Genomic DNA, 44,421 nt, shown 5'->3' on the forward strand with positions numbered 1-44,421 from the left:
CCGTGCGCTCTGCGCGGCGCCCTGCCCCGCTCTCCGCACCGCCGGAACGGGCTGCGCGGGCAGCCACCAGGCCTCGGCGGCCGTGCGCGGGGCGGGCGCGCCGGCATCCGTCGCCAGCACGGGGTTGGCCAGAAAGTCGTCCCGACGGATGCCCGGCAGCACCCGGTAGCGGATGGAACCGGGCTCGCAGACCAGCGCCAGCACCCGCCAGAGCGTGCGCGCGTAGTTCTCCGCGCGCACCGGGCCGTCCCACTCGTAGATGCCACGGTAGACGCCGTTCTGGTCGTTGCCGAGCCACAGCTTCGACACGTAGCCGGGGAAACCGACGAACAGCGGCGTGTTCAGGATGCTCTCGGCCCGGAACAGATCATGGCCGCGTCCCCGCACGTACAGCAGCCGGAACGACACCAGCAGCACGGCCGGCCGGCGCGTGGGCCCGCGGTCGACGACGGTCTCCCGGTACACCACCGCCTCGCTGCCGTCGGTGAAGGGCAGCCGGCGGCCCACGTTCGGCCGGGGCAGGTGCACTCGGCCGCGGGCGAGGAGCGCCGTTGTCGCCGCCACGGAGCGGGTCAGGTTCTTCACGGTCGGCCACGGGTCGGCCGGGGGTTTCGGCAGGCGTTCCGGGTTCATGACAGTCTCCAGCCCTGGGGCGAAATGAAACGGCGTGTGAAACGGCGGGTGCAATAGCGTGTGCGATGGCGTGGGCACTGGCGTCGGCGACGCGATTGCTGCCAGCATAAGGAGGCGGTCCACGCCTGGGAAGACCCTCCCCCGGCAGCGCCGTGTGACGAATGGACGCCGGTATGCGTCTAACCAGTGAGACCGATCAGTGAGACCGATCTGCCCGCTTCCACCCGAACGGAACCCATGACCAGCACCGACCTGCACGACGACGCCCTGCCCGAGCACGCTCTGAGCGAGGTCGACGAGGCGGGCGACGCACAGGCCGACGAGGCGGGCGACGCACAGGCCGACCACGGGCTCGCCGCTGTCGTGTACAACCCCGTGAAGGTGAACCTCGACGATCTCAAGACCGCCGTGGCGGCCGAGCAGGCCGAGGCCGGCTGGCCGGAGACGCTGTGGTTCGAGACGTCGGCGGAGGATCCCGGTCAGGGTCCGGCGCGCCGCGCGATCGAGGCCGGAGCAACCGTGATCATCGTGGCGGGCGGCGACGGCACCGTGCGCGCCGTGGCGGAGGCGGTGCACGGCACGGACTGCGCTCTCGCGCTGCTGCCGTCGGGCACCGGCAACCTGCTCGCCCGCAACCTGCAACTGCCCCTCGACGATGCCGCGCTCTCCATCCGCACCGCCTTCACCGGTCGGGACCGGGCCATCGACGTGTGCCTGATCGACATCGAACGCGCGGACCGGTCGGTCGACCGGCACACCTTCCTGGTGATGGCCGGACTCGGCCTCGACGCCAAGATGCTCGCGAACACCGACGACGCCCTGAAGGCGAAGGCCGGCTGGCTGGCCTACGTGAAGGCCCTGATCGCGGTCGGCAAGGATGACAGCGAGCTGCGTTTCCGGTACCGCCTGAACGATCAGCCGGAACGGTCGCTGCGCGCGCACACCATCATGGTCGGCAATTGCGGATCATTGCCGGCCAGCATCGAGCTCATTCCCGATGCGGCGCTCGACGACGGCGTCTTCGACGTGGTCGTGCTGAAGCCGGAGGGGTTCGGCGGCTGGGTGCAGATCCTGACGAAGGTGATCTGGGAGAACGGTGTGCTCAGCCGCACGAAGCTCGGGCGCAAACTGCGCTCCGGCGAGGTCGACGCGCTCAACTACGCCACCGGAACGAAGCTCATCCTGCGCCTCAGCGGCCCGGAAGAGATCGAACTCGACGGTGACGGGTTCGGCACCGCCGTCGCGCTCAAGACCTGGGTGGATGCCGCCAGCCTCACCGTGCGGATGCCGCGCGACGCCGCGTAGGCCGCGGCGCGGCATCCGTCGGATGCGCGCGCGCAACCCCTCGACCGGCCGTGCCCGCAGGTGCACCATGGCTGGGCGACCTCGCCCCGGGGGCGCCCGAACGGACGGAGACAGCCCATGCCCAAAATCGCCAGGGATGACCAGACGAACGTCGCGCACTACGCCCGGATGCCCGGTTACGAGGGCCGCCAGATCGAGGCCGACGGATACATCGTGGCCTTCGAGAAGTATGAGACCGGAGTGGACTTCACGCCGCTGTATCGCGGTCTGCCCGACGACCTGTGCCCGGGCCACCACTGGGGTTACGTGATCAGCGGTCGCCTCACGATGCACCGTCCGGAGGGTGACGAGGTCTACTCGGCGGGAGACGCGTTCGTGATCACCCCGGGCCACACCCCCGAGGTGGGCGACAACACCGAGTTCGTGGAATTCACCACGACGGATGTCGTCGCGCGCATCACGGAAGTCGTGCGTCGCAACGTGCAGTCCGACGTGACCTGAGGTCGATTTACGACCCCGCAGCGAAGTCCGCCGGCAGCTGGAGGACCCGGCGCCACTCGGTCAGCGGCCGCCGCCGCCCCCTCCGCCGCCTCCGCCACCGGAGAACCCGCCGCCGAAGGATCCGCCGGAGAAGCTGCCACCGCCGATGCCGCCGCCCGAGCTGTGCGGCAGTGTGGAGGAGGTCGCCACGGCCCCGGCCATGTGACCCAGGGCGTTCCCGAAGCCCCGGGAGCTGAAACCGTTCTGTGACCCGTACCAGGACGGCTCGGGCGCGCCCTGCTCGTAGAGGAAGACGAGTTCCTTGGCCCACTCCCGTTCGACACCCCAGAGCACCGCGAACGGGAGCAGTTTCTCGTAGAGCTTGACCCGCTCCAGGGTGTCCGGTGCGGCGCTGCCGACCGTCGCCTGCCCCGGCACCGCCGCCGGAACCGTGACCCGCAGCGCGCCCTCCGGGCTCTGCAGCATGCGGAACCGCTCCTCCTCGGCCAGCTCGAGGTACACCTTCATCCCCTTGAGGTAGTCGCGCTGCTCGGCGCCGGCGTCGGTGAGCACGAACTGCGAGCGGCCGAAGAACTCCGCCACGCCGATGAAGACCCCCATCAGGAGGCAGAACGGGATCACGCCGATCAACGGCCAGGCCCAGTCGATGATCGACACCAGCACGACCCCGGCGACTCCGATCCCCGCCACGATGTACATCGCCTTGAGGATCCCCTTGCCGGCCGGGCTGGTGGCCTTGACCCGCCCACCACGGGACGTGACCAGGCGCCTGGTGGCAGGTCGGAGGTCGGTCAGTTGGCGGGCGAGAATCTTGTCGACGGTGCCCAGTTCCCGCACGGCGCCGACCGTCAGACCCGAGAAGAGGGTCGCCAGCAGCTCGCGCTCCTGCGTGTCCACACCGTCGACCGACAGCAGTTGCAGCGTGTACTCGGCGGAACTGTCACTGACCGGATAGTCCAGGATGCGCACATTGCCGCGCACCGCGAAGCTCACCAATTGTGCGGCGACGGCCGTCTTCGGCCGACCGACGAGGTCGGCCGCCTCCAACAGGTTGTAGCCCTCCGGCACGCTGTACTGGGCGATGATGGTGCCCCGTCCCCGAGCGTCCCGCCGGGCGAACAGGCGACGGATGCCCGCGGCCACGGCCCCGAGCACGCACACCAGCAGCACGAGGATCTGCAGGACGAGAGCGGGGATGCCCTTATCGCCGTCGCCGCTGTCGCTGCTGCCCCCGGCGGTGGCCGGCACCTGCAGGAAGGTGCCGGGAGCGAAGCCGATGGCCACGCTCACGTTCTGCCGCGGGCCGAGGCCCTGCACCGTGGAGGTGAACATCGCGCCGAAGTCGGGTGAGGCGGCATCCGTCACCGGGCACGCCGTGGTGTCACCCTGGCCGCCGGAATAGCAGGCAGTGTCGCCGGTGAGGAACTCGGTGACGCTCGGGTCGACGTGCACGCGCGCGGTGACCGAGCCGAACGGCTGGTCGAAGCCGGTGCCGTTGGTGTCCCAGTAGAACTCGTCGTTCTGGGTGTCGGCGAAGGCGCGCACCACGTTCTGCTGCGTGTATTCGATGACGTAGGTCTGCGTGCCGCGCACGAAATCGTCGGTGCCGAGGGGCAGCTCGAGACTGTCACCCTGGTCGATGACCTCGAAGGAGACGGGTGCGCCGGCGGCGTCGGTGACCGATTGAACGGTCGTGTTCAGCGGCACCCCGTCGTAGTCGTTCGGGATCACGCGCACGATGCCGCGGTTCTGGTCGAAGTCCGGGAACTCGGCCACGAACGTTTCCACGGTGCGCAGGGTGGAGTGCCCGGCGTCGTCGCGGGAGAGGTAGTAGTCGGCCTCGAACGAGGTGAACGTGAAGTCGCCGGTGCCGGCGTTCGCGACCAGCGGCATCCCGAGCGCCAGCAGCGCTGTCACAGCAAGCCCCGCCATGACCTGGGCGAGTCGCCGCAACGGTTGTCTGGTCGATGCGTTCCCCTGCATGCTGCCGCTCCCCTGGTGTGCCGGCTGTCCCCACAACATCCGCTCCTCGAAGGCTAGTGCAGCCCGGCGTCGGGGCGCGCCCGCCGCCCGCGAAGCGCCGACGAACCGACGAACCGACGAACCGACGACTTTGAGGGGTGCGACTGGGCGTCGCACCCCTCAAAGTTGTCGTGTCACCGGGCGGGATCCCGGCTCAGGGAATCAGTACCAGTTGTTGGCCTGTGAGTGCGACCAGGCGGCGCAGGGAGTGCCGTAGGACGAGGCCTTGATGTAGCCGAGGCCCCAGGCGATCTGCGTGGTGGCGTTGGTGGCCCAGTCGCTGCCGGCCGTGGCCATCTTGTTGCCGGGCAACGCCTGCGGGATGCCGGTGGCGCCGCCGTTGGAATTGACCGCGTCGAACTTCCACTCGGATTCCTTCTGCCACAGCTGGTTCAGGCAGGAGAACTGGTCGGCACCCCAGCCGTACTGGGAGGAAGCCATGGCCTGAGCCGTGGCGCGCGCGCCGGCGGGCGTGTTGCCGGCGGCCAGGGTCTGGGCACGGGCGGCTTCGGCGGCAGCGGATGCCGCTGCGGCGGCCTCGGCGGCCACCCGGTCGGCTTCGGCGGCGGCGGCGCTGACCGCGGCGGTCTCGGCCTTGGTCTGCGCCGTCAGCGCGGCGATCTCGTCGAGGGGCAGAACCTCGTAGCCGGCCAGCGAGCTGGCCGCCTTGGTCAGGCCGGAGGCATCCACTTTGTTCTGGCTGGCGGCGAGAACCTGGTTGGCCTCGTCCAGTGTGACGGACGCCGAGTTGTCGGCGTGCGCCTTGGCGACCGCGCTGTAGGCGCCGAGCTGTTCCCGGTGCAGACCGGTGCTGTCGGCGAGCTCGGCCGTGGCCGAGACGCGGGCCTGGGTGGCCGCTGCAGCCTGGCCCGCGAAGCCGGCGCCGACCGCGAGGCCGGAGACGGCCAGCACGCTGCCGGCGATGAGCGCGATGCGGCGCGGGCCCTTGATCGTGCTGGTGCCGTGCTTGCTGGTGGTGCTGTTCCTGCTGGGTGTGCCGTTGCTTCGCTTGTTCTGGGCAGCGAAGCGGACGCGGAGTTCTTCGGGTGACTCGGGCATATAAGACGGTGACTTCCGTGTTACGCAAGCCCGCGCGCGTGAGCGCACCGGCTCACTGAGCATCGGATCTGCGCTCTCGGAGGGCGGCGCAGACGAAACGACAACCATGCCCCACGTTTCTGGACAAACCCTCATTTTTACCTGAGAGAGTCATGGGCAGCAGGGGATTGACACCGCTTTCGACAGGTCTTCATCGGTGTGGACCCGTGCTCGGTGAACAGGAATATCAGGTCGGTGCTCACCCGACCGATCGGCGGCCCACCCAGTGCTCGGACCGGTGTCAGGGATCGCGCCTGGTGGACCCGGTGGCCAGCGGAGTCGGCGCCAGGCGCCAGGGATTCGCCGGGTCGATCCAGAACAGGTAGACCAGCGTCGCCGCCAGCAGCAGGTTCGTCACGGTGTACAGACCCAGCGGGGTGATTCCCACCAGAAAGGCGGCACCAACGAGCAGGCCGGTCAGCCGGGCTGTTCCCCGGCTGAGGATGAGCGCGGCGATGGTCAGTTCGAACACGACCATGAAGACGCCGAACGCCTGCGGCAGGGGCGACACCACCGCGAGCATGAGCTCGCGGTACCAGAGGAACGGCACCTCCTCGGCCATCGCCACGAACAGCCCGGGGGCCACGGTGAGCACCAGCCCGTTCACGACCACAGCCATGAGCGCAAAGAAGATTCCGATCGCGATGCGCCCCACGTTGGGGCGCCACAGGGCCAAACCGGCAAGGGCCGCGTACACCGCCAGGGCCACAACAACTCGTTCCACTTCGCCATCTCCCCGAGATTCTGGTGCGCGAGTGTTTGCCCTGACAGTGTGTGCGCGGGTCGCCGAGTCGTCAATGCTGCAGGTCGGGCGGCGCTCGCCCTACGCGATCCCCAGCTGCACCAGCAACCGGGGAAAGTCCGTGACGAGGGAAGTCCGCGACGAGGGCATTCCGCTACGAGGGCATTGACGAGCCACGAGGGAGCTCACCCATAGCGGCGGCGACCAGGTCAGCTGGCGCCGATAAAGCCCGCCCTTCTCGCATAACTCCTGCAAATTGGGTGAGTCTCTGCGCCCGTGCCGCGTGATTGCGCGGGTGAGAAACTGGACCGGCAGAATTTGCAGGAGTTATGCTCACGTCGCTCGGGTCACCGGACCGGCTACCGCACCCGCCGCAACCGGATCGGGCCCTTCGCCGTCGACGGATCCACCACGGCGCCACCCTGGGTGATCTGCAGTTCGCCGCGGGCGACCATGCGGCGTGCGGCGCGGCGGGCCGGCTCCATCAGGTCGCTCCACGCCTCGCCGCCGACCGCTTTTGCCGCTTCGGACGGGCAGATCGTGGCATCCGTCGCGCGCGCACTGAGCAGTGCGGCGATGCTCGCTTCGAGCCGGAGGTCGGTCGCGGTGACTCCGTGTGCCCGGCACGCGGTGGAGCAGTACTTCACCGAATCCCAGTTGTTCGCCCACTTCGCGCGCCACTCGATGCGCCGCCCGCACGAGGCGCAGGTCTTGTCCGCCCGGTCGCGAGACGGGTCGGATTCAGCGGGTGTGCGTTGACGATGGGCCATGCCTTCAATCATGGCGTGACGAATCCGTTCCGCATCCGTCTTATCAGTGACGGATGTCCCAGCTCCCGCCACCGCCCCGGCCGCCCGAATCTGCGATTTGCTAGGATTCCCGCACCTGAACCCGAAGGAAACCACGTGACGACCACCGACCGTGCGAGTGCCGAACGCCGGCGCGTGACCGCCGACAACACCCGGGTGCGCCACGTCGAGCTGGACGGGCATCAGTTCACCGTGCACTCCCTCTCCAGCACCTCGCGTGCGCCGGAGCTGCCGACGTATCTGATGGTGCACGGCATCGGGGCGTCGTACCGGTATTTCCGCCGGATGCAGCAGGGCCTGGCCGTCACCGGGCACACCCTGTCGCTCGACCTGCCCGGATTCGGCGGCACCCGTCGGCCCGAACGGCCGCTCGCGGTCGAAGAGTACGGCACCCTGATCGGCCGGCTTCTGGATCACCTCGAGGTGCCCCGCGTGGTCGTGATCGGCCATTCGATGGGTGCCCAGTTCGTCACGGAGCTGGCCCGGCAGCGACCGGATGCCGTCTCCCACCTGGTTCTGATCGGCCCCGTCACCGATCCCCGCCGCGCCACGGCCGTGCAGCAGGCGATGGGTCTGACCCGTGATGTGGTGAAGGAGTCCCCGTCGGGCAACCTGATCGTCTTCCAGGACTACCTCGAGTGCGGCCCGCGCTGGTTCTCCACCGAGCTCGCGCTCATGCTCGACTACCGCACTGACCTGGCCCTCCGCGAGGTGCGCTCCCCCACCCTCGTGATCCGCGGCGTCGACGACCCTGTGTCGGGCAGCGACTGGTGCGCGCGCCTGGCCGCCGCCGCGCCCGACGGACACCTCCTCGAGGTGGCGGGGCATCGCCATCTGGTGCACCACAGCGCCGCCGCGCAGACTGCCGCCCAGATCGAGGGGCACGCTCGGCGGCATCCGTCGATCGCGCGCCCGGAACAAATCGCGCTGCCGGAACGATGATCCGCCGCCTGCTGAGCCCGCGCCTGCTGACCCGGCATCTGCGCCAGGGCCGGTGGTGGCTGCTCGACTACGTCTACGCGGGGATCGGGCAGACGCGCGCTTTTCTGTCGCGCGCCCGGCCGGCGGATTTCCGTTCGGGCGCCGGGGCCCCGATCGTGATCATCCCCGGGGTGTACGAGTCCTGGCAGTTCATGCGGCCGCTGATCCAGACTCTGCATGACCACGGGCATCCGGTGCACGTGGTGGCGAAGCTGGGCCGCAACCGGCGTTCACTGACGGATGCCGCCGCGACCGTCGCCGACTACCTCGAGCGCGAGAACCTGACCGGCGTCATCATCGTGGCGCACAGCAAGGGCGGCCTGATCGGCAAGCAGCTGATGACGACCGCCGACCCCGAGCATCGGGTGAGCGCGATGACCGCGATCAGTGCTCCCTTCGGCGGTTCCAGCTACGCGCGCTACTGGGTTGTGCCGGCCATCCGTGCCTTCGCTCCCGCCAACGCGGCCCTGCACGACCTGGGTCTGGACCGCCGGGTCAACGGCCGCATCACGTCGATCTACGGGGTGTTCGACCCGCACATCCCCGAGGGCAGCGAACTCGTCGGCGCCCGCAACATCGAACTCCGGGTCGGCGGGCACTTCCGCATCCTCGGCGATCCGAGAACCGTGCGGGCCGTGCTCGACGCGGTGACGGATGCCGCGGCGCCGGCCGTCTGACCCTGTCGCGTGGCTCGTCGTGCCGGCCTGGATGCGTCCTATTCCGCCCGACGAACCGGCCGGCCTGGGAGAGAATAGGGTCATCATGACCACCATCCTCAATGTCATCTGGCTCCTGTTCTCGGGCTTCTGGCTGTTCCTCGGCTACATGCTGGCGGCAGTGATCATGTTTGTGCTGATCATCACCATCCCCTGGGGAATCGCCGCGGCCAGAGTCGGCGGGTCGGCGTCTGCCCTGCGGGCTCGCGGGCCGGCGAGAGTCGCCGTTTGCGCCGAGCGTCTCCTTTCCAGCGGCGATTCTCAGTAGGAACAGCGACTCTCGGCGCGATCAAGCCCGCCAAGGGAAACAAGTCGTCCACCGATGGTCCGGGCGCGAAGCAGCCCCCAACGCGAACAGAGGGCGACCCCGCGAACGGGGCCGCCCTCTGGCGAAACGTAGAACTCGAAACGTTGAACTCGAATCAGGAGGCGGTGAAGCTAGACGGCCTCGGCCGCCGCTTCCTTCTCCGCCTTACGACGAGCCTTTTCGGCGTCGAGAACGGCCTTCTCGGCCGCCTTCTCCTCCGCGATCCAGACGTCGCGCTTGGCCCCGGGCACCCAGCCCTTGTCCACAACGCGGATCTGGTAGACGATCGCGACGCTGACCAGCACCACGGCGATGAGGATCGCGAGGATGACTCCGAGCCCGCCGCCCACACCGACGCTGACACCGATGAGCGTGCCGAACCAACCGAAGTCGGCGTCGCCGAAGGTGCTGTTGGCGAAGCCGAAGTCGCCGAGGACCAGCAGCAGGATGGCCGGCAGGATGGTGATGATCACGCCGTTGACGAATCCACCGATCATCGCGCCGAGGCGTCCGCCGGTGGCGTTGCCGTAGACACCGGCTCCACCGCCGGTGAAGAAGTGCGGCACCATGCCGGGGAGGATCAGCGCGAGCCCGAACATCGGGTTCAGCCAGATGGCCAGCACACCGAGCGCGAGGAGGCCACCGGCGAACGAGCTCAGGAAGCCGATGAGCACGGCGTTGGCGCCGAACGGGAACACGATCGGGATGTCCAGCGCGGGGCGCGCACCGGGGACGACCTTCTCGGCGATGCCCTGGAACGCGGGCACCAGCTCGCCAAGCACCGTGCGCACGCCGTAGAGGATGACGGCGACACCCACACCGAACTGCAGGGCCTGAGCAAAGGCCGCCATGATGAACGCGCCGGCGTCGGCGGAGCCGAAGATGTCCAGCGCCTCCTGCAGCGGCAGGGCGATGAGGCCCCAGATGGCGAAGACCATGTAGATGAGAACCATCGACAGTGAGGTGGCGACCATCGAGTCGCGCAGGAACTTGAGGCCCTGCGGGAACTTGATCTCTTCTGTCGACTTGCTTCGACGACCGACGGCCTGGCCGGCGGCACCGGCGGCGATGTAGCCGAGGGTACCGAAGTGGCCGATCGCGATGGTGTCGTTGCCGGTGATCTTCTTGGTCCAGGGGTGCACGAACGCGGGCATGACCACCATGATCACGCCGAGCAGCAGAGCGCCGATGATGACCACGAGCCAGCCGGCGCCGTCTCCGAAGCCGACGGAGAGCACGACGGTGAGCATGGTGGCCATGAAGACCATGTGGTGCCCGGTGAGGAACACGTACTTGAGCGGCGTGAAGCGGGCGAGGGCGAGCATCACGAGGAATCCGAGGGTGAGAACGTAAGCGCTCTGGGCGCCGAATTCCTCCTGCGCGATGGCGGTGATGACCTCGTTGGTGGGGATGACGCCCTGGGCGCCGGTCACCGCGAGGATCAGCTGGCCCAGCGGGTCGAGGGAGCCCACCACCACGTTGGCGCCCGCACCGAGGATCAGGAAGCCGAGGGCCGCTTTGAGGGCACCGCCGATCACCTGCCCGGAGTTGCGCTTGAGCGCCATAAGGCCGATTGCGGTGATTATGCCGATGAGATAGGCCGGCACATTGAGGATCTGCTGACCGATGAAGTTCAGTACGACGACGAGCCACTCCATTGTGGGGTGCTCCTTATTCTGTGAGAGAGCGGATGGTGAAGGGGGTTACTCGACTGCGGCGGTGAGCTTCTCGGTGATCTCCTCGAGATCGAAGAAGTTTTTGATGACGATGACCTGGGCGGGCACATCGCCGAGCTCTTCGGCCAGTTCCTCCGAGGTGAGCACGATCTCGGCGGTCTGAGCGGCACCGCGAGCCACGCCCATGTCGGCGGCCTCGACATCCGCATCGATTCCAAGCTTGGCGAGAACCTTCTCGGCGTTCATTTTCAGGAGCACTGAGGTTCCAATGCCCATTCCACAGACGGCGACGATCTTCATGGGGTGCCTTTCGATTGGGTGAGACAAGTGAGTGAAATCAGAAGTGGATGTCGGTGGCGCGGTTCACGCGGCGGCGGCGAGTTCGCCGAGCACGGCGCGCACCTCGTCAGCGGTGGCGGCCACGGCGAGGCGCTTCATGGCGGCGCTGTCGGACAGCACCCCGGCGAGCGCCTGCATCACCTGGAGGTGGGCTTCGTGGTCGGTGGCGGCCAGGCCGATCACGAGGGTGACCGGGTCGTTGGCGGCGTTGCCGAACTCGACGGGGGTGGCCAGGCTGACCCAGCTCAGGCCTCCGGTGAGCACCGCGGGCGAGGGGCGGGAGTGCGCGAGGGCGATCCCGGGGGCGATGACCATGTACGGGCCGTGTTTCTCGACCGCGGCGATCATCTCGTCGGTGTAGGCATCCGTGGTGGCCCCACCGGCCACCAGGCCGGCGCCGGCAAGACGGATGGCGGCCCGCCAGTCTGCGGCCTCTGCCTGGGTCTCGATCGACGAGAGGGCCTCGGCCAGATTGAGTGCCACGAATGAACTCCTTTGTTGTTTTCGACGCAGCCGGCCCGCGAGGGCCGCTGAGATGACTGTATTAGCCTAAGCGACCTTTTGTCTACAAATGCACCAAAGTTTTTCGATGGGGCTCGCCAGGCTCCGGGTCAGGCGCGCGCGGTCAGCTCGCAGCAGTGCGGAGCGTGACGCCGGTGACGCCGCCGCGGGTGAGGCGGCTGATGCGGTCGGCGTCGAACAGGGCGTCCTGCGCCACGAGCGAGGCACCCGTGACGCCGGCGATAGGGCCGAGCCGGGACTTCTCCACCACGAGCCCTTGCAGGGCGAAGTCCCGGGCGCCGGCGAAGATCGCCTCCCGGATCGCACCGAGGAAAGGCTCGCCGGCCTGGGCCAGGTTGCCGCCGACCACCACGGCCTGCGGGTTGAGCAGGCCTACCACCTGCGCCAGGCTGCGCCCGATCATGGTGCCGGTCTCGGCGAGCAGCGCCAGCACCTCCGGGTCGCCCGCGTTGGCGAGGCCGACGATGTCGCTGCTGGTGCGCACGCTGCGACCCTTCTTCAGCAATTCACCACGGATGACCGCGCCGCTGGCAACGGTCTCGAGCCGCACGGCGCGCTCCCCGTCGGCTCGCACCGCGCTGACCTCGCCTTCCCCGCCCCGGGAACCGTGGTAGATGGAGCCGTCGAGCACGAACGCGAGGCCCACGCCCATGCCGGCCTTGAGCACCGTGACATCGCGGTACTCGCTCCAGCCGCGGCGGGCTTCGGCGAGCGCCATGATGTTCACGTCCCGGTCCACGGCGAAGACGGCGTGGTCGTAGCGTCCGGCGAAGTAGTCCTTCACCAGAACGCCCTCCCACTGCGTGTCGACCTGCGGGCTGGCGAGCCGGCCGGTGACGACGTCGACCGGGCCGGGCACACCGACGCCGATACCCACCACGTCGTCGCGAGTCTTGCCCAGCCGGTGCAGCATGTGGTCGAAGACCTGGCCGGCCCACTCGAAGATCTCCGCCGGCCCTTCGCTCAGGCCGATGTCGGCCTCATCCTCGCTGAGGATGGTGGACACCAGGTCGGTGATGGCCAGCCGGGTGTGCGAGCCGCCGATGTCCACGGCGAGCAGGAGGCCGGCGTTCGGGTTGACCGCGAATTCCTCGGGCGGCCGCCCGCCACGGGAATCGAGTTGCCCCACGCTCATCACGATGGAGGCGCTCAGCAGCTCGTCGAGGCGCCGGGCGAGGGTGATGCGCGACCAGCCGAGCTGCTCGATCAGGTCGGTGCGGGTGGTGGCACGGCCAGAGCGGATGAGGTCAAGCACCACACCCGAACCGGTGGACAGAGCGTGTGCCATGGGATTCCCATCCTTCTGACGAATCCGCACGTATTGCGGACGTCGCCGAACCAACTGTTTGACTTAAGTACATTTCTATACCAAAGTTTCTCGCATGGCTACCGAATCAAGGAATCCCTCGTCAACGATGACGCATGCCGAACTCGACGCTCGCGCCGTCGCGAGCGCCCAGGCCCTGGCCGCCCACGTGGTGCAGGCGAAAGGACATGGACACGGCGGAACCGCCATGGCATTGGCGCCATTGTCCCATGTGTTGTTCTCCCGAGTTCTGCGCCACTCCCCCGCCCACCCCGACTGGCCCGCCCGGGACCGGTTCGTTCTTTCGGCCGGTCACGCGAGCCTTCTGCTCTACACTCAGCTGTTCTTCACCGGCTACGGCCTCACCCTGGGCGACCTCGCCAAGAGCCGCACCCTCGGCTCGAAGACACCGGGGCACCCCGAGGTGCACCACACCGTCGGCGTGGAGATGAGCACCGGCCCGCTCGGCCAGGGCGTCGCATCCGCTGTGGGCATGGCCATGGCTGCCCGGCACGAGAGCGCCGTGTTCACCCCCGGCTCCACCCTGCTCGACCACACCACCTGGGTGCTGGCCGGCGACGGATGTCTGCAGGAGGGCGTCTCCGGCGAGGCGTCGAGCCTGGCCGGCACGCTCGGCCTCGACAATCTGGTGCTGATCTGGGACGACAACGGCATCACCATCGACTCCGGCACCGACGAGACCTTCTCCGAAGACGTGCGCGCCCGGTACCGGGCCTACGGATGGCGCGTGCTCGAGATCGACACCCCCAACGACCTCGACGCTCTTGAGGCCACCCTCCGCATGGCGGCGGAACGCACCGGTCGCCCCACGCTGGTGGCCCTCCGCACGGTCATCGGCTCCCCCTCCGCGAAGTTCGGCGGCGCGTCAGCCGCGCACGCCGGTGGCTTCGGCGCCGACGAGCTCGCCGCGGTGAAGACGACACTGGGCTTCGCCCCCGACGCTCCCCTCGACGACCTCGTCACTCCTGAGACCCTCGCGCACACCCGTGGCGCGCTCACCCGCGGCGAGCACCTGCACAGCGCCTGGGAGGCCGACCTCGCCGCCTGGAGCACCGCCGACCCTGCAGCCGCGGCACGGTGGACTGCCTTCCACGGTGGCGAGTTCAACAGCTCCGCCCTCGACACCGTGAACGTGGGCAGCGCCGGCGACACCATCGCAACCCGCAAGACCAACGGCGCCGTGCTCCGCGCGCTGCAGGGTTCCGTCCCGCTGTGGGGCGGCTCGGCCGACCTCGCCGGTTCCACCACCGTGGAGGTCGACGGCGACCGTTTCTCCGCGGCCAACCCCGGCGGCGAGTTCATCCGGTTCGGCATCCGCGAGCACGCCATGGCTGCCATCCTGAACGGCATCGCCCTGCAGGGGCCGTGGCGCCCGTTCGCGTCCACCTACCTGGTGTTCAGCGATTACATGCGGCCGAGCATCCGTCTCGGAGCCCTGATGGGTCTCGGCGCGGTGTACGTGTACACCCACGACTCCGTCGCCGTCGGTGAGGACGGCCCCACGCATCAGCCGGTCGAGCAGATCGCGTCGCTGCGCACCGTGCCGGGGCTCGATGTGGTGCGCCCCGCGGACTCCGTCGAGGTCGTCGCCGCCTGGCGCCGCATCCTCGCCTCCCCCGACCGACCGGTCGCCCTCGCGCTCAGCCGGCAGGACCTGCCCGTGCTGGAGAGCAGCGACACAACCGCTGCAGGGGTCACGGCCGGCGGTTACGTGCGCTGGCAACACGGCGACGGACAAGACCTGGCCATCCTCGCCACCGGCAGTGAGGTTCACCTCGCGATCGATGCCGCCGCCCTCCTGGCAGAGGAGGGCATCTCCGCTCGCGTGGTCTCGATGCCCTGTGTCGAGTGGTTCGCCGAGCAGAGCGCCGACTACCGCGAGTCGGTGCTGCCGGCGGCGCTGCGCGCTCGTGTCGCCGTCGAGGCGGGCCGCGGCGATGCCTGGTACCGCTGGGTCGGCCTCGACGGGCGCGTGGTGTCGATCGAGGAATTCGGCGAGTCGGGCAGCGGCCCCGAGGTTCTGCGCCGCCGCGGTATCCACCTCGACGCGGTCATCGAGGCTGCGCACGCCGCCCTCGGCGCCTCCCAGCTCAAGGAATCGGTAGGTTCACTCGCTCAGTGAGCCACGCCGTCCACCCTGCGCAGTGGCCGGCGCACCTTCCTTCTGCCCCGCCGAAACGTCGATCAGCACCTTCCCGACAACCCCGCTCTCGACCAGCGCATGCGCATCCGCCGTGTGCGCGAGGTCGGTGCGGTGCAGCGGCAGTCCCGCCTCCTCCCCCACCGCGAGCGCACCATCGACGAGGGCTGCGGTGATGTCCTCGGCCGCCTCCCGGATCACGTCGGCGCCCACCGTGTAGAGCAGCACGAACTGGTAGCGCACGTTGAGGCTGAAGTGCTGGCGCACGTCGAGCGTCACCTGGTCGCCGCCGTTGTTTGCATAGACCGCGATCGACCCTCGATTACGGATGACGGCCAGGTCGAGCTTCGCATTCTGGGCCGGTGCGACCTCCACGATCAGGTCCACCCCCTCCGGTGCGATCGCCCGGATCTGGGCGACGACATCCGGGTCGGTGTAGGTGAGCACGTGCTGCGCGCCGGCCGCCGTGGCGAGCGTCGCTTTCGCCGGACCGCTCACGGTCGTGACAACGGATGCTCCCGCCCACCGGGCCAGCTGGATCGCCGCGTGCCCGACCGCACCAGCTCCGCCGGCCACGAGCACAACCTTTCCGGCCAGGGCGCCCGGGTGCAGCCGCCGCGGTCCGTCTTCGGCCACCGTCAGCGCACGGTACGCCGTGATCGCCGGCACCCCAAGGCTCGCGCCCTGGTCGAAGCTCGCGTTCGCCGGCAGCAGGAAGACGCGCTCCGCAGGCAGCACCGCGTACTCCTGGGCCGAGCCGCTATTCGCGCGCTGGTAGGCGGCGAGCGCCAGCCACACCCGGTCGCCCACACTGACGTGCTGCACGCCGGCGCCGACCGCCTCCACGATGCCGGCGCCGTCCTGGCCGGGCACTACGTCGTCAAACGCGAGCACCTGGCCCGGTGCCGAGCCGCGGCGCGACTTCCAGTCGGTGGGGTTCACGCCGCTGACCACGATCCGCACCCGCACCTCGCCAGCTCCTGGTTCGGTCACCGGCCGATCGACGAGCTGGAGCACGGACGGGTCACCGGTCTGGCTGTACACAATTGACTTCATGTCAGGGGTAACGCGGGCGGGGGCGGATTGTTTCCTCCTGGCCGTCTTTCGCCCGCCGGGCGCCCATTCCTCGCGTCCCAGCGCTGCGCCAGTAACCGCGGGATGTCAGCTAATTTTGGTGCGATCAAACGTTCGGCAATCGCAGAGCCGTCCGCGACAAACGGCGTCATAAAGTGCCACCTAAAGCACGAAACGGACGCAACGCCCCGTGCCTTGCTGCCGTGAGGCACAGATGCACGACGCTGCGACGATCAGACACCGCTCTCGGGTCGCAAGGCTGCGCACGAGTACGGTCGGAACAGTCGCAACCATGATCCTGGAAAGTATCTCAGATCGCGGCGGCACCCGGTCAGGCCCATAAGCGGATACGGCTGGGGCGGATATGCGCGGCGAATATGTACCTGCGAGCCGTTCTTGTCCCAGCCTCACATTCCGTCGCACAGACTTGGCCCGCATTGGATTCGGCCGGGCATCCAGCGCAGCAAAGGGTCCGGATTCGTTGGCCGAACGACGCACCCATCGGCCCCACTGACGGCGAGGACTGGGGCAAAACGGCGCCTCGCGGAATCTCGACACTCGTAACGTGCATGCCCGATCACTCCACTAGCCTTTGGACAGTGGCATCGGTTCTGGTGCGCGATTGAGGGGGAAATCTAGATGACGAACATCGAAGGCGAAGCGGATGGCGCTGGGGCTGGGGCTGGAGTCGGCGCTGAATCATTGGTTGAATACGACGAACAGGGCGACGACTCCTCGTCAGTTGAGGCCACGAATGCCGCAGACGCCTCTTGGCTAGACGCTGCATCGCAGGAACTCGATGAAGTTGAGGTTGATGAGTACGACATCGTTTCATCGCCCAACGATTGGAATTACTCGACGATCGTCAACTTCATCGAGTCAGGCGCAATGAAAATCCCGGCCTTTCAGCGCAACTACGTATGGGACAAGAAGAGAGCCTCCAAGCTAATCGAGTCACTGCTGATCGGTTTGCCCGTGCCACAGGTTTTTCTGTACGAAGAGAGTCGGAACAATTTCATCGTAATCGACGGTCAACAGCGTCTCCTTACGCTCTACTTCTATGCCAAGGGGAGATTCCCAAAGCCGAAAATCAGGGGCGAGCTCCGCCCCACGCTAAGTTCCGGCCTTTTGGATGAATCCTTTCTAGAGGATGACGAGTTCTTTGAGCCGTTCAAGCTTGCATTGGCTAAAACAACTAGTGGGCGAGTGAATCGCTACCAGGGGCTCACGTATAAGGGGCTCAAGGAAGACCGAACCAACTTGGATTTGAGAACGATCCGAAACATCGTCGTCAAGCAAACGAGCCCGTCCGGGAACGCGGCTGTTTTCGAGATCTTTAGCCGCCTGAACACAGGTGGGGTCAACCTTTCTCAACAGGAGATTCGCGCCAGCCTGTACCACTCCGCTCTCTTTGATCAAGTTCTAGATCTCAATCTCAACCCTGCCTGGCGAAGCATCGTGGGGCAAACGAGCCCCGATGCACGGATGCGGGACACTGAGTTCTTGCTGAGAGGCTTGGCCCTTGCTCGTGGGCTCGACGGGTTCACCGGTTCAATGTCTGGCTTCATCAATACCTTCTGCCTTCAGGCACAAAAGTACACAGACGCGCAGGCAACTCAGGCAATCCAGAGCCTTCTGCAGTTCATGGAATTGTTTGAAGTGCAGCCGGGGGGCGTCTTCATGCGGGGGCTAGGCAACAAGTTCAGCGGAGTCCTGTTTGAGAGCTTCTTTGCAGCCTGGGTGCGGGCGGGGAGCCCCGCTCTCTCGGCAGATGCGATCGTGCGAGAGATCGCGGTGGTTAAGTCGAGCGACGCATTCGCCGACACGCTTCAAGAAGGCTCTACAAAGCCGACGAACATACGCCGCAGAGTGGCTATTGCGGAGGAAGCCATCGGAAGACTCTCGTGACCGGCAGCATCGATGAACCACGAGCTGAAACCATGTCCCCTGACACTTTGGCGGTTGAATCCCTTTACGAGGATTATCAGGGCCTAGTGGGCGACGTCAGCGCGAAGAGCCCCTCCGGGTTGGCAGCTCTAAACAGGAGTTACCACAAGCTTCTCCTGGTCGCGGCCGCGAGCAGTTTGGAAGGCCACGTCAAGCGAATCACTCAGGCCTTTTTCATGGCCCACGGCAGCCACGAGATAAGCCAGTTCGTTTCCAAACAGGTCCTCGCTCGGGGATATCACGGTTTATTCGATTGGAAGGCTGAATCGGCACAACCGTACTTCACGAGTTTCGGCGAAGCATGTGGCAAGGGTTTCAAAGCGCGTCTGAAGAAAGATGATCAGCTGAAGGCCGACCATGACGCATTTATGAAATTGGGCAATCTTCGTAATTTGGTTGTGCACAACGACTACGCGACTTACACAATTGAGCTAACTCCTGACGAAGTGATGGCTTCGTATCGAAAAGCGGTCAATTTCACGGGACGCTTTGAAGTTCTAATCCTTACGCCTGAATCCCTCTGAAGCTGTGGTCGACGTTCCGGCCGCGTCTCAATGAGACGCTCACTACGGCAGTTCGTTCGTGAACCAGCCCACACCGCCAAGGCGAATCCTGACACGCCCGAAATAAAGTGCAAAACGGAGGTCTCCACCCGCGACCAACAGCGCGCTTAATCGTCCGCAATTCGATGAACAGCTAGGGTGTCAGAGGGTCCTGGAATGATGATGTCTTCGTCCCTCACCTTGATCGGATTGGAACCTGAATGCCTGACACGAAGTTCAGTGTGCTTGAAATATGCGCGGGTGCGGGCGGGCAATCTTCCGGTCTGGAAAAAGCCGGCTTTGGGCATTCGCTGGCGGTGGAGATCGACCGGGATGCAGCAGCAACGCTGAGACTGAACCGGCCCGATTGGGACGTTCGACAGGCGGATGTCAGGGAAATCAGTGGCACTCAATTCAAGGGCATTGACCTAGTTGCTGGTGGCGTGCCTTGCCCTCCGTTCAGCGTGGCCGGCAAGCAGCTAGGTGCCGACGACGAGCGGGACCTATTCCCAGAGGCGCTCCGTCTTGTCAGGGAGGCTCAGCCCGCCGCGGTTATGTTGGAGAACGTGAAGGGGCTGGCGTCTGCGAAGTTCGCCCCCTACCGCGAGTCGATTTTGGATGAACTGAGCGGCATGGGTTATTCCGCAGATTGGCAACTTCTATTTTCGAGCTCCTATGGCGTGCCTCAACTTCGCCCCCGTTTTATCCTCGTTGCGTTCAAGAACCGCTTGGCAGGAGACTTCGTCTGGCCAGAGCCGGTTGGCACACCACCCACAGTCGGGGAGACACTCCTCCCGCTTATGGCCGCTAACGGCTGGAAGGGCGCACGCCGCTGGGCGGAAGGCGCTAACAGCGTAGGCCCAACAATCGTTGGCGGATCGAAGAAGCACGGTGGCCCAGACCTGGGACCGACGCGCGCAAAGGCCGGCTGGCTTGCGCTCGGAGTCGACGGCAAAGGCATTGCAAACGCTGCGCCTGCGTCTGACATTCCTTCCGAGTTCGTTCCGAAACTTACAAATGAAATGGTTTCGAGAATTCAAGGCTTTGACGAAAATTGGAAATTCGCGGGGCTGAAGACCTCCACTTATAGGCAGATCGGCAACGCCTTCCCGCCTCCCGTTGCCAAGAGCATCGGTGATTCAATCGGGGCAATCTTGGAAGGACGAACTGCCAAGAAAACCTCCCGACGGACTGTCGTTTCGCTTTCCAGGCTAAAGATCGCAGGTTGACGGCCAGGTCGAGAACAGCTGGGCCATGAATCGTGGAATGCGAAAGGTCCTGGCGTTTACTACTCCATGTCAGCAGCGCTGCTGGCAAGCCCCGCGCCCAACAGCAACGCGTCACGTTGCTCAGGAGTGAGGGACTTATCACTACGCACGTTCCGGGCCACCAGGAGTGCCGCCCCTGAGACGATGTTTGGAATTTCATCGTGCAAGACATAGACCTGCTGACCGGACTCTTCGCGAGCCTCAAGCCGAAAGCCTAGATCGCGCAAATCTCTCGTCCTTCTCTCCGTGTGGACAGCATCACCAGTCAACATCCGAAGCTCATCGGCGCTGACATCAAGCCGCACTCGCTGAACCAGGTACGCCAGGATAGCCTCGTGAGGCTTACCAAATCCTTTTACGCGTAGGTACTTCGTCGGGACCGTTGTAAAGGTCTCCCGCATGGCATTTTCCAGCAGTCCTTTGACCTCCGCCAGTTTCGATGCATCAGCATATTTCTCTGCAGCGAAAACTTCGAATGCCCTCGCAAGTTGGTGCTTAGCTTCCAAGTAGCCCAGAACCAGCCGACGATCATCGGTTTCGGTGTCAGACAACAAGTCCTGCAGAGTGTCCACAGAATCAATCGCAATCATCCGCATTCGAGCCCAGCTTTCAACGGCGCTAGCCTGCATTTGGTTCTCTCTTTCCGAGTGGCAGTGACTCTACTGGGGGATACCGCATTACGCTCACGTCTTCGCCGGCTTCCTCAATGTCCTTCAAGTCTCCCAGCCATTCCCTCAAGAAACTGGCTCCGCTCTCATCCTGCTCGTTGGCGCGGAGGAAGGTCACTCGTGAGGGGAGATTGACACGAACAGGACTACCAGGCTTAGGTCCGTTGTGGTCCAATGCTTTTTGAAGCTCAAGCCCAGCCGCAAAGCGGCGAATATCCGAAACAAAGTCCAAGACGATCACTCTTTGCTTGCCGGGAGCAAGTCGAAGGCCCCGACCGAGCTGCTGCACAAATATACGTCGGCTGTGAGTTACGCGCTGAAAAACCACAAGGTTGACGTCGGGAACGTCGATTCCCTCGTTCAAAACGTCCACTGCGCAAAGGATTCCCGTGCGACCGGACGAGAAATCCCAGAGGAGTCGATTGCGCTCAACTGCCCCCATCGCTTCCCCGGCTGAGGATCGCGAATAGATCGGCTTCGCACTGGTGAATCCGAGGGCGTTAATACGGGCGGCAACCCTTTCCGCATGCTCAACGGTTCCGCAAAATACTATCCCCTTGCCCACACCCGCCAGCTCAGCCCAGGCCTCCTGGGTTCTGTCTACGACGGCATCATCCCACTGGTCGATGAAGAGCGTTCGGTTGATCGCCCTGGGGCTGAAGCGATCACCCTTCAACTGCCTGAGTGAGTCCCAGTCCACGTTGTCGGTGTAGATCCGATAATCGACGTTGGCGAGGAAAGAGTGCTTCAGCCCTTGCACAAGATCGATACTCACTACGGGCGCGTCGAAACGGTGATCAAGGTCTCCTCCATCAGGTCTCCAGGGAGTCGCCGTCAAACCGAGAAGGAACGGCCCCCCGGCCGCTCCGACACCAAGCGTGTCAAGGACCTGTTCGTAAGTTTCCGCACCAAGGTGGTGACATTCATCGACCACAACAATGTCAAAGGGTGGAAAATCAATTCCCGCCATTGCGGCGTTCGACATCGTGTCCCGAGATGCGAACACGAAGTCAAAATGAGCCAAATCCGCCCACGCCGGCCTCTCTAGGCCGTTCACTATTACAGTTGACTGGTTTACGCCGAGGAAGGGCCAGAATGATCGTTCGAGCTGGTAAAGCAGATCATTGGTGTGGGCTAGGACCAAGACTCTGAGGCCGACACGGATGGTCGCAATACGCCGTACGGACTCGGCAGCGACGAAGGTCTTCCCCAACCCAGTGGCGAGAACAACCAGCGCGGACCCCGCTGAGTTATTGACCCACGCGTTCACGATTCTCTCGACGGCGTTCGACTGGTATTCGCGCGGCATGAATCGATCCGATTCGCGCAGCACGAGCGGATCGGACGCCAGACGCTCCGCCCTCCGCGCGAGAGCGTCCCGGTCCCATAACTGAATGTTGATTCCCTCTGCAGCCATACTCGCGCGATGCCTGAGCAAGTCGGAGGTGAATCCAGACTTGCTGACGATCACAGGAACATCTGCCCCATATGACTTGGCGGCGGCAACGGTACGATCAACTACTTCGGCCCCGACGGGTGTGGCCCAACGTTTCACCTGAAAGAGCCATCGCTTGTCCCCCTTGATGCCAAGGACGTCTGCCCCGCCGTCACCGGAACCCCCAACAACAGACACGTGTTTCAGTCCCTCGACTACTAGGAGCCTCGACACAAGCCTTTCGAAAGCCTGCCAAGAGGTGGCACTTATGGTCAGGTCGCTCAAGAACCGGCTCACATTAAACGCAGCTCTAGATACTCGCGTGACGCACCCGCCCGGGTGACGATGAGCGGATCGACGTATGAAAAACGAAGGTATGCAGCACAGTCATCAAGACAGCGCGAATAGATGCCGAGAAGCTGCTGTCGAGAATTTTCAGCTGCGTGGACACCAACGATTTCAGGATCGGCAAGGCGTTCATTCCAGACTGTGCCAAACCATCCTTCCGGATACTTGCTGAAGAATTTCGCCAACACTCCAGAACCGCAATAGGCAAGATAACCACCGTTGAAACGCAGCTCGGACAGCTGGTCCAGCAGGCCGGCGCTAATCAAACGGTCCGCTAGGTCGCGCTGTTCGAATTGGTCCAGTTCGCCGTAAAAATCGGCGGCGTCGCCATTGCCTTCAAGTCGCTCCGAGATACGACCAAACAGACCTTTTATGGCCTCGCTTACCTTCTCCGGCCCTGCAGCAAGTTGCTCTCCCCAAACCTCTGTCAAGATCATTGCGGCAATGTTCTCCACAGAATGGGCAGGCCTACCAGCGAGGTCGGGTCGAAGCGTGTATAGGTATTGCGCAATCTCAACTGATATAGCGATCTCTGGTCTCACGCCGAGCTGTGTGAAGTTGGAATGCGCTATGTCGAGGAAGATGTCAATCTTACCCGATGCCCTGCTGGTGACAGTCGGTACGAGGGACCCGTTGTAAGACGGTCGGAGTTGGCCAACCCGAAAGACATTCACATCGATGGGCTCAGTTTTTCTGAGATCTGCAGTCACGAATGACCGGTTCTGGAACGAAAGCTCACTGATGAACTCACCATCGCGTCTCAGAACATCCACTGACACCGGATTCTCCGCCCCTCTAAGCGCGGTGCAGAGACGACATTGTTCATCGTCAACTCCGTTGATTTCCTTGCAGATTTCGCACGTCCATGGCTCCTGGACCTCCGGCACTTGTGACGCGCCGCAACTTGGGCACACGGTTGCGGACCGTGATAGCTCGACATCGCAAGAGAGGCATGCCTTGCCGTGAAGGATCCGTTCGCAGTCCCCGCAAACTTCATCACCCGGCCGGTTCTGAAACCCGCACTCTGCGCATTCCTCCATCGCAAGCCTCGGAGCCAAGGTTGCCGTTTCTACGTATTCCCACCAACGCGCATCATCAAAAAACCCAACTTCCCTTTTCTGAAAGCGGTCAAGTAATTCCGCTTCTACATCTCTATTGATTCGCACCGCTTTCCCAGCGGCCTCGTCATACCTTCCCATGTACATGTCCAAGCGGCCGTAGTTTCTGACCTTGCGATACCCCTGAAACAGTTTTGATATTGGCGATTCATTCCGCTTTCCAACTGGCCAAGTACTTGGAAGCAAAGACTCGCCCCGTATGTGAGCTACGGCGCGCTGCCACTCCTCACTGCTGCGTTGGAAGTCCTGTTTCTGGAAGTCGACTGGGACGTGATCCAGATGAATCTCTCCGATGATTCGCCCAGTCTGCTGATCCGTCGGATACTCCTTGACTGCCTCACCAAGATCGTTCAAAAAATTGAAAAAAGCATCCTTTTCAGCGACTCGAATAGCTCTGCCGTTGCGGACCAGATCCACACCAAACTTGTTATTGTCGTCAAATCGCTGGATGCCCACCCAACCGCGTATGCGTTCCTCGACAGTACGAAATTCGGACTCTCCACATTCGAGACAAGTGTCGGAACCGGTATCCAGAGCCGTCCCATCCTGGACGCAACGCTTTTGCGAGAAGATGACGGAGTCCAGGGCTATCCGTGCCGGGATGGAACCCCATCCTTGCCGGTCGACGAATCGACTGTCAGCCCAGACACAGTGTTCATATCCTTCTACGTACTCGTTGTTGACCATGACGCGCACGCGGTTTTCCTCCCCGCTGCGGAGCAGGGTCGCGTATCTGCGCCCAATCTGACTGCGTAGAGGCGCCTTAGCTATGTGGGCAAGCTGAACAATGAACCCAGAGTTTGGATCACCCTCTGGCCACCATGAATCCACCTCGACGATCGTGCCGTGTTCGAAATTCAGCGGCTTCTTGATCGCTTCAACTGGAACACCGAAGGCTCGGTTTTTCACAACTTCGGGAAGATCAATAACCGCTCTAAGAGCAAAATCATCTTGAGCCCTGGCCGTGATCACGGTCGTTCGTCGTCCCAGCTTGCCGGTTGCGATATTGAAGCCGAGACCGAAGAGCCCGAGTGTGTCGAATCGGTTTTTACCGCTGAACCCAGCACGAAGTGTATTGCCAAGACCTTCTCTGTCGAGACCGGCCCCATTGTCCACGATGCGGACAATGCCGTCACCCTTTCTGACTTGAGCTTCACCGGGGACCATGACCTGCAGCAGGGGATGCCGTATGGGCTCTCCGGCCAGTTGAGCGGCTCTGAAAGAATCGATTCCATTGTCTATGAGCTCGCACAGAGCATCCAGCGGCTTCAGCGGCGTGTGCGTGAGCGCAATCAGCACCTTGGGATCTGGCGTGATATCCAAAGTGTCTTTCATCATTGAGCCCCCATGGAACGAAGTGCGACAGCACTAGAAATTGGCACGGCCACCCCAAAAACCAACTAGGCCGATCGTTAATCAACACTAGGGCTATTCCGGCCCTCGGTCGGTGGTGCGCGCCGGACCGATCGAGAAGCAATCCGGTCTCGGCAGGACCGGCGTTCCTCAGAGATGAGCCCGATCAGACGGATTTATCGAACTGATCCTGGTCTGAGCTGCAACGCACGCCCAGCTCTTCCCGCAGCATTTCTAGACCAGCATCAAGATCTTGCCGGGTCGACTGAGGCGACGACGAGCCCACGGCGCGGGCGAGCCGCTCGGCAAGACACTTCCTGTCTAAACCTGCTCGGCAAGCTCGTCGTGGCGGCTGGCCACACCTGAAGCGCGTGATCGGGTAACCGGCGAAGCTGTGCGCGGCTGCAAGATAGGCCCACGCAGTCGTCCTCGCCAACGGGGCACCTCGTTCAGCCCGAAACGGTGCTCGAAATAGTTGCTCAACGGGAGTTTCGCGCCGACGAACCGGTTGATGCTCTACCAGTCCTTACCGACGGCAACAGCTGTCGCCCGGGCGTGGCCACGAGTGCGCGGGCGACCCGGGCCCGCGTGTGGCTGGCATCCTCGAACTCTTTGACCAAGACCTGCTCGTAAGGGCTCTCCTAGTCGTCGCCCTCAATTCAGGTTCATCTCGAGGATCCCCGCAGCCTCTCTCGGGACAAACCAAGTCACGGATCCATCCGGGAAAGAGAACAGGCGTCACTCTCGTACGATTGCAGGAAGGGGATGATTCAGGATGTGTGCCGGTCGCGTCATGCGTGTTCAAGACACGCGATGCGGTGTTCGATTCATGAAACCCTGCCCGGCATCACCAAAGAAGGAGATTGACAGTGTCGTTTCAAACCCCGGTAACTGTCGAAGACGTTCTGCGGCGAATCCACCAGAAACAGTACCTTTTGCCCGCCATCCAGCGAGAGTTCGTGTGGAAGCAGCACCAAGTACTGGCACTCATGGACAGCCTGATGCGGGGTTATCCGATTGGCTCGTTCCTTCTCTGGGAAGTCAAGCAAGAGTCAGCGAACGACTACGTCTTCTACGATTTCATCACGAACTTCCATGAGCAGAAGGCCCCGTTTGCGACCAAGGCGGCCGTGCCGACTTCAAATGGGATCATCGCAGTGCTTGACGGACAGCAGCGATTAACGGCGCTCAATATCGCCATGTATGGGTCACACTCCGAGAAACGTAAGGGTGCCTGGTGGACAAACCCAGATTCATTCCCCAAGAAGCGCGTGTATCTGAACCTGGCAGACAGCCCAGACCATGAGGAGCTTGGATTCGAGTTTGATCTCCGTTTTCTCACGGACGAGGAGGCCAAGGCAGACTCGAACGGCGTGGCCAAATGGTATTTGGTACACGACGTGCTGACACTCGCCGACAGCGGCCCGGCGATCATGGAGGAGCTCGAACGTCGATCGCTCAGTGGCTCCGGCCCTTTCAACCGTCTGTACCGCCTTTACGACAGCCTCCGAATCATCAAGCCAATCAATTGGTACCTGGAGTCGAGCCAGAGCGCGGACAAGGTTCTGGACATCTTCGTGCGCGTCAACAGTGGCGGCACGACATTGTCTTATTCTGATCTGCTGCTGTCCATGGCGACGAACCAGTGGCGAACACGAGATGCCAGGGAAGAAGTGCGTGATCTCGTTCAAGAAATCAACCAGGGCGGAACCCGAGACTTCGCATTCTCAAAAGATGCGGTTCTGAAAACAGCACTGATGGTGGCCGGGCTGAATGTGCAGTTTCGTGTGTCGAATTTCACCCAGAAGAACATGGCAGTTGTCGAGGACGGATGGGATAAAACCGAGCAGGCGCTTGTCAACGCGGCTTCCCTCCTCCGGCAGTTCGGATACACCGGGCGCACGATCTCCGCCGACAGCGTGATCATTGCCGTTGCCTACTATCTCGCCCACAATTCACTCGGGAAGTCCTACCTCGAATCAGCCGCTTCTGCGCCTGATCGCCTCATCGTTCGCCGTTGGCTTGCACGATCCATGCTGAAGCAGGGCATTTGGGGTTCCGGACTCGACACGCTCCTTATGCGGATTCGGCAAGCCATCGACTCTTCTCAAACCGCCGGCTTCCCCGCGGACGGCATCGAGCGGGAAATGGCCGCCATGGGCAAGAGCCTCACCTTCGAAGACACGGATATTGACGATCTCCTCTCGACCAAGTACGGCTCACCGCGCGCGTTTGGAGTCCTCTCTCTGATGTACCCGGGACTGGATTTCTCGAAAGAATTTCATCAGGATCACATTTACCCGAAGTCGCGGTTCACCGATAAGCGTCTGCGCGCACTCGGGCTTTCTCTAGACCAAATCGAAGAGTACAAAAGCCGCTTCGACCTCCTCCCAAATCTTCAGCTTCTCGGCGGCGTAGCAAACATTGAGAAGCGCGATTCCCTTCCCCAGGTTTGGGCGGGCAACGCCTTCCCTAGCGGTGAGTTGCGCGCCACTTACGAGAGGGAAAATGACTTCGAAGGCCTCTCCCTTGAATTCGAAGATTTCGTCGAGTTCTACACGTCGAGAAGCGCGCGCATGCGCGAGAAGCTGGTGCATCAGCTCCAGTCCTAGCCCAGGAGGCCGTGCTCCGGTCCCTGCGCGACAAGGCCCACATCGAGGAACTGCGCCCGCGCCAGTTGCACGTCTTCGACGACCCCGACCGAGATGACCGGGGCTGGGTGATGTCGGTGGCGCACCTCGTGGTGGTGCAGGAGGCATCCGTCGCCCGGGTCGACCTGACTCCCGTGGCCGAGGTACACGGCACGGTCTACGACCATTCAAAGATCATCGAGATGGCGGTGGACACCCTGCGCGCCTCGTATCGCGCGTTCGCCGACCCGGAGCGGCTGCTCGGGCCGGAGTTCACGCTGCTCGAGCTGCTGCGGCTGCACTCGGCGATCGCGGGCGAGCCGCTCGGCAAGGACACGTTCCGCCGGCACATGCTGGGGCAGCTGGTGGAGACGGATGCCTACCAGCCGGGTGTGGTCGGCAAGCCGGCGAAGGTGTATCGGCACGCAGCGGGGTGAGCCAACGTGAGTGGGCCGCAGTGGTCGAAGGGCGCACCGGTTGCATTGGCTGCCTGATCATTGCGGCGCGCCCGTCAGGACGGTGCCGAGCACGGCCGGCAGCAGCAGCCACGCGCCGAAGGCCGCTGCGCACAGTGCGAGTGTGCCGCTGAAGCTCCACACTCTGCGCCGCGTTCGCGCAGCGAGAACCTCGGCATCCAGCGCGTTGAAGCGGGCCAGCACGTTCTCGGTCGCCGGGAACAGCGGGGCCGGCCACGTCGCCGGATCGTCGATGACCGCAGCGAGCTCCGCCAGATCACCGGCGTTCAGTACCACGGGACGCTTCACGAGCCAGCGCCGCAGGGCAGCGTCGGTTGTGACTTTCACCTGTTCCGGCGACACCTTGACGGTCAGCGACTTGGGGTTGACCAGCGCGAGCACGGGGTGCGCGGCCGGGAGCAGCGGCATCCGTTCTCGCAGCAGTTTCGTGACCCGCCCGGCTTCGTATTCGGCGTTGCGGATGTAGGGCTGCTTCTGGCCGGACACCATCAGGCCCCGCCCGGCCACCCATACGGTCTTGCCCGCGTGGTGCTTCGTGTTGATCGTGAAGATGCCGCCCGGGCCGACGACGATGTGGTCGATGTCCGAGCCCTTCTTGCCGATCGGCAGGGCGTGGAAGGACGTCCACTCCGGAGGCAGAGTCGCGAGGATCTGGCCGACCACGATCTCGCCTTTGGCCCCCAGGTACCAGCTGACGCTGTCGGCGCGCAGCGGAGAGGTGCCGCAGAATCGTGCGAAGGTCGTGCGCTGTGGCGTATCGGCGTGCTGCCGCAGCAGCTCCTCGATGACCGCCTGGGCCGCGAACTGCTGCCGCATTGATGGTGCCTGAATTGTCATGGATCCCCCGTTTTCCCCCGATCGAATCTAGCGGGTGCGGCGGTGCGGGCAGCAGCCCCAGAAAGGGCTCGCAACGCCGTCAGGGCCCGGCAGTCGCTGATCAGCGGCGTGACGGAACCGCCTGCATCACGCGCTCTGAATCTCAGCCACGGGCTCAGGGGCACGCGGCGCCCCGAACTGCTCCAGGATCGTCTCCAGCGTCGTGCCCAACAGCAGCGCCGACCTCTCATACTTCTGCATCAGCCGCCCCCGCGACGCAGCCGACAGGCCCGTCTGCCGCGCCGGGTCGGCGTTATGCGAGAGGTCGGCCTTCTTCACGATCAGCGCGAGCGGGTTGGCCTTGACACGCGCCAGGTACTCCTCAATCGACTCCCCCTTCACCTTGGTGACAGCATCCACTGCCTCCACAATGTGCTCGGCGAAGCCCCGGCTGCGCAGGTCGGCGAGGGTCGTGTCGGTGTGTTCCACCACGTCGTGCAGCACCCCCACGATCTTCGCCTCGGTGCCGCTCACGCGCTGCATCACGGCCAGCGGGTGGTAGATGTACGCGACGCCGACCCTGTCGACCTGCCCGGTATGCGCCGTGCGCGCCAGGGTGATGGCGTCGTGAAGCGGTGAGGGCTGGGCGCCCGTGATGAGGTAGTCGGTGACGGATGTCCAACTCGGGAACGCGGCATCCGGCCCGAACTGCAGCCACTCCCCTTTGAAGCAGCCGGCGCCGTTGGCGGAGCGCGCGTCGATCAAGTAGTCGCCGCGGTTGAGGTTCTTGTGATGCGAGAGGATCAGCCGCTTGTGCGCGGCGGTCTCGCTGTCGATGCCGAGGTGCTTCTGAACCCAGAGCACCTTGTCGTGGCAGGCGGAAACGTTGTGCCACGGTGCCGTGGACACAATGTAGGTGTCGAAGTGCTGGGCCAGCTCGCGATAGGCCGCCAGGGCATCCGGCACCGGGTGCATCAGTGCGAAGATTCCGGGGGCATCGTCGTAGTGACCCTCGTACTCTTCCCGCGCCTCGTGCGTCAGCTGCCGAATGCCGCTCGGAAAGTCGATGAGCGTGCTGTCGAGGTCGATGTAGAGGATCTTCCGGGGCGCCGGAGCGTCGTGGTGCGTCATCGCAGTGCTCCTTGATTCACATCACACCGGTCGCATTGAAGTTAGCGATCGGCTCAAGGTTGCGCAATAGCGCCCAGAACGGCTGAAACAAGTGGATGCCACACAGACCAGTTTCCCACTTCTCTACGGCGTCGGCGCGACCACCCACGGGCGTGGGGGTGTAGCGGCGGTGCCTGCGATCGCCCTGGGTCAGGAATGTCGGTGGCCTCTGAGACCCTCAAAACTGCTTCCGACCGGGAGCGCCGCGGCCTGGAGGCACACGATGACCAACCTCGAAACAGCGCTGTTCCGCCTGATCGACAACTCGGCGACGTCACCCGTGATCCTGCACGCCCCGCACGGCGGACGCTTCATTCCGGCGGAGTACCTGCACTCCTACGTCATCTCCCCGGCCGAGCTGGAGGCGGAGAAAGACGCCATGACCGACCACTTCACCGACGAGCTCGTCGGGGCGATCACGGGCGCGAGCGCGGTCATCAACGGGTTGTCCCGGTTCGCGGTCGACGTGGAGCGGTTCCCCGATGACACCGAGGAGATGAACGCGGTGGGCATGGGCGTGCTCTATACCCACGGGTCCCGGCGCCAGGAGATCCGGCGCGTGTCTGCTTCCGAGAAGGGGCCACTGATGGACTACTTCGCCGACTACTCCGCCCGGTTCACCGAACTCGTCGACGCGACCCTGGCCGGGCACGGGCGAGCCGTGATCTTCGACGTGCATTCCTACCCGCAGGCCGAGCTGGCGTATGAGCTGCACGGCGGCGGCTACCGGGCACCACTCTGCGTGGGGTCGGAGCCGTTCCACGCATCCGTCGACCTCTTGGCCATGGTCGACGGATGCTTCGCTCACCTCGACACGCACGCCAATGCGCCGTTCGCGGGGTCGTACGTGCCGCTCAAGCACTACCAGAGCGATGCGCGCGTGAGTTCGGTGATGCTCGAGATTCGCCGGGACGTGTACATGGATGAGGCCACGGTGACGGTCAAACCGGAGGGGTTCCAGTCACTGCAGGACTCGCTGCAGCGGCTGGTTGACCAGGTCAGTCAGGGCTGAGGCTGATTGAGGGGCTCACCCCGCAACCGGCGAAGGCGCCACGTTCTGGTTCAAGCGGAAGAAATTGTCCGGATCCCAGGCACGCTTCAGGGCGCGGAGGCGGGCGTATTTCGCCTCACCGTAGGCCTGTCGCACGCGCTCTTCGCCCTCGTCCATCAGGAAGTTCACGTAGACGCTGGTGTGGAACGGCGCGAGGTCTGACCAGAAACTGCGCACCCAGTCGCGTTCCCGCTCGAAGCCGTCGGCGTTCTCGGTGGCGGCGTTGATGTTGAACGTGTGGCCGGCCGCGCGCCCGTGGAAGGCGGTGTCGTCTTCGGCCACCCGCGCCATCGCGCCCCCGCCCTGCCAGATCGGGAATGCGGTCAGCGGAGACGTGATTGCGGTCGCGTTCTCTACGGTGATGTCGATGACCTCGTCGGTGAGTTTCGCGACATCGCAGGCCTTCATGTAGTACCACCAGCCCGACGGATAGCTGGCGTCGAACATGGACTGGTGCTCCAGGAATGGCTTCGGTCGGCACAGGTCCAGCACCGGGGAACCGAACTCCTTCAGCGGCCGGAGCACTCTCTCGCCATCATCCACTGCCCCCGCGTAACAGCTGACCACGGCAACCACGGGCTTGCCGCGGAGTTCGGCCGGGATATAGGGGACATCGGCGGCGCGCCGGTGCACGACCATGGTCATCAGCTCGTCCGGCGCCTCGGCGATCCACTCGCGGTAGAAGCGCAGCACCTTCGCCGAATCGGCCCCGGACCAGAAGACCGGCCCGGCCATAACGATCGGGCCGACCGGGTTCAGCCGGAACTCAAACTCGGTGACGATCCCGAAGTTGCCGCCGCCCCCGCGCACCCCCCAGAACAGCTCCGGGTTCTCGGTGTCACTCGCCCGCACCAGCCCGCCATCGGCTGTGACCAGATCCACCGCCAACAGTTGGTCGATGGCCAGCCCGAACTTGCGCATCAGCCAGCCCAGTCCGCCGCCCAGGGTCAGCCCGGCCACGCCGGTATGGGTCACAATCCCCGACGGCACCGCGAGCCCGTGCTCCTGCGTGGCGCGGTCCAGGTCGCCCAACAGTGCGCCGGCCTGCACTCGCGCCGTACGCGCTTCGGGGTCGACCCGGATGCCATTCATCAACGACAGGTCGATGACCAGTCCGTCGTCGCAGACCGAGTGCCCGGGAAAACTGTGCCCGCCGCCGCGGACCGCCACCAGCACATTGTTGCGCCGGGCGAACCGAACCGCGGCGATCACGTCGTCCCGGGAGGCGCAGCGCGCGATCAGGCCGGGCAAGCGGTTGATCGAACCGTTCCACACCCGTCGCGCCTGTTCGTAGGCAGGGTCACCGGGTCTCACCAGCTCGCCCTGCAGGTGCGCCGCAAGGTCGGCGACCTCGCGATCATCCAACTCGACGCGGCCGCTGTTGGTGCTGCGGTCGCTGCCGCTGCCGATCGTCGCCAATGTGGTCATGGTGTCCTCCTGGCTTCTGTCCCCCTTCGCGTGCCCATTCGCGTGCACCTGAACATGGTAAAACCGACCCGGGCGCTGCAACAGGGGCGGTGGCGAAAGACGGCGGATGCCGGGCACGGGCAGCGCTGTCGTGGCGCACGGTATGGAAGCCGGCGCACGATAGAACGTGCGCCCGCTTCCACAGGGTGCGCCGCGACATCCGTCAGGTGACCTCAGCCTCGGCCCGTCGCAACGAGCGGTTCGGGCTCGGGCGCGGGCCCTGACTCCGGCCCGACGTCCGTCGTCGCCGGCGCCTCCGCCTCCGCATCCGCCGACGGCCGACGCTTCGTGCGCCCCCAGGCACCGCGACCCGCGATTGCGAGCAGCGCGGGCACGAGCACCAGCATCACGACGAGGGCGTACACGGCGACGGCCATCGCCAGGCCGAATCCGAACATCGTCACGGTGCGCTGGTCGTTGAGAATGAAGCTTCCGAAGACGACGACCATGACGGATGCCGCGGCCAGGATCACCCGGGCCGTCGCGGCCAGGCCGTCGCGCACCGCCCGGTTCGCGTCTCCCGTGCGGGCGAGCTCCTCCTTGACGCGGCTGAGCAGGAACACGGTGTAGTCGGTGGACAGTCCGAACAGCACCGCGAAGAGCATCACCGGAACGAACGATTCCACCGGGCCGGAGGACACCCCGAGCAGGTCGGCGGGCCACCAGCCCCACTGGAACACGGCGACGACCGGTCCGTAGGCAGCTCCGACCGCGAACAGGTTCATGATGACGGCCATCGCCGCGATGAACGGCGCCCGGAACTCGATCAGCAGAACGATGAAGGCCAGCACGACGACGATCAGGATGAACCAGCCGATCTGGGCCAGGAGCGTGTCGGCGAGGTCGATGCTGGTCGCCGTTGCCCCGCCGACGTGCGCGGCCGCATCCGGTGCCGCGGCCGGCAGCACGGTGCCGCGCAGGTCGTGCACAAGGGTTTCCGTGGCGGCGTCGTCCGGTGAGCTGGTGGGGATCACCGTGAACAACGCGGTCGTTCCGTTCTCGGCCAGCCGCGGGGGTGTGACCGCGCTGACGCCATCCGTTGCCGCCAGCTCGGCGTGCACTGCCATGCTCGCGGCCTGGTTCTCGGGCGGCGTGGAGTCGGCGCCGAAGTCGACCGTGACCAGGAGCGGGCCGGCCCACCCGGCACCGAAGCCGTCGACGATGAGGTCGTAGGCCTTGCGCTGGGTGGTGTCGGCGGCCTGGGATCCGCCGTCGGCGGTGCCGAGGCGCAGAGACAGGAGAGGCAGGGCCAGAATTGCCAGCACGAGCACGGCGGCGAGCGCCGAGACCCAGCGACGACGCTGGATGCCGCCGACCCAACCGCGCCAGCCGGAGGCGGGCTGCATCTGGGAGGTGCTCGCGGCATCCGTCGTCACGACCGTCTTCTTGCCGAGCTTGCGCACCCGCAGGCGGTCCAGGTTGGTACCGAAGATGGCCAGCAGCGCCGGCAGCAGGGTGACGGCGGCGAGCATCGTGGCGCTGACCACGAGGGCGCTGGCGAGCCCGAGTGAGGAGACGAACGGGATGCCGATGGCATAGAGGCTGAGGATGGCGATGATCACCGTGGCGCCGGCCACCAGAACGGAACGGCCCGCGGTGGTCATGGCCGCTTCGATGGATGCGTTCGGGGCCAGGCCCTGGTCCAGGCCCTCGCGGTGCCGGGTGACGATCAGCAGGGCGTAGTCAATGCCCACACCGAGGCCGATCATGGCGGCCACGATCGGACCGGACGTGCCGATGGTGACCGCCCCGGCGATCATGGAGATCGAAGCGAGCCCGACGCCGAGGGCCATGAGCGCGCTGACCAGGGTGACCAGCATCGCGAACACGGAGCCGAACACGAGGAGCAGCACCAGGGCGGCGGCGAGCAGCCCATAGACCTCGCTTCCCGACGGGCCGGACTCGGCCTGGGCAGCGGGGCCGCCGAATTCGACCTGGACCCCGGCATCTTCCACGCCGTCGAAGGCGGCCTGGGCCTCGGCCAGCGTTTCGACGGGGATGTCCTTGGCCCGCTCGGTGAACTGGATGGTCACCATCGCGGTCATTCCGTCTTCGGAGACCATCGGCTGCGGCGGGCCGTAGGGCGACCGTGCGGCGGCGACACCGTCGAGGGCGGCCAGCTCGGCGACGGCCTCCTCCACCGCGGTGCGCGTGGCCGGGGACGTGACGGGCTCCGCGGCATCCGTGCTGTGCACGATGGCCTGCATGCCGTCACCGGACAGTTCCGGGAACTGCTCGCGGAGGGTGTCGTACGCGGCCTGCGAGTCGGTGCCGGCGAGGGTCAGGTCGTTGCTGAAGGTGCCGCCGATATACCGGCTGCCGAACAGGGCACCGAGAAGCAGCACCAGCCACATCGCGACCACGATCCAGCGGTGGCGGGTTGATATGCGAGCGAGTGCAGAGAGCACGGAGAGTCCCATCACGGTTCATCGGGTCGGCAGCACCATTCGGGCTGTTGACCTGAGACTAGACGAAATGAGACAGCGTTGTCTAGTTTTTAGGCTTCTCTGTCGCGATGCCGCCGACCAGGGTTTGGAAGATGAGCTCGGCCACGTCGACGTCGGAGTGCTTCGTGGTGGGCGCGGCTCGCACGGCAGCAATGAGCAGGGAAGCCATGGCTGTGACGATCCAGTCCGGTGACAGGTCCGAACGGATGTCCCCCTCACGCTGGCCCCGCTTGACGACCTCCACCACGGGGGCGAGAACCTGGTCGCGCTGGGTGAGGAATCGCGGACTGGAGTCCGATGCCTTCATCAGAATGATGCGGAAGCGCATCCCGTGCTTGCCCAGCTCTCCGATGACGCGCCGGAGCACCTCCAGGGCGCTCCCGTCGTCGAGGCGACACGCATGGAGGGTCTCCGCCGCGCGCGTGAGCGCCTCCGCCTGGATCGCCTTGAGCAGCGTCTGCCGGTTGCTGAAATGGCGGTAGAGGGTGGCGCGGGTCAGGTTCGCCGCCTGCGCCACATCCGCCATCGAGGAGTCGGGGTCACGGGCGAGCACATCGGCCGCCGCCGCAAGCAGAGCCCGCTGGTGGCGTTCCACATCGATGCGCGGGACTGCTGGCTGTTTAGGGCTGGGCATGGTGCCTTTCCGAGGAGTGCGTCGATGTCGAGAATACGCGACCGGGGCATCCGTGCTCCCGCGGTCGAGGTGCCGGTCAGAGTCCACTCGGAGACGCCGACGACGATGCCGTCGCAGACACTGTCAAAGCACACCCAGTGCCGGTCGTCGCCGTAGCGCACGTCGGGGATGCCCTCGAAGCGCCTGGCGAGTCCCGCCCTGACCGCCTCCTTGCTCTCGAACCGGTCGCCGCGCGGCTTGGCACCCCTCGGCATGTAGACGACGCAGTCGTCGGCGAAGTAGCTCATGATGGCGTCCAGGTCATGGCGATTGAAGGCATCCAGGAAGCCTTTCAGAGCTTCGCGTGTCACTGTCTCGCCCATGTGAACCTGCCCGGCGATTCCACCGGGCGTCTCGTCGTCGCGGCCGGTTGCGTTCACCAGGCCAACCTGCTGTGACAGTAACCAGCGGCGGTCCCCGCTTCAAGGAGCGTTCCCACAGCGCCTGCCCACGATTGGCCCGGTGCTGAAGGCAGCCGGCTTGAGGTTCCGGGGCTGAGGGGTCGCAAATCGACCTTCAGCACCCTCTGGAAGGTCGCTTTGCGACCCCTCACAGAGGACGGAGCCCCCAGGATCACCCGGCAGGTGAGTGGTACGATATCCAGTACCGAAATGCGAGCGAAGGGCTGACGACATGGCAATCACGGCTTCCCAGGCGCGGGCACAACTGTTCCCGCTGATCGAAAAGGTCAACGAGGACCACATGCCGATCGAGATCGTCTCGAAGAAGGGCAGCGCGGTTCTGATGTCGCTCGCCGACTATCAGGCACTCGAAGAAACCGCCTATCTGCTCCGCTCCCCCGCCAACGCGACGCGGCTGCTCGAGAGCATTGCGCAGCATCGTGCCGGCACGGCGACCGAGCGCCCGCTGGGCGAGTGAACATCGTCTTCACCGACGTGGGCTGGGACGACTACCAGCACTGGGTCGCCACAGACAGGGCGATGGTCAAGCGCATCAACAAGCTCACCGCCGACGTGCAACGAACGCCATTCACCGGCATCGGCAAACCCGAAACGCTGAAGCACCAGCTTTCGGGCTATTGGTCCCGCCGAATCACGGAGGAGCACCGCCTGGTCTATGCCGTGGAGGAGAACCAGATCGTCGTGATCGCGGCGAGGTACCACTACTAGGGGCGGTCGGGCATCCGTTTCGGTCAGAACGGGGCTGGTCAGAACGGCGCGTCGTCAGAACGGGGCTGGTCAGAACGGTGCGTCGTCGGGCAGCGGCGGCCGGTCGGGTCTCGACGTTCGGGGAGCAGCCGATCCCGGTGGGGCGATCGGGGTGGACGGCTCCGTCACGAACTCGCGGCCGGTCGGTGAGTGCCAGGTGAGGATGCCGCCCGGCTCCTGCTTCACCGTCCACCCGGTCTCGGACTTCAGAGCATGGCACCCCGGACAGAGGTGGGCCAGGTTGTCGTGGGCTGTGCGGCCGCCGTCTTGCCACTCATGGGTATGATCGAGGTCCGCGGTGCGCGCGGGCTGGTTGCACCCGGCGAAGCGGCAGGTTTCGTCGCGCAAACGGAGGAACCGCCGCATCTCTTTCGTCACCTTGTAACGGGTGCGGCCGACCGAGAGCACGACGCCGGTCTCGGGATGAACCAGGATGCGCGTGAAGCTCGACGCCCGGGAGGCCAGGTCGCGGGCCGTGTCGGGGTCGATCGGCCCATAGCCCTCGAGGTAGCCGGGTTCTTCGCTGTGGCCGAGGAGGGTCATCACCGGGACCGTGATCTGAACCGTGGCCCGCACGCCCTTGCCGACTCCCGACGGGGTCACACCGTCGACCAGCAGGTCGCTGATCACGTCGGTGCGCACCTGGGTGAGCGTGCGCGTCTCCCCCGGCCCCTGGAGACCCCGGGCGAAGTCGTTTGCACGACTGAAGATGGAATGCACGATGTCGGCGCTCGTGGTGACGCTCAGGGTCGCCATTCCGTCGGGTTCCGCCTGCACCCAGGAGGTGCGGTCGCGGAAGGACTTCTCCCGCCGGGCGGTGATCGACTCGGGATGCAGGCGCTCGCGCAGCACGCGAGCCTTGTGCTTGAGCTTGGCCGCGGTGAGGGTGCGCGCGGCCGGCAGCAGCGCCTCTTCGAAGGCGGCCAGGGCCTCGGTGGGCACCGACCAAGCCTGGCCGATCAGCACCTGGGCGTGCCGGTAGCTGATCTCGCCGGCCTCGAGTGCCGCCCGGGTGGCAGGCAGGTCGTCGGCCAGAGCCTGGGACTCGGCGATCAGGCTCACGGCGGTGGGTTCGGGAATGTGCAGGGTGCAGGCCAGCTCGCTCGAGAACTCACGCCGGGCGATCTCGGCCGGGTCCCACCGGGCACTCGTGTTGCGGGGAGCGTTCGCGGCCGTGGCTTCGCTGAACCGGCGGGCCTCGTCGATCATCTCGGCCCGCTGCGCGAAGCCCCGCGCCAGGCTGCGGTCGAGCGCGGAGATCGCGTCGAATCGCGAGCCGAGCTGGGCCTGCGCGGTGCTGACTGAGGGGGTCATGACAATCACGTTACGGGGTACCACTGACATTCCACGAGGTTTTCTCGGGGGTGTGAATAAGCTGGTCAAAGTATTTTTGTGGAGGAATAGCTGAGGCCACACCGGCGCCTCGCCGGGCCGCCAGGCTGCCGGGCCACCGGGCGAGCCCCTACGGGTGCAGGCTGGCCGCGGCGACTCGGCCCACGGCCTCCGTCACCTGGTCCAGCAGCCGGGAGGCGATATTCCAGCGCTGCCAGTAGAGCACCACGTCGATCGGATGCCCCGGCGCCAGTTCCACGAGCCGGCCGTCGCCGAGTTCGGTGAGGCATTGCTGCTCGGGCAGCAGCCCCCATCCCAGGCCGAGAACCACCGCGCGGGCGAAGTCGGCCGAGGTGGGGATGTGGTGACGCGGCACATCCGTGGCCCGCCCTCCCAGGCCGCGCAGAAACCGGTGCTGCAGGTCGTCGCGACGGTCGAAATTCACCATCGGGGCCGTGTCGAGCCCCGAGAGGTCAAGCCCGGCAAGGTCGGGCCCCGCACTACCGCCGGCGACGCCGCCCAGCCAGGCATCGACGAACCGGGGGCTGGCCACGGCCCGGTAGCGCATCGAGCCCAGCCGCGTCGAGCTGCAGCCCTGCACCGCCTCCGCCGTCGAGGTGACCGCCGCCATCACGGCGCCCGAACGCAGCAGCGAGGTGGTGTGCTCCTGGTCTTCGCGGTAGATGTCGAAGACCGCGCCGCTATCGGCAGGCACGGCAGCGAGCGCATCGAGGAACCAGGTGCCCAGGGAATCGGCGTTGACCGCCAACGCCAGCGAGGTGCGGCCGCCCGCCTGCAGACCCGCGCCGAGCTCGGTGGCCACGTCGCTCTCGAGCAGCTGCACCTGGCGCGCATGCCGCAGCACGATGTCGCCGGCAGCGGTGGGAACGACCGGGTTCACCCGCTGGATCAGCACCTGACCGGCCGCCTGTTCCATGGCCTTGACCCGTTGCGAGACAGCGGATGCCGTCACCCGCAGCCGCTGCGCCGCCGCCTCGAACGTTCCCTCCTCGACGAGCGCCACGAGGGTGCGCAGGTGGTCCAACTGGAATGCCATCATTAGCCTCGCTTAGGTATGCTGCGTAAGTTTAGCTGTACTGCATGCGGCGCGTCTCCTAGATTTGCCAGCATGGATTTCGCCACCACCCTCCTCCCCGCGCTCTTCGGGTTCGGCACCGGGCTTGCCCTGATCGTGGCGATCGGCGCGCAGAACGCCTACGTTCTGCGGCTCGGGATCGAGGGGCGCACCCGCACCATCCTGCCGGCGGTGCTGATCTGTGCCATTTCGGATGCCGCGCTCATCTTCGCGGGGATCCTCGGCATCGGCCTCGTGGTGGAGCAGATCCCGGTGGCGCTGGTCGTGATCCGCTTCGTCGGGGCCGCGTTCCTGCTGGCCTACGGGGTGTTCGCCGCCGTTCGGGCGTTCAAACCGGGGGCCCTGGTGGCGGATGCCTCACCGATCCCGATCAGCACCCGGGTCGCCGTGGTGACCATGCTCGCGCTGACCTGGCTGAACCCGCACGTCTACCTCGACACCCTGATCTTCCTCGGCTCGGTCGCCAACCAGCAAGGCGAGGCCGCCCGCTGGTGGTGGGGCGCCGGTGCGATCACGGGCAGCTTCGTGTGGTTCTTCAGCCTCGGTTTCGGAGCCCGCCATCTGCGGCGGTTCTTCTCCCGCCCAGGCTCGTGGCGCATCCTCGACGGTTTCATCGCCGTCGTGATGCTCTCGCTCGGTGCAGGGATGGCGTTCGGGGTGTAGCAGCGCCCGGCGGGGAGCTCCGCGAGAGCGCACAATCTGCCCCCATGCTCAGCGGGAGAGGGCAGATAGTGCGCTCTCGCGGGCTGCGACGGATGCTTACCGGCCCAGCCCGCGGCATCCGTTGCTAGCCGACGACGAGGGCTGCCTCCAGCTCGGCCGGGGCGGCGAGCCGCACGGTGACGGGCGTTGCGTTGCCCAGGTTGTCCGAGACCGGGCAGCGGAGGCCGGCCAGGCGGAGCACCTCGTCGAGCTGCGCCGTGCTGGAGTCCGAATCGAATTCGGCGATGAGCTCGATGCCCTCGAATCCAGCCCGGTTCTCGGTGGGCAGGCCCATCAGCCGTGACGGGTCAAGCTCACCCTTCACCGTGAGCCGCAGCGACCGCAGCTCGACGCCCTGCTCCGTGGCGACCATTTGGATGACGACGTTCATGCAGCCGGCGAGCGAGGCCAGAGCGTATTCGACCGGATTGGGCCCGGCATCCTCACCGCCGAACATGGCGGGCTCGTCGATGATGAACGAGAAATCCCGCACCGAAACGGCGAGCTTGGTCGGCGATTCCGAGGTTCCGGTGACGGTGACCTTGAGTGGCTTGACAGACATGTTTTCTCTCCTCTGAGAAGTGCCCTGCCGCCCTCAGCGAGACCGCCAGCGCCCTTTCAGGCTACGCCTCTGCAGCGGAAGAAATGACCTATTCCGCGCACCACACGCCGGCCTGCATCGTTGCCGTGACGTGCAGGTTCGCGTCGAGCACGATCAGGTCGGCGCGGTGGCCGGCGGCGAGCCGTCCGCGGTCGGGGAGGCCGATCATGTCGGCCGGGTTCTGGGTGGCCGCCCGCACCGCCACGTGCAGCGGTACGCCGGCGGTGTGCACGGCGTAGCGCACCGCCGCGTCGAGGGTGAGCAGGCTGCCGGCGATCGTGCCGTCGGCCAGGCGAGCCTCACCGTCGGCGACGTTCACATCGAGGGCGCCGAGCTTGTACTCGCCCTCGACCGCGCCGGCCGCGGCCATGGCATCCGTCACGAAGACAGGCCGCGACGGGCTCTCGACAATGAACCGCACCACGGCCGGGTGCAGGTGGACACCGTCGGCGATGAGCTCGGCGAAGACTGTCGGGTCTTCGAGCAGGGCGAGGGCCGGCCCGGGCTCGCGGTGGTGGATCTGCCGCATCGCGTTGAACACGTGCGTGCCGGCTGTGGCCCCGGCGGCGATGGCCTGCCGGGTCATGTCGTAGTTCGCGTCAGTGTGCCCGATCGCGGCCACGGCCCCGAAGCCCGTGATCTGGCGCACGGCCGCGAGCCCTCCCGGAAGCTCCGGCGCGATGGTGACCATGCGCACACAGCCCCGCCCGGCCCGCATCAGCCGATCGACGGTCTCGGCGTCAGGCTCGCGCAACAGGCTCTCGTCGTGGGCCCCCCGGTGGACTGGGCTCAGCCACGGCCCCTCCAGGTGGATTCCGGCCAGCACCCCCTCTTCGACCAGCCCGGCCAGGGCCGCCACGGCGCGCTCGAACTCGTCGAGCGGAGCGGTGACGAGACTGGCCATCATCGTGGTCGTGCCGTGGGCGAGGTGGGTCGCGGTGATCCGCGCCACGGCGGCACCGGTGTCGGCGTCGTTGAAGCTGCGGCCACCCCCGCCGTGGGTGTGAATGTCGACGTACCCCGGCGCCAGGGTGCTCTGCGCGAAGACATGGTCGGGCCTGCGGGGCGGCTCCCCCGCCCCGCAGGCCACGATCAGCCCCGCACGGATGTCCACCCACCCCGGCGTGTGCACCGCGTCGGGTGCGATCACGGTTTCGGCAGCGACGAGGAGCGAGTCGGCCGGGGTGGGTGCGGGCAGCGTCATGAAGGCGACTCTAGCGAACGGCCGGAGCCGGGCATCCGTCGCGCCGCACGTGTCTTACGCGTCGCGCCGCTTCAGCAGCAGGGCGGCGAGCACGCTGCTGACCGCGACCCAGCCGAGAACGATGAGCAGGTTCTGCCAGCCCTCCTTGACCTCGCTGAACCCCGACGAGGCGACGATCTCCGGACCGGCATTGCCGATCAGGTACGGGGAGGCGCTGGTCGCCCACTCGGCCGGAATCAGGCCCAGCACGATCGGGAGCACCAGCAGGATGCCGAGAACCGTGGCGATCCCCCCGGCGGTGCTGCGGAAGACGGTGCCCATGCCGAGCGCGAAGACCGCGATCAGAGCGAGGAACAGCGGCCCGGCGAAGAGGCCGCGCAGCATGTCGGGCTCGGCGAGGCCGGCACTGATGTCGCTCTGCGCGAGCACCAGCGACGCCATCAGGTACGCGGCGAGGATGCTGCCGAGGCCCACGAGATAGGTCGCGACGAACACCACGACGCCCTTGGCCGCGAGCATCGGCAGACGCTTCGGCACGGCGGTCAGGCTGGACTTGATCATGCCGGTGGAGTACTCGCCCGTGACGGACATGACGCCGAGCACGGCCACGATCATCTGGGCGAAGAAGATGCCCACCGTCGACGCGGTCACGACGTACCCGACCTGCGCTTCCGGCGGGATCGCCACCCCGGACTGGTCCAGCCGGCTGGCCAGCGCGATCAGCAGGGCCATGCCCACCGAGACGACGATCACGAGCGCGAACGACCACACGGTCGAGCGCAGGCTCCACAGCTTGATCCACTCGGAGCGCAGCACGCCCACGAAGCTCAGTCCCGAGCGGGTGGTGACGGATGCGCCGGGCCGGCCGGAGGCATCCGTGACGGAATTCAGGGTGCTGGTGCTCATCGTGCTGCCTCCTGCGGCTCGCTGGTGGCCAGGTCGGCGGCGACGAAATCGTTCGATCCGCCGGTGCGGTACTCCACCTCGTTCTGGGTGAGGGCCATGTAGGCCTCTTCAAGGGATCCGCGGAGAGCGGAGAGTTCGTGCAGGGCGATGCCCGAGCGGGCGGCCGCATCGCCGATCTCGGCGGGGCTGAGGCCGACGACCTCGAGCACGTCGGGCTCGAGACCGGTGATGATCACGGCCGGGTTCGCGAGCAGGGCGGCCAACTCGGCGGCACGCGGGCTGCGCACCCGGGTGGTGCTGCGGCCGCCGGAGTTGATGATGGCGTCGACCGGGGCGTCCGCGATGACCTTGCCGCGACCGAGCACGATCAGGTGGTCGGCGGTGAGGGCCATCTCACTCATCAGGTGCGAGGAGAGCAGCACCGTGCGTCCCTCGGCGGCGAGGTGGCGCATCAGGTGACGCACCCACTGCACACCCTCGGGGTCGAGGCCGTTGATCGGCTCGTCGAGGATCAGCGTGGCCGGGTCGCCGAGCAGCGCGGCGGCGATGCCGAGGCGCTGACCCATGCCGAGCGAGAAACCGCCGACGCGCTTGCGCGCCACGGACTCGAGCCCGGTGAGTTCGATGACCTCCCGCACCCGGCCGGCCGGGATACCGTGCGTCGCCGCGAGGGCGAGCAGGTGGTTATAAGCCGAGCGACCGGTGTGTACGGCCTTCGCGTCGAGCAATACGCCCACCTCCCGCAGGGGAGCCTTGTGCTCGCGGTAGGGCTTGCCGTTCACGATCACGGATCCGCTGGTGGGTCGGTCGAGCCCGACCACCATGCGCATCGTCGTGGATTTGCCCGCGCCGTTCGGGCCGAGCAGACCGGTCACCTTGCCGGGTTGCACGGTGAAGTCGATGGAATCGACCGCCGTCTTGCTGCCATAGCGTTTGGACAGAGCTTGTGCCTGGATCAAATCTTTGCCTCATTCCACATCGAGGGTGGGAGGCCTCACGCCGGCAATCGTGTCGCGCGACAGTGGTCCCCCCGGCCCATTCAGTCGTAACCCAGAACACTAGCTGATCAGAGTAGACAACGCACAAGCCGACCGGGCGTCTGCCTGCCTACGCCTGGGCCCAGAGCGCCTGCAGGAACGCGGCGTTCGGGTGGGCGTGCGGCAGGACATCCGTCACGTCCCGCAGCGCCTGCCCGATCGGGATCCCCCGGTGCCTGGCCGCGTAGAGCGCACCCACCGCGGGTGTGCGGCTGACCGCCTGCACGCAATGCACGAGCACCGTGCGACCCTCGGCGCGCAGGGTCGCGATGGCATCGACGGTGTCGGTGAGAACGAAACTGAGGTTCGGGTTGGCCTTCAGGGCAGGTTCGTCGACCAGCCAGACCGCGATCCTGTTCTCGGCACGGATGCGGCCGGGCACCTGCGTGCGACCGACCCGGCACAGCGACACGACGGCATCGATCTCGGCCGGCAGGTCACCCAGGATGCCGATCGCGCCGAGCCAGACGCCGTCGTCGTGCGGGTGCCGCACGAAGGCAGACAGGTCACCCGAGGTGGCATAGGCCAGGTGGTCGGCCGTGGGCCAGGTCGTGGCGACGCGGTCCTTGCGGGAGCGACGGTCGAGCACCGCCGGGTCGCGGCGGTCGACGGCACCAGGCTCGCGCGCATCAGGCGTGGCCGGGTCCCTGCGCTCGGTCAGCGCCGGGTCCCGACGGGACCGGCCGCCGTCCGCGCGGGCGGCCAGCACTCCGCGGCGCACCAACTCGTCGGCGCGCAGGCCGTCCGGCCAGCCGTGCACGATGCGGCGCCAG

The 44,421-nt window shown here is 65.7% G+C and carries 41 protein-coding genes; 15 read left to right on the forward strand and 26 right to left on the reverse strand.

Annotated elements, in window-relative coordinates:
• Positions 1-633: hypothetical protein (locus E3T49_RS08160; RefSeq protein ID WP_174722400.1), on the reverse strand; the 633-nt coding region annotated here is incomplete at its 3' end.
• A gap of 237 nt (positions 634-870) precedes the next feature.
• On the opposite strand from E3T49_RS08160, the gene E3T49_RS08165 reads away from it, so the two are divergent.
• Both E3T49_RS08165 and E3T49_RS08170 read left to right on the forward strand, forming a co-directional pair.
• Entirely contained in the window at positions 871-1,938 is a 1,068-nt protein-coding gene (locus E3T49_RS08165; RefSeq protein WP_134424445.1) for a diacylglycerol/lipid kinase family protein, read from the forward strand.
• A gap of 117 nt (positions 1,939-2,055) precedes the next feature.
• Positions 2,056-2,439, forward strand: a complete 384-nt coding sequence (locus tag E3T49_RS08170; RefSeq protein WP_134424446.1) for a cupin domain-containing protein — start codon at positions 2,056-2,058, stop codon at positions 2,437-2,439.
• A gap of 60 nt (positions 2,440-2,499) precedes the next feature.
• On the opposite strand, the gene E3T49_RS16330 is transcribed toward E3T49_RS08170, so the two are convergent.
• The 4 genes from E3T49_RS16330 to E3T49_RS08190 form a co-directional block, all read right to left on the reverse strand.
• Positions 2,500-4,422 (reverse strand): DUF2207 domain-containing protein, encoded by a 1,923-nt coding sequence (locus E3T49_RS16330; RefSeq protein WP_174722401.1) that lies wholly within the window; start codon positions 4,420-4,422, stop codon positions 2,500-2,502.
• Between the two features lie 201 nt (positions 4,423-4,623).
• Positions 4,624-5,520: an aggregation-promoting factor C-terminal-like domain-containing protein gene (locus E3T49_RS16745; RefSeq protein ID WP_174722402.1), complete on the reverse strand. Its 897-nt coding sequence runs from the start codon at positions 5,518-5,520 to the stop codon at positions 4,624-4,626.
• Between the two features lie 280 nt (positions 5,521-5,800).
• Positions 5,801-6,283, reverse strand: coding sequence for a hypothetical protein (locus tag E3T49_RS08185; protein ID WP_134424447.1), 483 nt, complete (start codon positions 6,281-6,283; stop codon positions 5,801-5,803).
• Positions 6,284-6,660: 377 nt separating this feature from the next.
• On the reverse strand, positions 6,661-7,071 hold the full coding sequence (locus tag E3T49_RS08190; RefSeq protein WP_134424448.1) for a DUF2256 and DUF3253 domain-containing protein: 411 nt from the start codon (positions 7,069-7,071) through the stop codon (positions 6,661-6,663).
• 135 nt (positions 7,072-7,206) lie between these two features.
• Here E3T49_RS08190 and E3T49_RS08195 point away from each other — a divergent pair, with 135 nt between their 5' ends.
• The 3 genes from E3T49_RS08195 to E3T49_RS16825 all read left to right on the forward strand — a co-directional run bounded on the left by E3T49_RS08195 (position 7,207) and on the right by E3T49_RS16825 (position 9,075).
• Positions 7,207-8,052: an alpha/beta fold hydrolase gene (locus E3T49_RS08195; protein WP_166785499.1), complete on the forward strand. Its 846-nt coding sequence runs from the start codon at positions 7,207-7,209 to the stop codon at positions 8,050-8,052.
• A complete protein-coding gene (locus E3T49_RS08200; RefSeq protein WP_134424450.1) occupies positions 8,049-8,768 on the forward strand; it encodes an esterase/lipase family protein in 720 nt (239 codons plus the stop codon). Before E3T49_RS08195 ends, E3T49_RS08200 begins: the two co-directional genes overlap by 4 nt.
• 85 nt (positions 8,769-8,853) lie before the next feature.
• Positions 8,854-9,075 carry a YccF domain-containing protein gene (locus E3T49_RS16825; RefSeq protein ID WP_134424451.1) on the forward strand — a complete coding sequence of 74 codons (222 nt, stop codon included), beginning with the start codon at positions 8,854-8,856 and terminating at the stop codon, positions 9,073-9,075.
• Between the two features lie 170 nt (positions 9,076-9,245).
• Here the strand turns inward: E3T49_RS16825 and E3T49_RS08210 are convergent, their stop codons facing one another.
• From E3T49_RS08210 to E3T49_RS08225, 4 genes are all read right to left on the reverse strand, one after another.
• Positions 9,246-10,772, reverse strand: coding sequence for a PTS ascorbate transporter subunit IIC (locus E3T49_RS08210; RefSeq protein WP_134424452.1), 1,527 nt, complete (start codon positions 10,770-10,772; stop codon positions 9,246-9,248).
• A 45-nt stretch (positions 10,773-10,817) separates the two neighbouring features.
• Positions 10,818-11,090 carry a PTS sugar transporter subunit IIB gene (locus E3T49_RS16340; RefSeq protein WP_104099163.1) on the reverse strand — a complete coding sequence of 91 codons (273 nt, stop codon included), beginning with the start codon at positions 11,088-11,090 and terminating at the stop codon, positions 10,818-10,820.
• Positions 11,091-11,153: 63 nt separating this feature from the next.
• A complete protein-coding gene (locus tag E3T49_RS16345) occupies positions 11,154-11,612 on the reverse strand; it encodes a PTS sugar transporter subunit IIA (RefSeq protein WP_134424453.1) in 459 nt (152 codons plus the stop codon).
• 142 nt (positions 11,613-11,754) lie between these two features.
• Positions 11,755-12,939, reverse strand: a complete 1,185-nt coding sequence (locus tag E3T49_RS08225; protein WP_134424454.1) for an ROK family transcriptional regulator — start codon at positions 12,937-12,939, stop codon at positions 11,755-11,757.
• Positions 12,940-13,066: 127 nt separating this feature from the next.
• Between E3T49_RS08225 and tkt the strand changes: the two genes are divergently transcribed.
• A complete protein-coding gene (gene tkt, locus E3T49_RS08230; RefSeq protein WP_241972712.1) occupies positions 13,067-15,100 on the forward strand; it encodes a transketolase in 2,034 nt (677 codons plus the stop codon).
• Here tkt and E3T49_RS08235 read toward each other — a convergent pair.
• On the reverse strand, positions 15,086-16,174 hold the full coding sequence (locus E3T49_RS08235) for an NADPH:quinone reductase (protein WP_134424456.1): 1,089 nt from the start codon (positions 16,172-16,174) through the stop codon (positions 15,086-15,088). The genes tkt and E3T49_RS08235 overlap by 15 nt on opposite strands.
• A gap of 657 nt (positions 16,175-16,831) precedes the next feature.
• Between E3T49_RS08235 and E3T49_RS08240 the strand changes: the two genes are divergently transcribed.
• The 3 genes from E3T49_RS08240 to E3T49_RS08250 all read left to right on the forward strand — a co-directional run bounded on the left by E3T49_RS08240 (position 16,832) and on the right by E3T49_RS08250 (position 19,910).
• Positions 16,832-18,100: a GmrSD restriction endonuclease domain-containing protein gene (locus tag E3T49_RS08240; protein WP_134424457.1), complete on the forward strand. Its 1,269-nt coding sequence runs from the start codon at positions 16,832-16,834 to the stop codon at positions 18,098-18,100.
• Positions 18,097-18,663, forward strand: a complete 567-nt coding sequence (locus tag E3T49_RS08245; RefSeq protein ID WP_134424458.1) for a HEPN domain-containing protein — start codon at positions 18,097-18,099, stop codon at positions 18,661-18,663. The genes E3T49_RS08240 and E3T49_RS08245 overlap by 4 nt, the downstream gene beginning before the upstream one ends.
• Before the next feature lie 239 nt (positions 18,664-18,902).
• Complete coding sequence (locus E3T49_RS08250; protein WP_134424459.1) at positions 18,903-19,910, forward strand: DNA cytosine methyltransferase; 1,008 nt, start codon at positions 18,903-18,905, stop codon at positions 19,908-19,910.
• 59 nt (positions 19,911-19,969) lie between these two features.
• Here the strand turns inward: E3T49_RS08250 and E3T49_RS08255 are convergent, their stop codons facing one another.
• From E3T49_RS08255 to E3T49_RS08265, 3 genes are read right to left on the reverse strand one after another with little or no spacing between them, the layout of a single operon-like run.
• Positions 19,970-20,539: a hypothetical protein gene (locus tag E3T49_RS08255; protein WP_134424460.1), complete on the reverse strand. Its 570-nt coding sequence runs from the start codon at positions 20,537-20,539 to the stop codon at positions 19,970-19,972.
• A gap of 28 nt (positions 20,540-20,567) precedes the next feature.
• On the reverse strand, positions 20,568-22,337 hold the full coding sequence (locus E3T49_RS08260) for a DEAD/DEAH box helicase family protein (RefSeq protein WP_198414235.1): 1,770 nt from the start codon (positions 22,335-22,337) through the stop codon (positions 20,568-20,570).
• A gap of 8 nt (positions 22,338-22,345) precedes the next feature.
• Entirely contained in the window at positions 22,346-24,856 is a 2,511-nt protein-coding gene (locus E3T49_RS08265; protein ID WP_134424462.1) for an ATP-binding protein, read from the reverse strand.
• A gap of 884 nt (positions 24,857-25,740) precedes the next feature.
• Between E3T49_RS08265 and E3T49_RS08270 the strand changes: the two genes are divergently transcribed.
• Both E3T49_RS08270 and E3T49_RS08275 read left to right on the forward strand, forming a co-directional pair.
• Positions 25,741-27,483, forward strand: a complete 1,743-nt coding sequence (locus E3T49_RS08270) for a DUF262 domain-containing protein (RefSeq protein ID WP_134424463.1) — start codon at positions 25,741-25,743, stop codon at positions 27,481-27,483.
• Between the two features lie 11 nt (positions 27,484-27,494).
• Positions 27,495-27,938, forward strand: coding sequence for an NrtR DNA-binding winged helix domain-containing protein (locus E3T49_RS08275; RefSeq protein ID WP_134424464.1), 444 nt, complete (start codon positions 27,495-27,497; stop codon positions 27,936-27,938).
• A 57-nt stretch (positions 27,939-27,995) separates the two neighbouring features.
• On the opposite strand, the gene E3T49_RS08280 is transcribed toward E3T49_RS08275, so the two are convergent.
• Entirely contained in the window at positions 27,996-28,793 is a 798-nt protein-coding gene (locus E3T49_RS08280; RefSeq protein ID WP_166785500.1) for a nuclease-related domain-containing protein, read from the reverse strand.
• A gap of 147 nt (positions 28,794-28,940) precedes the next feature.
• Entirely contained in the window at positions 28,941-29,924 is a 984-nt protein-coding gene (locus E3T49_RS16385; RefSeq protein WP_198414236.1) for a 5' nucleotidase, NT5C type, read from the reverse strand.
• Between the two features lie 262 nt (positions 29,925-30,186).
• On the opposite strand from E3T49_RS16385, the gene E3T49_RS08290 reads away from it, so the two are divergent.
• Positions 30,187-30,975: an N-formylglutamate amidohydrolase gene (locus E3T49_RS08290; RefSeq protein WP_134424466.1), complete on the forward strand. Its 789-nt coding sequence runs from the start codon at positions 30,187-30,189 to the stop codon at positions 30,973-30,975.
• Positions 30,976-30,990: 15 nt separating this feature from the next.
• Here E3T49_RS08290 and E3T49_RS08295 read toward each other — a convergent pair whose 3' ends face one another.
• The 4 genes from E3T49_RS08295 to E3T49_RS16550 all read right to left on the reverse strand — a co-directional run bounded on the left by E3T49_RS08295 (position 30,991) and on the right by E3T49_RS16550 (position 35,981).
• On the reverse strand, positions 30,991-32,559 hold the full coding sequence (locus E3T49_RS08295) for an FAD-binding oxidoreductase (protein ID WP_198414237.1): 1,569 nt from the start codon (positions 32,557-32,559) through the stop codon (positions 30,991-30,993).
• A gap of 95 nt (positions 32,560-32,654) precedes the next feature.
• Positions 32,655-34,889: an MMPL family transporter gene (locus E3T49_RS08300; protein ID WP_166785501.1), complete on the reverse strand. Its 2,235-nt coding sequence runs from the start codon at positions 34,887-34,889 to the stop codon at positions 32,655-32,657.
• 82 nt (positions 34,890-34,971) lie between these two features.
• Positions 34,972-35,454 carry a TetR/AcrR family transcriptional regulator gene (locus tag E3T49_RS16390; RefSeq protein ID WP_241972714.1) on the reverse strand — a complete coding sequence of 161 codons (483 nt, stop codon included), beginning with the start codon at positions 35,452-35,454 and terminating at the stop codon, positions 34,972-34,974.
• On the reverse strand, positions 35,424-35,981 hold the full coding sequence (locus E3T49_RS16550; RefSeq protein ID WP_241972713.1) for a nuclear transport factor 2 family protein: 558 nt from the start codon (positions 35,979-35,981) through the stop codon (positions 35,424-35,426). Before E3T49_RS16550 ends, E3T49_RS16390 begins: the two co-directional genes overlap by 31 nt.
• A gap of 253 nt (positions 35,982-36,234) precedes the next feature.
• On the opposite strand from E3T49_RS16550, the gene E3T49_RS08315 reads away from it, so the two are divergent.
• Both E3T49_RS08315 and E3T49_RS08320 read left to right on the forward strand, forming a co-directional pair.
• Positions 36,235-36,480: a type II toxin-antitoxin system Phd/YefM family antitoxin gene (locus E3T49_RS08315; RefSeq protein WP_134424469.1), complete on the forward strand. Its 246-nt coding sequence runs from the start codon at positions 36,235-36,237 to the stop codon at positions 36,478-36,480.
• Positions 36,477-36,731: a Txe/YoeB family addiction module toxin gene (locus E3T49_RS08320; protein WP_134424470.1), complete on the forward strand. Its 255-nt coding sequence runs from the start codon at positions 36,477-36,479 to the stop codon at positions 36,729-36,731. Before E3T49_RS08315 ends, E3T49_RS08320 begins: the two co-directional genes overlap by 4 nt.
• A 69-nt stretch (positions 36,732-36,800) precedes the next feature.
• Here the strand turns inward: E3T49_RS08320 and E3T49_RS08325 are convergent, their stop codons facing one another.
• On the reverse strand, positions 36,801-38,084 hold the full coding sequence (locus tag E3T49_RS08325; RefSeq protein WP_166785502.1) for an HNH endonuclease: 1,284 nt from the start codon (positions 38,082-38,084) through the stop codon (positions 36,801-36,803).
• Between the two features lie 148 nt (positions 38,085-38,232).
• Positions 38,233-39,159 (reverse strand): LysR family transcriptional regulator ArgP, encoded by a 927-nt coding sequence (locus E3T49_RS08330; protein ID WP_134424472.1) that lies wholly within the window; start codon positions 39,157-39,159, stop codon positions 38,233-38,235.
• 72 nt (positions 39,160-39,231) lie between these two features.
• Here E3T49_RS08330 and E3T49_RS08335 point away from each other — a divergent pair, with 72 nt between their 5' ends.
• Positions 39,232-39,861, forward strand: coding sequence for a LysE/ArgO family amino acid transporter (locus E3T49_RS08335; RefSeq protein WP_134424473.1), 630 nt, complete (start codon positions 39,232-39,234; stop codon positions 39,859-39,861).
• 124 nt (positions 39,862-39,985) lie between these two features.
• Here the strand turns inward: E3T49_RS08335 and E3T49_RS08340 are convergent, their stop codons facing one another.
• From E3T49_RS08340 to E3T49_RS08360, 5 genes are all read right to left on the reverse strand, one after another.
• Positions 39,986-40,462 carry an OsmC family protein gene (locus tag E3T49_RS08340; RefSeq protein WP_134424474.1) on the reverse strand — a complete coding sequence of 159 codons (477 nt, stop codon included), beginning with the start codon at positions 40,460-40,462 and terminating at the stop codon, positions 39,986-39,988.
• 88 nt (positions 40,463-40,550) lie between these two features.
• Positions 40,551-41,705 carry an N-acetylglucosamine-6-phosphate deacetylase gene (nagA, locus tag E3T49_RS08345; protein ID WP_134424475.1) on the reverse strand — a complete coding sequence of 385 codons (1,155 nt, stop codon included), beginning with the start codon at positions 41,703-41,705 and terminating at the stop codon, positions 40,551-40,553.
• Between the two features lie 54 nt (positions 41,706-41,759).
• On the reverse strand, positions 41,760-42,611 hold the full coding sequence (locus E3T49_RS08350; RefSeq protein ID WP_134424476.1) for an ABC transporter permease subunit: 852 nt from the start codon (positions 42,609-42,611) through the stop codon (positions 41,760-41,762).
• Complete coding sequence (locus E3T49_RS08355; RefSeq protein WP_134424477.1) at positions 42,608-43,570, reverse strand: ABC transporter ATP-binding protein; 963 nt, start codon at positions 43,568-43,570, stop codon at positions 42,608-42,610. The genes E3T49_RS08350 and E3T49_RS08355 overlap by 4 nt, the downstream gene beginning before the upstream one ends.
• A 148-nt stretch (positions 43,571-43,718) precedes the next feature.
• On the reverse strand, positions 43,719-44,421 hold a 703-nt coding region (locus E3T49_RS08360), incomplete at its 5' end, for a dual specificity protein phosphatase family protein (protein WP_198414239.1).

This window comes from Cryobacterium cryoconiti, assembly GCF_004403065.1.
Lineage (GTDB): Bacteria > Actinomycetota > Actinomycetes > Actinomycetales > Microbacteriaceae > Cryobacterium > Cryobacterium cryoconiti.

Bases quoted from the DNA above. Each gene is read 5' to 3' on its own strand.
- E3T49_RS08165 (WP_134424445.1), top strand. From the start codon at position 871: ATGACCAGCACCGACCTGCACGACGACGCCCTGCCCGAGCACGCTCTG.
- E3T49_RS08170 (WP_134424446.1), top strand. From the start codon at position 2,056: ATGCCCAAAATCGCCAGGGATGACCAGACGAACGTCGCGCACTACGCC.
- E3T49_RS16330 (WP_174722401.1), bottom strand. From the start codon at position 4,422: ATGCAGGGGAACGCATCGACCAGACAACCGTTGCGGCGACTCGCCCAG.
- E3T49_RS16745 (WP_174722402.1), bottom strand. From the start codon at position 5,520: ATGCCCGAGTCACCCGAAGAACTCCGCGTCCGCTTCGCTGCCCAGAAC.
- E3T49_RS08190 (WP_134424448.1), bottom strand. From the start codon at position 7,071: ATGGCCCATCGTCAACGCACACCCGCTGAATCCGACCCGTCTCGCGAC.
- E3T49_RS08200 (WP_134424450.1), top strand. From the start codon at position 8,049: ATGATCCGCCGCCTGCTGAGCCCGCGCCTGCTGACCCGGCATCTGCGC.
- E3T49_RS16825 (WP_134424451.1), top strand. From the start codon at position 8,854: ATGACCACCATCCTCAATGTCATCTGGCTCCTGTTCTCGGGCTTCTGG.
- E3T49_RS08210 (WP_134424452.1), bottom strand. From the start codon at position 10,772: ATGGAGTGGCTCGTCGTCGTACTGAACTTCATCGGTCAGCAGATCCTC.
- E3T49_RS16340 (WP_104099163.1), bottom strand. From the start codon at position 11,090: ATGAAGATCGTCGCCGTCTGTGGAATGGGCATTGGAACCTCAGTGCTC.
- E3T49_RS08225 (WP_134424454.1), bottom strand. From the start codon at position 12,939: ATGGCACACGCTCTGTCCACCGGTTCGGGTGTGGTGCTTGACCTCATC.
- tkt (WP_241972712.1), top strand. From the start codon at position 13,067: ATGACGCATGCCGAACTCGACGCTCGCGCCGTCGCGAGCGCCCAGGCC.
- E3T49_RS08235 (WP_134424456.1), bottom strand. From the start codon at position 16,174: ATGAAGTCAATTGTGTACAGCCAGACCGGTGACCCGTCCGTGCTCCAG.
- E3T49_RS08240 (WP_134424457.1), top strand. From the start codon at position 16,832: ATGACGAACATCGAAGGCGAAGCGGATGGCGCTGGGGCTGGGGCTGGA.
- E3T49_RS08250 (WP_134424459.1), top strand. From the start codon at position 18,903: ATGCCTGACACGAAGTTCAGTGTGCTTGAAATATGCGCGGGTGCGGGC.
- E3T49_RS08255 (WP_134424460.1), bottom strand. From the start codon at position 20,539: ATGATTGCGATTGATTCTGTGGACACTCTGCAGGACTTGTTGTCTGAC.
- E3T49_RS08265 (WP_134424462.1), bottom strand. From the start codon at position 24,856: ATGATGAAAGACACTTTGGATATCACGCCAGATCCCAAGGTGCTGATT.
- E3T49_RS08280 (WP_166785500.1), bottom strand. From the start codon at position 28,793: ATGCGGCAGCAGTTCGCGGCCCAGGCGGTCATCGAGGAGCTGCTGCGG.
- E3T49_RS16385 (WP_198414236.1), bottom strand. From the start codon at position 29,924: ATGACGCACCACGACGCTCCGGCGCCCCGGAAGATCCTCTACATCGAC.
- E3T49_RS08290 (WP_134424466.1), top strand. From the start codon at position 30,187: ATGACCAACCTCGAAACAGCGCTGTTCCGCCTGATCGACAACTCGGCG.
- E3T49_RS16390 (WP_241972714.1), bottom strand. From the start codon at position 35,454: ATGGCGGATGTGGCGCAGGCGGCGAACCTGACCCGCGCCACCCTCTAC.
- E3T49_RS08315 (WP_134424469.1), top strand. From the start codon at position 36,235: ATGGCAATCACGGCTTCCCAGGCGCGGGCACAACTGTTCCCGCTGATC.
- E3T49_RS08325 (WP_166785502.1), bottom strand. From the start codon at position 38,084: ATGACCCCCTCAGTCAGCACCGCGCAGGCCCAGCTCGGCTCGCGATTC.
- E3T49_RS08330 (WP_134424472.1), bottom strand. From the start codon at position 39,159: ATGGCATTCCAGTTGGACCACCTGCGCACCCTCGTGGCGCTCGTCGAG.
- E3T49_RS08335 (WP_134424473.1), top strand. From the start codon at position 39,232: ATGGATTTCGCCACCACCCTCCTCCCCGCGCTCTTCGGGTTCGGCACC.
- E3T49_RS08340 (WP_134424474.1), bottom strand. From the start codon at position 40,462: ATGTCTGTCAAGCCACTCAAGGTCACCGTCACCGGAACCTCGGAATCG.
- nagA (WP_134424475.1), bottom strand. From the start codon at position 41,705: ATGACGCTGCCCGCACCCACCCCGGCCGACTCGCTCCTCGTCGCTGCC.
- E3T49_RS08350 (WP_134424476.1), bottom strand. From the start codon at position 42,611: ATGAGCACCAGCACCCTGAATTCCGTCACGGATGCCTCCGGCCGGCCC.